The following is a 56,669-nucleotide window of genomic DNA, read 5'->3' on the forward strand; positions in this document are numbered from 1 at the left end:
GTGAGAAAGGTGTGACCCCGTTCCTTCCAATCGGGGTCATACCTCATGTGCAGGAATGCTTGTGAGAAAGGTGTGACCCCGTTCCTTCCAATCGGGGTCATACCTCATGTGCAGGAATGCTTGGTGAGAAAGGTGTGACCCCGTTCCTTCCAATCGGGGTCATACCTCATGTGCAGGAATGCTTGTGAGAAAGGTGTGACCCCGTTCCTTCCAATCGGGGTCATACCTCATGTGCAGGAATGCTTGGTGAGAAAGGTGTGACCCCGTTCCTTTATACAGGGAAATAATTCTCCAGCCAGTTGAAAAAGGCTGACCAGACTTCATGGTAATGACCGCTGAACTGGTGGTCGGCGCCGGAAATAATTTTTATGGTTTTGGGACCTCCTGCTGCCTTGTATATATTTTCAGCATTTGATAAAGGGACGACATCGTCAGCCTCACCGTGCACCACGAGCAGCGGGCGGGGTGATATCAATGAGGCGCAGCGCGCTGCATTATGAATTTTTAAATCCTCGAAAAAACTATTTTTTACTAAAACGGTCCCGCTCTGTCCTGACAACGGCACGAGGCCGTTTTCATGAGCCGGGTCAACTTTCAGGCGTTCTGAGAAAAGCTTGAACGGTTCAGCGGGCGCGGACCAGCAGCTTACCCCGGCTGTTCTTTTGTCAGTCCCTCCCAGGCATAAAACAGCACTCCCGCCAAAACTGCGTCCCACAATAATTATAGACTTATATCCGAGATCAAGACAGAGGTCAACGGAACATTTAACATCGTTGATATGGCCGGATAGGCTGATGTCGGAAAAACTGCCCTCGCTTTCTCCACAGCCGCTGAAATCAAAAAGAAGTGTCGAATAGCCCCTTTCCCCAAGCTCTTCAGCCATAACCAGGGCTTTGCCGCCGCCTTCTTTACTGCCGGTAAAACCGTGGCATACAATAACTATCGTGCCGGGTTCCGGACCGGTGTATAACAGACCGGCCAGATTTAACCCCCTGTCGTTAGAAAAAGTTAACTCTCTCCATTTGTAAGTACCGCTCAATCGAACACCTCCGAGTAAAATAGATTTTAAGATAATGTTTTTTTATATGTAAAGAATGTTAAAATAATGTTGTAAAAAGTCAAAGCGAGGTGGCAGAATATTGAATCTCAGTGAAATTATAAGGGAGAGGCGCAGCATACGCAAGTACCTTGACCGCGATATCCCGCGTGAGGTATTAAGTGAACTGCTTGAGGACGCTCTCTGGGCGCCTTCGGGCACTAACAGGCAGAATTGGGATATCTATGTCGTAAAAGGTGAGAAGAAAGACAAACTTCTTGATAGCGTGAAGCTGGCCGGTGAAATATTTGAGCCCAAATTAAAAACGTTGTTCCCTGAAAAAATGGTCAAAATTACTTTGAATTTTTTCAAGAACCTGGGCGGAGCCCCGGTACTGCTGCTGGTTTACATGCCAAAAATATCCTATGAAATAAGAGAGGATATGAGCTCTTTAGAAAAGTACCAGGTTGAGCACGGTCGTTTTACTAATACACTCAGCGCGGCTGCTTTAATCCAAAACATACTCCTGCTGGCTAAGGAGAGGGGACTGGGCACCTGCTGGATGACGGCGCCGAAGAACGCTGAGGACCAGATCAACGAGGAGATGGGGATCACAGACAAGGAGCTGGTCTCAATAATCCCCATAGGTTACCCTGATCAGGACCCGCCCGCTCCGCCCAGAAAAGGCGAAAAAATCCACTGGATAGGCTGCTGAACACAATAACTTAATAACTTAGGTACCGGGTACCGTAAAAGGAGATCGACATGAGTGATTATTTAATAAGGGGTGTCGGCGCCAATAACCAATTCCGTGTTTTTGCCGCCACTACTACTGATCTGGTTGAGGAAGCCAGGCGCAGGCATGATACCTGGCCTGTAACAAGCGCGGCACTGGGCCGGGCTTTAACCGCGGGGTTGCTCCTGGGCGCCAACCTGAAAGGCGACGACCTGTTGACCCTGCGGATTTTCGGGGACGGGCCGGCAGGAGCTATAGTGGTTACCGCCAATGCGTCTGGAGAGGCCAGGGGATATGTCCAGGAACCTCATGTCGACCTGCCCTGCACGGTGGAAGGCAAACTGCCGGTTGGTGTCGCGGTGGGTAAGGGTTATCTTCATGTCACCAAAGATATGGGTCTGAAAGAACCATTTACCGGCAGTATTGAACTGGAGTCAGGGGAAATAGGCGAGGACGTGGCCCGGTACCTTCTGACCTCGGAACAGACCCCTTCAGCTGTAGCGCTGGGCGTTCTGGTTGCTCCCGACTGTAAGGTTAAAGCCTCAGGCGGTGTAATGATCCAGCTGTTTCCGGATGCGGAAGAAGATGTGCTGCTCCACATAGAGAAAAGCCTTAAAGAGATGTATCCTGTGAGCACCCTGGTCGACCTTGGAAAGACGCCGGAAGAAATTGTGGCGCTGGCGGTAGGGGATCTGCAAGTGCGCTTCCTGGAGAAAACACCGCTCAAATTTAAATGCGGCTGCTCCAGGGAAAAGGTCAAGGATATCCTTGCGGCGATGGGGAAGGATGAGATTGTTAAGATCTATCAGGAACAGGATAAAGCTGAGGTCCGTTGCCATTTTTGCGGTGAAATATACAATTTTGACGCGGGTGAATTAAAAATGATGATAAATGATCTATAATTTATCTTTATTTATAGCCAGGCATTAATAATAATATTTGATTGTAAACATGAAGGATATTTATATTATAACTTGAATAGAATCAGCATTGGACAAAACAGTGAAAGGAAGATACTATGAGCAGTAAGCTGCTTGACTGCAGGGGCCTGGCCTGCCCGCAGCCGGTTATTGAAACTAAAAAGGCCGTTGAAGCAGGAAATGATAATAATATCCTGGTTATTGTAGATAATGCCGCTGCCCGCGAAAATGTTTCACGGTTTGCCGCAAATGCAGGCTGCAAGGTTGATATTAAAGAAAAAGATGGTTTCTTCCACCTGGAAATAACAGTTCCGGAACGAAATATTATAAAGACTGGGGACCAGGCTGGGGCTAAGACCGAAACGCCGCAAACAGCCGGAAACGTATATTTTATTGCTACAAACAGCCTGGGGCAGGGCTCTCCCGACCTGGGCGAAGTCTTGATGAAAAGCCTGATGGTAACTCTCACGCAGCAGGATCCTCCAGCGGCGCTGTTATTCCTGAACACCGGCGTCTACCTGGCAGTTGAAGGTTCGCCGGTTTTGGAACAGCTTCAGGCGCTTGCCGGAAAGGGTACGGAAATACTAGTATGCGGAACCTGTCTTAATTACTACAAGTTAAACGATAAACTCGCGGTAGGCACTGTTTCAAACATGCTGGATATCAACACCAGGCTCACAGGGCCTTATAAAGTAATTTCCATAGGATAATAGGTCGTGGTGCGACAGTGGGGACGGTTCTCGCTGTCGCATTAAATGAACAATTGTATACTCATTCGTACTAATGTGTGATAGCAGAATAATTTATAACATTGCAAGGGCCGGAACGCCGGTCTTTTTTGTATCTCTCTTGTGTGGTATTAATTCTTGTACTACCTGTCGCACAACTGATTTTTCCAGTGAATAAATATTTTAGACATCTTGAAATATTTGTAGAAAAAGTATATATTATATTTAGACATTTGCCTAAATAACTAATAATCAGCTGGAGGGGGTTTGCTTTTTGGTAAGCATGGTGTTTAAAGCCCTGGCTGACCCCACACGCCGAAAAATACTAAGGCTTTTGCAAAAAAAGGACATGACTGCCGGGGAAATAGCAGACCAATTTAATATTTCAAAGCCAAGCATTTCACACCACCTTAATATTTTAAAGCAGTCAGGTCTGGTGCTGGATGAACGCAGGGGACAATTCATATCATATTCTTTAAATATGACTGTATTTCAGGAGATAATGAGCTGGTTTTCTGAGATATCAGGCAGAAAGGAGGATTAACATGGAACAAAGAGAGACAAGGTCGGGATTTGGGAAGAACATATTGTCCGAATTGCCGCTGATATTGCTGATTCTGGGGTCCCTGGCCGCGGGAGCATTGTTGTACGACCTGCTGCCTGAGCGGGTGCCCAGCCACTGGAATATCAGGGGGGAGATCGACGCTTATTCCTCCCGCTTCTGGGGAGCATTCGGCATCCCGCTGTTAAATGCAGGTATTTATTTTATGATGCTGGTACTGCCTTTAATCGACCCGCGCAGGGAAAACTACCTGAAGTTTGCAGGGGCTTACCGTGTTTTCAGGGCGGTGTTCGTTGTTTTTATGACCGGAGTCTACTTGTTGGTACTGGCAAGCGCCTTTGGCTACAGTGTCCCCGTGGACAGGGCGGTGATGGCGGGTATATCCGTAATGTTCATCATTCTGGGCAACTATATGGGACAAATAAGACATAACTATTTTGTCGGATTCAAGACACCCTGGACTCTGGCAAATGAACAGGTATGGCAAAAAACACACCGCCTCGGCGGGAGGTTATGGGTGGCGGCGGGCTTGATTGGGCTGGTCGCGGCCCTATTCGGAGGAACCTGGGGAGGGATCCTGCTGGGAATATCTATTGGCGTGGCGGCCATAATACCGATGGTTTATTCCTATGTTGAGTTTAAAAAGCTGCAGAATTAAACATTAAAACACATATCACAAGATTAAAAATCCTGTTAATCCTGTGAAATTGTTCATTTTTTTAAACTACCCATAAACAATCGATCCAAATACAACCACTTTACCGGGAACACATGTTCGTATTATAATAGGATTAGAACATGTGTTTGGTAGGTGGTTTTTTTGCGCTGTCCGATCCTGCTGGCAGATATGAATTCTTTTTTTGCCAGCGTGCACCAGGCTATGGAACCCCGTCTCAGAGGGAAGCCGGTTATCGTCGGCGGCGACCCGGCCAAGCGCCACGGTATAGTCCTGGCTGCTTCCTACGAGGCAAAGGCCTTCGGGGTAAAGACGGGCATGGCTGTGTGGGAGGCCCGGAGCCTCTGTCCTGAGGGCATTTTCATTAAACCCGGGCACAGCCACTATGTTAATTTTTCTGCCCGGATTGTCAGGATCATGAAAGATTTCAGCCCGCTGGTAGAGCCTTTTTCCATCGATGAAGCCTTTATGGACCTGTCCGGGTGCGGCCACCTTTTCGGTTCATCTCTTGATATCGCGCTGAAGCTGAAGAAAAGGATTAAAGATGAGGTAGGCGTTATGTGCAGCGTCGGGGTGGGTCCCAATAAACTCCTGGCTAAAATGGCGGCCGGCATGCAGAAGCCGGATGGGCTTACGGTCCTCGACCTTACCGATGTGCCGGATAAAATGTGGCCTCTCCCGGTCAGGGAGCTTTTTGGGGTAGGCTCGCGCCTGGAGAAGAGAATGCGTGACTTAAACATCCACACCATCGGAGAGCTTGCCTGCTATCCTCTGCCGGTGCTGCGCAAACGGTTCGGCCTCCTTGGCCATGTACTGTACCTGTCCGCCAACGGTATCGACTACAGCCCCGTAGACCCGCGTTCCCTGGAGAAGGTCAAGTCTATCGGGCATCAGATCACCCTCCCCAGGGACTACCGTGGTTATGGCCGGATAGAGGTGGTCATCCTGGAGCTGTGTGAAATTGTGTGCAGGCGGGTGCGCCTGGGCGGGTACGTGGGCAGGACGGTACACCTTACCCTGAAGGATGTTGAGTTTTTGTGGATGTCCCGCTCACACAGCGTAAACTTTCCAACAGCCTCCGCCAATGATATCTACAGAGTGGCCGTGGAACTGCTGCGCCGGCATTGGCCGGAGTGGAAACCGGTCAGGATGGTCGGCGTGTCCCTGGCCGGGCTGGTCAAAAACACCTCGGAGCAGGTAGACCTGTTCGGGGAGTCGGAGAAAGCCCGCCTTCTGCATGCCGCTTGTGACCGGATCAAGGACCGCTTTGGCGAACAGAGCATTCTAAGGGCCATATCGCTCACCCCGGACGGCGTTTTCCGCGACCGGGACGGAGGAGGCAGCCATGTCTAACATCCATGACTACTACCGGAAAAATTTTCTTTACGAGGGCCACCGGATGATGCTGCCGGAACTGCGGGACAGGGTTGCTCACACCTGCCCCCAGTGCAAATATTACATCCTGATTGCCGGAAAAACCGAGGTCAGGACGGGCTGCGCCGCGCTCATTCCCCAATATGCGGGCAGGGTAAAGCGGGTGCCGGCAAAACTTGATGTGAAAGAAATATTAAAGGAAGTGGGCAGGGACGGCCTGGAGCGGGTCCTGGCCGGGCCCGGACACCACCGCCAGGCCTGCGGCCTGTTTCATCCCAAAAAATAAAATGTGCTGTTCTTAAACGGCCATTATACATTCAAAAGCATACATTAAAAATAATAGTTAATTTTTTTAGTAAAGGAGGGAAAGTATATTGACCATAATTGTACTCGATCCCGGTCACGGCGGTTCAGATCCCGGCGCTGTGGGATCGGGGCTTCAGGAAAAAGAACTGACCCTGGACATCGCCGCCAAGACTCGTGACGCTCTGGCTTCCTACGACGCTGATGTCTATATGACCAGGGATTCCGATATAGACTTTGAGCCGGATGAGCGGGCTGATCTGGCCAACAGGCTCGGCGCCGCTTATTTTCTCTCGATCCACATCAATGCCGGCGGCGGGACTGGTTTTGAAAGCTATGTCCATACTAACGCCGTTGACAGGTCGCTGGCGCTGCGGGATATCGTCCATAACCGGCTAAGCAGTTTTTACAGCTCGGCAGGATTTCCGGACAGGGGGGGGAAGAGCGCCAACTTTGCTGTGCTGCGCCTGACCGAGATGCCGGCAGCCCTCCTGGAGAACCTGTTTATTGACACGCCTGGTGACGCTGCCAGGCTGGCTGACCCGGCTTTCAGAGTGCAGATAGCCGGTGCTATTTCAGCCGGCTTGGTCCAGGCGCTTGGATTAAAACCAGTTTCCGGGGGAGAGCAGGCAGAGGAGATCAACAAACTGAAAAGCGACGGCTTGATTGCCTCTGGTCACGGACCTGCCGAGGATATCACATGGGGGACGTTTGCGGCTGTAATAAACCGGTATAGAGGAAAAAGTTCCCTTTCCGGCCAGTGGGATCCCGCCGGTGAGGTAGCAAAATTAAAAGTTGACGGGCTGATCTTTTCCGATCGCGATGAGGGGGGAGAAGTGCCCTGGGGAGAATTTGCCTCGGTATTGAACCGGCTGCGCGGCAGGGGCAGCACCAGCCCTTGGGATCCGGCGGCGGAAATTCAGAAATTATGGGCCGACAGCCTGGTCAGTACCGTTCATGATCCGGCTGAAAAGGTTAACTGGGGCCATTTTGCCGCGGTGTTAAACGCGATAAGGGGAAGGTAAATATTTACTTGGATTAAAGCGGTACCAGCTTGAGTTTCCCGCAGGCAGCCAGCCTGTCGTCCTTGATCACTACCGCGCCGGTGACTCCTTCGATCCCGGCGGCAAATTCCGCGGCTTTCTGCACGTCGTCTTTTGTCTGCACCTGGTTGCCCGCTGCTGTTGCCACCGCGTCAGCCAGTATGGCTGACGGGGCCAGGATCACAACCGCGTCAGCTCTGCCCAGGCTCAGGGAAGGCCCTACCGTCCCGGAAGAAGTGCAGACCCCCAGAGGGGTGTCCTCCGGCCTGATCGAAAGGGCGAGCCGGTTTGACAGGGGGGATCTGCCGGCAAAAATTCCGATCGTACGCTGCCTGGCACTGCGTATGTATATATCGCCGCCGTTTTCCACTATGACGTCCCTGGAGCGCCTGGCCAGCGCCGACCCTATGTATTGGGCGAAAGCACCGGCCACGGCGGCCATCGGCCCTACACCGGCCAGGCGGGAAGCGTCAGCCATGTCAACCGCTATTTGCGGCGCGCCTGGTTTTAAAGTACATGGTACAAGAGAATGAAGAAAAGCGTGATCCTCCTCGATGTATTTTTCGAGGAGTTCACGCTGTTTACAGACCATTTCCTGTACCCACCTGGCCACATCAGGAGAAAACCTCTCCCTGCGTACACCTATGTCCAGGTCGGTCTGGTTTACAACCACTTGAAAGTGAAAAAGGTCGTCCTGCCGGAACTGCTCCCGGTACGATCTTTCCGTGTAGTCCAATTTAGAACCTGACCTCCATGGCTTTTACCGGGCATATTTTAACGCATATCTGACATACAATGCAGTTGTCGCTTTCAAACTTCACTTCCATTGAGGGCCTTTCCATGTACAGAGCGCCGCTGGGGCAGATATCGGTGCAGGCGCCGCAGCTTGTGCATTTTTCCTCGTTCCTGAATACTTCTTCAGCAAGGGGCTGCACGCGGACGCCCTGTTTTTTCAAATAATCAAGTCCAAGGTCGTATTTTTCACCTGTAAGCTCCAGCACCATTGTGCCTTCTTTATTCTGGTCAACGTTGGCTTTGAGAATATTTATTACCAAATCGAAGTCCCTGGCGAGCCGGTAGATTATCGGCCTGTCAGCTATATCTTTCCCAAATCGCAGAATTATTTTTTTGGGTGACAAATATTTCACTCCTCTCTTTATTTAATCTCCAGTGTTTTTGCCGTTATGTTGTCCTTATATGAAGGCAGCAGTTTCACCGGCTCTGTCAGGAGAAAATCGCCCTGCAGGATCCAGTTTTTCAAAATGCCGGCTATCTCCCTGGCCCTGGGATAACTGGACAGGGGAGCGGTGGGGATTTCCCTGCCTTTTACTGTAATTTTGCCTGATTTCAACTCGGCGTAGCTGACATAGCCAAGGTTGCCGGGAACACGCTGGCCGTACGCTTCACTGTAATCGACGACAGGAGCGTAAAGCTCTCTGTCGGTTACCGCGGTGCAGCGCAAAATCTCTTCATTCAATATGGGAATGGGGATGCCCAGGCCCACCGTCAGAGTGGCGCCGTATCCGAGAAAGCTTGTTCCAACCAACCAGTTGGGCTTCATCTGCTTGAGGTCTCCGATTACGGACAGGGTTCCTCCGGCCGGCCCGTAGCTTTTGCCTTCAGCGTCTGTCTGGATACCGGGGAAATGCTGGGTGCCGTTCCAGGCGACATAGCCGACGCCGCCGCCTAAAAATATTTTTGTGCCTATGCCGATAGTCATGAAATACGGGTCATTCAGCAGCGGGCTAAGCTGCCCGGCGCTGCTGTAATGGGCATTGCCAAGGTCGGGCTTGAGCAAGCCCATGTAAGTGTATATGGTCCTGTCGCTGAGGTTGACTGCGCAGTTGTAATTCTGGTAGGCGTTCCTCGGGTTAAAAAGAGTAGCCTCATTAATATCGTCCAGGGTGATGACGGTCTCTATCTCCTGCCTGGGATAACAGTCGGTGCCGTAAGAGATCGTTTCCAGGCAGACCGGCTTGCGGGCGACCAGGTCATGTATCACATGGCCCCCGCCGTAACGGAATTCACCCGGGTAATTGTTGTTGCACGGGTCGTCCTCTGGCAGTTCCGTCGCTCCCAGGTATGCGTCTACCGCTGCTATGCCGGTGTATGCCTGGACGCCGTTAAGCCAGAGCTTCTGCATCCTGATCCTCGGTTTTGAGTGGCCGAAGTTCAAAAAAACCCCGGATGAACACATGGCGCCAAAAGTACCGGTGGTTACCACGTCTACACTCCGGGCTGCCTCGGTAACGCCTTTTTCCTCTACCAGGGAAATAATTTCCTCGGCGGTGAGTACCACAGCCCTGCCGGACTTAATCTTTTCATTAATCTCGGCATAGGTTTTCTCAATTGCCATTTTCAAGTATCCCTCCCGTGTATAGTGCTCTGGCGCTGACGATAAATTTAAGGCCCCTTCCAACAAGAAGAGGCCGGCAATAATCACCGCTTTTCCCCTTATCTGCCAGAAATAATATCCTGCAGGAATTAGCACCTTTTTGGGTGGCATTTAACCCCCAACGGTTGCCGGGCTTCATTGGGCCAGTCCCTCCGCCGCTCCGGATAAGAGCACTTTTTATATATTTATTGTGTCTTAGTGTACCAATAGTCTTTTTCTCTGTCAACAGTTTAAGATATTGTTTCATCAAAAGTTTTTAACCAACTGGAACAGAGGGGGCTTGAAAGATAACAAACGCGTGTTTACAATAAAGGGCTATAAAGGAATTGAAAAAGCGGTGGTAGAATATAAAAACAAGTTAATCAAATTTAAACCGGGGTAGAACCATGTATACCAGGATTGGCAGTAGAATCAGAAAGGCCAGGATCGACCGGGGTTTTTCCCAGCATGATTTGGGTATCGCTCTTGGCTTGACCGCCACCGCCATTAATTATTATGAAAAAGGGAAACGAAAAATCAGCATAGAGGATATATACAGGCTGGCCGCAGTTTTAAAAAAGCCTGTGGCATATTTTTTAAATAATCCCAACCAATTAAATAGTAAAAATACAGCTAAAATTAGTAAACCTGTAAAAAATTCTAAAAATTTTGTCGGAATTCCGGTAGTGGGCACCATACGTGCCGGCGAAGCTCTTTTTTCAGAGCAAAACCACCTGGGATATTTACCCGTACCGGGGGAGAAGGCCGGTGAAGTAACTTTTGCCCTTAAAGTAAAAGGCAATTCTATGGATGGCAAAGGGATATGTGACGGAGACTTGGTTTTAATCAAGCGTCAAAGCACACTTGATTTTAACGGGCAGATCGTATGTGCCCTGATTAACGGGGTTGAAAACACTCTAAAGATGTGTTTTAAAGAAGAAGGCAAAATAAAACTAAGGTCTGCGAATCCCTCATATCCCGATATTGAACTTGATAATGAACGACATATCGTGATCCAGGGTGTTTACGCGGGCGTTTTTAAATTTCCATAAAGCGAAATTATTAATTTACAGCGCTTTTTTCTCGGCGTAAACAGGCTCTATTTCATCTGTCTCCGGCCTGTCAGGACGGATATGAAAGTGGTTGTGCTGGATTTTTATTGAATGAGCTGTGCCGCAAAAGGGGCAATTTTTACTTTCGCCGTCTTTAAATCTTATTTCGCCGATATGCCTGCCGCAGCAGGTCACTTCTATGCTGATGATTTTACCGCTGTTATGGAAGTTAACCCGGTAGTCATTGACCTTACCTTTATTTTGGTAGTTCATGACTGACATCACCTCTTTATATTTATTGATTGATCCAAATATAGCATCTGATTGGAACGGAGGCAACCCCTGTTTAAACCATTTTTAGGCCAAAAAAAGAGACCTTTACAAGGTCTCTTTCAACAGGAAGTATTCTCTTCATCTTCGGAGACACAGGATTTAGGGCAGGACAGTTCGTCTTCCGAACAGATGTTGTCTTCTTCTTCCAGGGGAGGCGCCAGAGTTTCAGGGCTTATTTTTTCCTTCTTGCGAGAACTTGAACTCATGAAAATTCCTCCTTATTCGTTTTTCAAAATATTATTGTCAGGTTACACTTGAGATATGCAGATCGCGGGAAACTATTTGTCATTTTTCACGACTGCGTTTTCTTTAAAGAAAAATGAGATCGCGTATATGCCTGCAAGCCCGACAATAGTATAAATTACCCTGCTTAAACCGGATGACGACCTTAGGACGTCACCTCCGAACAGTGCTGTAACCAGGTCCCATTCAAAAAGCCCTACCAGCAGCCAGTTCAGTGCTCCAATAATTATGAGCGCCAGGGCTAATCTTGACAACCATTCCATGCATGACACCTCCCTGATTTTAAGATAACCTTATTATGTTAATAAAATTGATTTGTTATACGAATACCGCATTTAAAAAGTTCAAAAAATAAAATATTAGCCGAATAGTAAATAAATGCCTTATTTTTATTGTAACCTGTATAAAATTAATTAAACGTAATCAGATTAAACAAAAGGTTCTCTTATAAAATCGACAAGAAGGATGCGGCTTAATTATGTCGAAGGTAATATGTGGCTTAAATACAAGTGATGTGAAATTGGTGGAGGACATGAAAAAATACCCGCTGACTATTTTTTTTCCCTGTTATAATGAAGAGCAAAATGTTGAAAGAGTAACTTGCGACGCTTTAGCCGCTGCAAGCAAGGTGTCCGATGATTATGAAATAATAATTGTAAATGATGGAAGCAAAGACCGTACTGCTGAAATTGCCGATGAACTGGCTAAAAAGTACCCACAGGTGCGTGCAATACACCACGAAGTCAATAAAGGCTATGGCGCGGCTCTGCAAACAGGATTTAAAAATGCCAGAAAGGAGCTTGTTTTTTATACAGACGGTGACGGGCAGTTTAAAATAGAAGAAATAAAAAAACTTCTGCCTCATATTGAAAAGTATGATATTGTTTCCGGCTACCGGATCAGCAGGCAGGACCCCATGCACCGAAAGGTTAACGCCTTTTTGTGGGGCGCCATGGTAAATATGCTTTTTAAATTTAATGTTTCGGATGTGGACTCTGCTTTTAAACTGTACAGAAGGAAGATATTTGACGAAATCGCCCTTACCGCTCAAGGCGCGCTTATTGATACCGAGATACTGGCTAAGGCAAAGTCAAAAGGCTATACTATTACCGAGGTTGGCGTCAACCATTATCCCAGGGTGGCCGGGAGTCAGACCGGCGCAAAACTGTCTGTCATTGTTAAGGCGTTTATCGAGCTTTATAAATTAAGAAAACAGCTTTAACTATGGCATAAAAAAAGAAAGACTGATGGAAGATCTATGACAAGGAGTTTATATGGAAAACGTTTTGCAGTTGTTTAAATTCGCGGCTGTCGGTTGTGTAAACACGCTGATAGACTGGGCTGTATATTTTGTTATACTTAAAATATTTCCTGCCGAGAGCGCGGTTTTCTACGCCGCCGCCAAAGGGTTCAGTTATTTTTGCGGTATAATAAACAGCTTTTTTTTAAATAGGTTCTGGACCTTCAAGGACAGCCTGCGTGAAAACGAGGGAGGCAGGTTCACCAAATTTTTACTGGTAAACCTGGTCGGCCTGGGCTTTAACAGTGGTTCACTCTACATATTCCTTAATTTAGAATTAAAACAAACCATGGCCCTGTTTTTCGCCACATTCATAACTTTTTCATTCAATTTCGTCCTGAATAAGCTGTGGGTCTTTCGCAAGGGCAAAATGGTTGCCAAGACTTCTGGGGGTTAAATGATTATTTCAGAGGACATCAAACGGGTCGGTTACCTTTACTTTTTAAATAAATTCCTTATTATTTTTTTGGTTTTTATAACGCGGGATGTGCTCAACCCTTTTCTCCCCGCGGCTGTCGATAACCTGCATCCGAATGTTTTGCTTGACTCGCTGCTCCACTGGGACGCGGGGTGGTTTTTGAGAATAGCGGGGCAGGGGTATGACTATGACAGCGCTCCTTTTTTCCCCATGTTCCCTTTTCTGATCAGGTCGCTGACCCTGCTGACAAACAGCAATATCATATCAGGATTTTTGATCTCAAACACCGCTCTTTTAATAGCATGCTGCTATCTTTACCGCATGGTAAAAAATGACCACAATGAAGAAATCGCTATGACCTCGGTTTTTGCTTTGCTGTTTTTCCCCACGGCCATATTTTTTTCCTCGGTTTATTCCGAACCGCTGTTACTGGCTTTTTCACTGGCAGCATTTTATTACGCCAGGCAGGATAAATTCATCACGGCCGCGGTTTTAGGCGCACTGGCGGCCCTTACAAGAAACCTGGGTGTTATTACTTTTTTCGCCCTCCTATATTATTTTTATGAAGCAAACGGCCGCAGGCTTGATTTTAAAAAAACGGCGACACTGCTCATAATTCCGGCATCATTATTAATATTTATGGCTGTTCTATGGAAGGCTACCGGGGACCCCCTGGCTTTCGCCACTTCCTTGAACAGGGAATACTGGGGATTCCGCCATTTTGAGTATCCCGGGGCGGGGCAGTTTACAAATATATCTTTATTTTTTACCGACAGTATCTTTTACTGCCTTTTTGAATCAGGCATGGCTATACTTTTTTTATTCCTCATCATAAGGAGCTTTAGTTATGTTAAAGACAAGTCCTTCCTGATATTTATGGTCCTGGGCTTTTTAATCCCTTTCTCGTCCGTCGTAGACAACATGCCTCTGGGGATGCCCAGGTATGTTATTGTTTTATTCCCAGGGTACATCACCCTTGCCCACATCCTGCATAAACACGGGCTGGTGCAGGTCTATTCGATAATTTCCGTCTTTGTCTTTTCTGTGATCACGGTACTTTTCACGGTAGGCCGCTGGATCAGCTGATATGAGACATGTGACGTGAGAAGTGAGACGTGAGAATTGCATGAAGGTCTTCAATACCATAATAATAGGTACTTTTAAGGCTTAAATAGCATACCTTCGTCGTCATAAATAAGTATTATTGTTATGCACTAAAAAATAAAGACCATTAAGGAATGCAGAATATACACATGTCCCACGTCTCATTTCTCACGACTAATACGGGGTGTTTGCAGTGACATCAATACGCCCGATACTGTATGCGTTTTTGTTTTTAATCACTTTTATTTCTTCCGCTGTCTTTTACTATTGTGAATTTGAACAAAAAAGCTTCATGGATGCAGTTTGGCTTACCATGAGCTCAGTCACCACCACCGGTTACAATGACGTAATGCCTGTTACCAAGACCGGCAGGATTATAACAATACTTCTATCGGTCCTGGGATTCGGTTTTCTGACATTTGTGCTGAGCACGTTTTTGACAGGTATGGTGGAGGGAAGGATTTCAGGCGTTTGGGGGAAGAGAAAGATGGCAAGGGAGATTGCAAAATTAATAAACCATATTATAGTTTGCGGCGCAGGCAGAGTAGGGCGGGAAGTGGTTTCTGAGCTTCTCCAGGAAAAACAACAGTTCGTGGTAATTGAAAAAGACCCTGCCCGGCTGGCTGAACTGCGGGAAGAAGGGGTATTGTTTATCGCGGGGGACGCTACAGAGGACAGGAACCTCCTTGCGGCGGGAATAAACAAAGCCAGGGGGGTTATTACCACTCTGGCTGACGATGCGGGAAACCTGATGATTATAATTACCTGCAAAGATTTTAATCCTGCCGCCCACGTCGTTACCAGGGCCAACCGCCCCGAATCCATTGTAAGGCTTAAAAGGGCCGGCGCCGATACCGTGGTTTGCCCTTCCGCCATAGCGGGGAACAGGATGGCCCTGGCTTCAACAAAACCAACAAGTGTAGCCGTGGTTGAAACAATTGTGGAAGACCGCAATAACAACCTCAACCTGGAGGAACTGGTTATAAGCGAACATTCAACGTTAGTTGGCAAAGAAATAAGGGAATCCCGCCTCAGGAAAGATCATGGCATTTTAGTCCTGGCCATAAAACGTAATGGCAGTAATATCATCAACCCCGAGCCAACAGAAAAATATTTGGCGGGGGACCTCCTGGTGCTTTGCGGGATGGCTGAACAGCTGGCAAAGGTGGAAACCGTCATTACCGGCGGGTAAATTGAGACGTGAGTCGTGAGACGTGAGAAATGTAGGTTTGGCTTCAGCCGAACAAAGGCCGGATAAACTCCCAAAAATAACGGGTATACACCAAATTGAATACAGGATATTCTCAAGACGCACGGCCCAAGTCCCACGACCCAAATGCCACACCGTAAAGACTTTGTCTGCAGCCTGATAAGACCTGTTATTTAAATGACAGGTCTTCTTTAATACCCGCAAAAAGTACTGTAAATGGTCTAATCAGCTTCAGACGCTGAACATTTATTCCCCGCTATAGTCCGGAGGGAATTTGCAATATCCCTGGCGTAAAAAATAAATGGAAGTGTCAGGACAGCGGATATTAACAACAATGCACCCATCTCAGAGCCGTCATTATCCTTGTTTAACATTATTTCACCTCTATGATCAATAATCGTATTATTATTCTTGCTGATTTTAGTTGTATTAATCTATGTATATTTTGCCGGCCTGTCCACTTATTTATCAGCCGTAACCCAAATCAGCCGCGCCACATAGGATATAGAATAATGTAACGGAAAGGGATTGAAAATGAGTTCATACCTGGAAGCAATAACGACTCTGGGTTACGGGAATATGCACCCGGGCGGGTTTTCCCATTCGATAAAGATATTGAGCGGTATACCTATATCTGAAAAAAGCGTGGTGCTGGATATCGGCTGCGGAACCGGCAGGACCGCCTGTTACCTTTCAAAAACACGTGGGGCATATGTATTTGGCCTGGATAAATCAGTGCAGATGATTGAAAAAGCGAACTCAAGAAACCTCCGGGAGGGGACCGACGTAAATTTTATGCTTGGCGATGCCCTTGATATGCCGTTTCGCGACGAAGTCGCAGATATTGTCCTGATCGAATCCCTGCTGATATTTTTACCGGCTGAGGAGGCACTGAAAGAATGCCGGCGGGTCCTTAAACCCGGAGGTGTTATAATAGATATAGAAATGACGGCTAACAGGTCGCTGCCTGAATATGCCCGGCAGCAATTAAAAACTGTCTGCGGCCTGCCAAAAATCCTGTCATTGGAGGAGTATGCGGAGCTTTATGAAAGTGTTGGTTTTAAAAAAATAAGTGCTGTAAGGAGCAATCTGCCGGGTCCTCTGGACAATTTTAAGGAAATGCTGTATATAGACAGAAACAGGATCGTATCAAAAGAAAAAATGAACCCTGAATATGTAAAAACACTTTTGCTATACAGGTTATTGATCCTTGCCAACCGTAAACATCTTGAGTTCGGCACATTTATATATAAGAAAAGCTGAAAAAAGTAATAAAACCGCCCCAGCTTTACCGGCTGAACTGAATCTTCTTTCCTTGACTTTTGGCACAAAAGAAGTTAAAATTCTTATTACACGCATCTTACAACAACATCGGGGCGTAGCTCAGTTTGGCTAGAGCGCTACCTTGGGGTGGTAGAGGCCGCACGTTCGAGTCGTGTCGCTCCGACCAAAAATAACTTAGTAACTTAGGTACCGGGTACCTAAAAATAAAGGCTCCGTTGTAACGGAGCCTTTATTTTTAGCATCGCAAATAAAATTATAATAAGGAGGCAGTGGTTTAAATGGACGACAGAATGGAAAGGTTTATCGAAAAAGCAAAAGAGCTGGGTTCTCACGAAGCAAAGTTTATTGATCCGGCAACGGTAAAAACTGCGCCATGGGTCATCATGAAATGCAGATATGGCTGCGGCAGGTACAACACGCGCCTTTGCTGCCCTCCCCATACGCCTACATACACGGAGACGCGGGAAATAATCGACTGCTATAAAACAGCCCTGCTGGTCCACTGCAAATCATGGGATATTGTAACCCCGATCATAGCCAAGCTGGAAAAAGAAATTTTCCTGTCAGGTTATTATAAAGTGTTTGGTTTTGGGTCGGGACCATGTAAATCCTGCAGGCCCTGCAACATGGTAAAATGTATTAAACCCCAAGAAGTAAGGCCTGCAATGGAAGCATGCGGCATTGACGTATATGAAACTGTAAGGGCAAACGGGTTTCCAATTGATGTTGTCAAGGACTTTGATTGCGAACAGAATTGTTATGGTTTGTTGTTAATTGATTGACAAAATAACATGTTATTTATCTGTAAAGTAAATCAATCCGAGCAGGGCAAGAAAGGCTATAATGAACTGCAGCGCCCTTTTTTTAGCTCCCGTTGGCAATATGGCCATGTACAGCCACCTCCTGGTATATCCATATGTTTTAATAATAACATAAGTACATCTTTTAAGCGTGGAAAACAGCTCAGCAGCCTACGGGTAATTAAACCTTTAAGGCTGCTGAGTATTTTAACTGCTTTTTAATCCTATTATTTAAACCTTAAACTGCAGCGACAGCACGTTGAGCCTGTCTACCATGCGCATCATTTTTTTAGCGAGGGAATCGATGTCGTGCAGGTTTTCAGTCTGCTGCCTGGTGTCGCTGCCGGCTCCCGTGCTCTTGTTTGCTGACTTCAGCAGTTCATCAATAATTCCGTGCTGGCTTTCCATTATCTCTAATATATTAGATGACTGCATACGGGCGGCTGATGCAGCTTCCTTCACAACTTCCTTACCGGTGCGGAGAGAGTCTATAATTTTTTCAAAACTCCCTTTTACATCGCTGACAGCAGCCTGCCCGTCCGCGATCCTTTCAATATTTACATCCAGGGCATTTTCTATATCGCACCATGATGATTTTAATTCCTCAAGCTCAGCATATAAATCGTTAATGCGCCGGGTGGATTCTTCGGAAATATTGTGCATGTCTTCTGCCGTTTGGGCTAGTTCCTGGCTGCCGGCGCGCGCCGCCAGCAGCGCCGCTTTTAGCGTGAATTCAGTATTTTTTTGAGAAAGGTTCTTGAAGTAGTCTATAGACTCATTGAACTGCTCGCATTTTTCCACCAGCTGTTTTACTGATGTTTTTGTGTTTTCCAGCGAACGGTTCGATTTTTCCATACCGTCGGTTATCCTGGACATAGCTGCAGAGCCTTCTTCACCGGTCTGGACGTTTTTGTCGACTTCGTGCAGGACCTGGTTCATATATTTGGAGACTTGATTAGACTGTTCCGAAAGCTGTTCCGACAGGTTGAGAGACTGCTTCAGTATATCCACCTGTTCTTCCGAGCTGTGTTTTAATAAATCAAATGTCTGGGACAATTTGATGTTCGTCCGGTCGGAGGTCTTAAGCTGCCCCAGGATCTGCTCGGCCGACTTATTGATATCGGCGACGCTGGATTGTACCGATTGAATAAGGTTGGCCAGGTGGACGGTCATGGTGTTAAAGGACGTGGCCAGTTCTCCCAGTTCGTCTTTTTTATAGACCGGCACTTTATACGAGAAGTCGCCTGCCGCCAGCCTCTCTGTAGCCGCCGTGAGGTCCTCCAAAGGCTTCTTAAGTATCTTCTTGCTGATCAGCACAGAGAGTAAAACGCCGGCCAAGATGGCAATGATAGCGACGAGTGTGTTAAATATAATGGTGTCCTTAATATATTCATTGACGCCGGTGAGGTCTGCTCCCATCATGAAGTATCCGATGGTGGCGCCGCTTGGGTCTTTAATTGGGGAGACGAAGTCCATCACCGAACTGCCCAGGCTGTTTTCGCTGACACTTGAAATGTCGGATTTCGATGCCATGGCGCTTTTAGCAGTTTCACCGCTCACTTTCATCCCTACCTGCCTGCTGTCGGTGTGAGCAAGCACATTGCCCGCGCTGTCCAGAACCGCCGCGTAGCTGACGTCCTGGTTGGATCCTACTCTTTTGACCAGGCCGGCCAGTGATTCCGGGCTGTTGGAAACAATAAACCCACCGGCATAAGGGCTTACCGTGTGGACTACGCTCCAGTTTTTGTCCGCAAACTCTTTTTTAATAAGCGACTGATCTTTGAAAAACATCGTTAAGCCCACAGATGCTAATAAAAAAGATATTAACAGGCACAGGGCGATTGCGATTTTTGTCGTTATTGAGAGTTTGAAACCAATGCTATCAAAAATCTTCCCTATCATTTTTTTTTAAGCCTCCTGATAATTTATTAAAAATTTATTTGCCTATCATTGAATTTGAAATCGCAATTATGGCTGGGCCCAGCAGGACAATAAATATAGCCGGGAATATGAAAAACACCAGCGGAAAGATAATTTTTATAGGTGTCTTCATGGCCATTTCCTCCGAACGCTGGCGGTGTTTCTGGCGCATCTGCTCCGACTGCAGGCGCAGGACGTTGCCGATGCTGATCCCCAGTTGGTCGGCCAGGATCACCGAGCCGGTAAAGGTGGAAAGGTCGTCCACGTCAGCCCGTTTGGACATGTCCCGCAATGCGTCAATCCTGGGCTTGCCCATTTTAATTTCCTGCAGCATGGTCCTGAACTCATCGGACAGGACACCCCTGGTCTTTTCAATGACTCGCATTAACGCGCTGTCAAAACCGAGCCCAGCCTCGACACTGACCGTGAGCAGGTCGAGGACGTCAGGCAGTGTCCTTTCAATTTCACGCTTGCGCTCACTGCCTTTTGAGTTCAAATAGAGGTCAGGTAAATACCAGCCCAGCGCCAGGCCGGCGCATGCCATAAAGGTTGCCTGGGTTACGCTTTTTGACATCGCCCCGCCCAGCAGCCAGAAGAGAAAAGCAAAGCCCGCTGCCACCGCGTATTTCATAACGTAAAATTCCCTTGGAGCAATTTTCTCGCTGATGCCCGCCCGGTCTATTTTAACGCTCAGTTCCGCTTCTTTTTCTGCCGGCATAGCCCTGGTCAGAAGGCCGGTGAATTTATTTAGTGCCGGTTTCACCGCCCGGATGTATAAAGGGACTTTCAGCTCCTGATCGCGTATGGACGGTACCCTGTCGCCGACTACCTCGGTGACTCTTTTTTCAACTTCCGCCCGCCTCCTGGTTGTGATTTTATGGACTGCCAGCGTTAACAGGAATGCTGCAAAAAATACCGCTCCGACAACCGATTCCAGCATAAAAAGACCTCCTATACAGGAATATTGACAATTTTTCTGATTAAAGAAATCCCGATAAGCTGTGACATAAACGCCATGGAGACCATAACCAGTCCCATTTTACTGGTGAAGAGAGGGGTTATGTATTCGGGGTTCATAGAGTATACTGCCAGAGTCAGCAGGAATGGGAGGAGGCCGATAACAATGCCGGACATCCTGCCCTGGGCGGTAAGGGTCTTTATTTCTCCTTTAATCCTTACTCTTTCCCTGATGGTGTTGGCAATGCTGTCCAGCACTTCCGCCAGGTTGCCTCCCACCTGGCGCTGGATCAGGACCGCGGTAACCACCAGTTCAAAGTCGTTGCTGTTAATCCGGGCAGACATGTTGGCGAGCGCCTCTTCCGTGGGGGCGCCCCAATTCATCTCCTGCAGGGCGGCGCCGAATTCCTTGGCGATGGGGTCGGCCATCTCCTTACGGACCATGTCCATGGCCTGCAGGAAGCTGAAGCCGGAACGCAGGGAGTTGGCCATGATCACCAGGGCGTCGCCGATCTGGGAGTTAAATTTATTAATGCGGCGGGCTATGGCCGCGCGCAGCACGAGGCGGGGCAGGTACCAGCCTAGTACGGCGGCGATTAAGCCGATTATAGGGTTGCCGCTTATAACCATGAAGAATAGGCCGCCGCCAAGTACCAGGATCAGGCTGAAACCCAGGAACTCTTCGCCTTTCAGCGGTATGTCCGCTTTTGCCAGTTCGGCGTCAACCACAGCGGTTATTTTTTTCGCGGTAAAGAGCCTGCCGGAGAATTCCAGGACTTTTCTTCCCGCGGCCTCGTTACGGGTTTTTTCTTTGACCCCACTCATGGCGGCGCGCATTCTGCCGCTGAATATATTTTTCATCCTTGAGGACATGGCCTCGCTGCTACCGGTCTTGATCTGCCTGACGCCGAGTACGATAAGGAAAATGAACAGGAACACCAGGCACGAGATAGTATACAGGTTCATTGGTAAACCGCCCTTCTGCAAGGTTAAAATACGGAGGGATCGAATATTTCAAAAGGCAGGTTGATGCCGTAGGCTTCAAGGTTGCTCAGGAACTTCGGCCTGATCCCTGTTGCCATAAATCTGCCTTTTATCTTTCCTTCTTCATCAATTCCTTCCTGCTTGAAGACATATACGTCCTGCAGGGTTATGATTTCTCCTTCCATACCCTGCACCTCAGTGATATGAGTGATCTTGCGCGAGCCGTCTTTCAGGCGGCTCTGGTGGATAATCAAGTCGATGGCTGACGCTATCTGTTCCCGGATCGCTTTTACCGGCAATTCCATGCCGGCCATCAGCACCATGGTCTCAAGCCTGGCCAGCATGTCTCTGGGCGAGTTGGAGTGTCCGGTGGTAAGTGAGCCGTCATGGCCCGTATTCATCGCCTGGAGCATGTCGAGCGCCTCGCCGCTGCGGACCTCTCCCACAACGATCCGGTCGGGCCTCATCCTCAGGGCGTTACGCACCAGGTCCCTGATCGTTATGGCGCCTTTCCCTTCAATATTGGGAGGCCTGCTCTCCAGCGTAAGTACGTGCCTCTGCCTGAGCTGGATCTCGGCGGCGTCCTCGATGGTTACAATCCTCTCGTCATCAGGTATAAACGCGGAGAGGATGTTTAAGGTGGTGGTTTTACCGCTGCCGGTGCCGCCAGAGACAATGATGTTCAGCCTGCCCCTGACGCAAGACTCAAGGAAGTCAGCCACCTGGGGTGTCACGGTGCCGAACTCGATTAGGTTGTCGATGGTCAAAGGATCTTTAAAAAACTTACGTATTGTGATAGAAGGCCCTTTTAAAGAAAGGGGAGGGATGATCGCGTTGACCCTCGAGCCGTCCGGCAGGCGGGCGTCCACCATGGGGCTGCTTTCATCAATCCGCCGTCCTAAAGGGGCGACAATTTTTTCAATGACGTGCATGACATGGTTGTTGTTGCGGAAAAACACATCGGTCAGCTCTAGTTTACCTTTTCTTTCTATATAAACATTGTCAGGCCCGTTTACCATGACCTCGGTTATATTCTCGTCTTCCAAAAGCGGGGTAATAGGGCCAAAACCTATGGCGTCGTCTGAAATCTCCTTGGCGATACGCAGGCGGTCCAGCCGGGGGATGGTGTCGTTTTCTTTCTTTATGATCTCCAGGACCATTTCCTCGATTTTTTCAGCAATAGACTGGGATCCCGGCTCTTTTTCACTGTCTTTGTTTTTTTCTATTTCTTTCAGTTCTTCAATGACTTTTTTATGGATAACAGTTTTAAGCTCGTCGTATGGGTCTCTTTTAAGCTGGACCACGTTTTTACCGCGGTTTAAACTCTCTTCCGCGTTGGTGAGCTTTTGTTTTTCAATCCTCGCCAGCAGTGACATAATGGTTCACCTCTTTTAAGATAAGCAATGGTGTCAGTTTTATAAACTGAACAGCTTGCCGACAAATGATTTCTTAACAGGATCTTCAGTTGGACCGCCTTTGTCAGCTATACTGAATTCTCTGGAAAAATTCCTGATGCTCTGGGCAATCCTGGTGTTGTGGTGGGTGAGCACAAAAGGATGCCCCTTGTTGACAGAGGACAATACTGTCTTTTCATCATAAGGCAGCAATGCCGCCGGTGATCTGTTGAGCCTTTTTTCCAGTTCATTTATTTTAATCCCGTAGTCCAGTGTGGCCTGGTTCAACACCAGCTTGACTTTGTCTGACAGCGCCAGGGTCTCGAGTATTTCCATATCTGTGGCCACATGCTTGATAGCGGCGAGGTCCCTGGTGAATGTCAGGAGAATATCGTCGGCCATTTCCATCGCGCTGAGCGTCAGGTCGTTAAAAAGCGGGGTGGTGTCGACAATAATAAAATCGTAGTGGTTTTTCAGCAAGGTCAATATCTCCACAATATGAGCGGATGTAATCACGTCCGCCTCTTCCGGCCGCAGGGGGGCGGGAAGGATCTTCAGGCCGGACATGTGAGGAGCCATGAAGCTGTTGACCAGTGAATACTCTATATTGTCCTCTTCTTTTACCAGGTCGGAAATTGTCCCCCTGGGCGAAAGGTTCAGCATAACAGACACGTCGCCGCCTTGCAGGTTGAGGTCGACCAGGGCCACGTTTTTCCTGCTCTCCTGGGCCAGGCATACCGCCAGGTTGCAGGACAGGGTGGTCTTGCCGACGCCTCCCTTGCTTGAGAACACAACGATGATCCTGTTGGCTGGCAGTTCCGGTTCCGCTTTGGTTGTGGTGGCTGGAACCGCGGCCGCGCGGACGGATCTCGTTTTATAAGAGTTGCTGACACGTCGGATTGTCTCAGAAAGTTCATTGCTGCTCAGGGGTTTGACCAGGTAATCCCTGGCGCCCGCCGCCATGGCTTTTTTGAGGTACTCAGGCTCTCCCTGGATCGATATGATGATTATGGCCGTATCGGGCTCGCTGTTAAAGATCGCTTCGGTGGCCATGATGCCGTCCATACCTGGCATATTTATATCCATCAGCACCACGTCGGGCTTTAATTCCTGCGCCAGCCGCAATGCTTCCTCGCCGTCGCCGGCTTCACCCACTACGACTATGTCCTCTTCAAAATACAGCAGCCTTTTGATGTCCTCACGGGTATTGGCTATGTCGTCAACAACTAAAACGCTGGTTTTTTCTTTTTCCACGGTTATAACCTCCTTAATGCACCAAGTTGTTCATTCTTGTCATGGGCAGGTTCAGGATATCGTTGTCGGTAGCCGAACGCAGGGCCAGCCTGATCGTGGTCCTTTCAGAGCACAGCACCAGCGGCTGCATCTGGTCGGGATTTACCGAAAGGGTAAGGGTGCGGGCCGAGGTTTTATTCTCTCCCTGGCCTGATGTGTCGGTTGTCTGGTTCACTGATAAAACAGGTATATTCTGGAGGATCAGGGTTGTTAAAACCCCTTGGTTGTCAAAGGTGCCCATAATGTCTACCCGGTCGCCAGGCAGGATCTGGCCGGCCACACCAGAAATCTCGTTTACAGCGATGGTGACAGCCCTCTTGCCGGGCTCGATCATGTAAGAAAGGCCTTCGGAAGAACTTTTTGTGCCGGCCATTTTGCCGCGCAGTACCTGCTCTCCCGGCAGGATCTCGGTCTTGACGGTTTTGCCGATTACCTCTTTGGAGTCAACAGCCGCGTCTGTGTTGATGTATTTCGAAGGGATTTCCTTTGTCTCGACCATTTGGGCGGTTACCATGGTTTTAGCCGGTATGCGCTGTTTGGCCGTGACGACCCTGACAAATTCGCCTTCTTCTCTATATGTTTTTTGCATGTTATCAAGGTAAAAATAAATGCCCCCAGCCGCCGCCAGCCCCACAACCAGTGCCAGGATCAGGATTAATTTGTTTTTCATGTTTGACCTCCTCAAGTTAGTTCAATATTTTTAATAGAATTTTATATGTAGTTATTTATTTAACGAGCACGGGTTTGGTTACGCCGTAATTAATCTGCGACGGGTCGGTATCACCTTCTTGTATGGTTTCTATAAAGTATCCTTCAATTGTATCTTTATCTGGACCAGTCAGTACATCTTTAATGAAGAAAGAAGTGAAGCCGCAAATGGTAAGTGTACTCCTGCCCTGAAAGGTCTGGTCTTTATAAACGGGTATAACAACTACCCTCGGACAGCCTGTTACAAAGTTTTCGTAAGTGCACGCGTCGTGACACAGGTTTAATCGTGCTTTCATCCCTGTATTGGTTGGACCTGCCATGTCCCCAGGCCCGGTTGTTACGTCCTGGCCGACTCTTAATGTTGACTGATAGCCGTATGTAAGGTCTTGCTCATAGTCGCTGGAACCAGTGCCGCTCAGGGATAAAGCTCCAAAGTTGCCCGGTGCCAGGTCGGGGTTGCCGTATTTTATGGTAGTGAGGGTACCGGGAGTAATACTTTTAATGGTGGTGTCTTTTACGATCAATGGCGCCACACCATAGTAGGAAGTCAGGGGCTGCATTTCCGCGGTGGCGGTGGCGGATACTGTTCGTGAATAAAAACCCAATATTTTAGCAAAAGCCAGGTTGACAACTTTGCTGCCTGAAACGGTGATGCTTTTTTTATCGTCCGATACGTCATACGTCAGCTGTGTTGGGTCGAAATTATTTAACTGGGCGTAATCCATCGCCTCCTGGATGGATAGCGCTTCGTCCGGCAGCTCCTGGCAGCCGGAAAGGGCCGCCGCGTCCATCAGGTTTACCATCATCTGCCTGTTCACAGTAATAAGGCCGATGTCGGTTACAAGTGCCGTAAACCCGATAAGGGCGGTCATCGCTAAAGCAATTATCACAAATGCGGAGCCGTGCTGGTTTTTAAATAAACTTTTTAATATTATTTTTAAAAAAGTCATTTTTAATTTTTCCCCTCCATCCTCATTGAAGTTGAAGAAGTGAGCTTTACCGGGTTGGGCAGAATAGAATTGAGGACGGGTGTGATAATGTTGTGTTTGTAGTCAACAGTTACCTTTACAGAACTTCCGCTGAACCGTACTGATGGATCTTCGGGGATAATGTCTATTTCCTTGGTATTGTTTAAACTAGATGTAACATCGTTTACTCTCGCAATAATAGTTAGATCATCCGCACCGGTGATGGCGATCCTGGCGCCTTCCCTTGATGCGTTTGTGATCAACAAATAGCTGTGAAAAAGCCTGCCGAATTCAATAGTCCCCATTACAAGCATAAAGATCAGCGGCAGGGCGAGGGCCAGCTCGACTAAAGCCTGGCCGCGCTTATTCTTTATAAGTTTTCTTATAAGCAGCATTCAACCACCCCCAAGTTATACTTTAGCGGTAACTTTTTAGTTCGCTCGCAAAGTCAACTTTTGTAGTTATCTTACTGCTTAATATAAATAATGGCATGATTCTCCAGTCTCATTTTGAGCTCACAGTTGTCATTTGTTTTTACGGGACTTAAGTCCTATACTCATGAAAAAAGAAAGCCGCGAGTTTAAATCGCGTCTTGTTAAAGTTCGACCATCCTGCTTTTCACCGCGTGGATGGCGGCCTGAGTCCTGTCGTCTACACCCAGCTTTTGAAAAATGTTGGTTAAATGGTTTTTAACGGTTTTTTCGCTGATGTAGAGTTTTTTCGCGATGGACCGGTTATTGTCGCCCTTGGCAACCAGGCTGAGCACATCAAATTCACGCCTGGTCAGTCCCTGGGAGTTTGTATGGCGCTGGGAAAGGGAGGACAGGCGGTTGAATTCTGAAAACATTTTAGATGTCATGGTGGAATGGATAAAAGATTCACCTCTCGATACTCCGATAATAGTCTGCACCAGGAGGTCCGGGCTAATGTCTTTTAAGACATAGCCTGAAACTCCTGACTTAATCAGCTCAAATAAATAATCTTCCTGGTCGTGAATAGTCAGGGCGATAACACCTATTTCAGGCCTTTGGCTTTTGATCGACCTGGTGGCCTCAATACCGTTGGTGCCCGGCATGTTTATGTCCATAAGGACCACATCAGGCCTGTGTTTAAGGGCAAGTTCAACGGCCTGGTCACCGTCTTCAGCCTCACCAACAACTTCGATCATTTCCTGCATATTCAATATTTTACATAGTCCTTCACGTATCAGCGCGTGATCGTCGGCAATCAAGACCTTAACCTTTTTCAAACTGCTTTTCCCCCCGTTTTTTAAAAACTTCAAAGCACTAAAGCGGAACTGAAATACTTATGGAAGTGCCCTTGCCGGGAGCGGTTACAATATTGATATCGCCGTTCAATAGCTGCACCCGTTCCCTCATCCCAATCAGCCCGTAGCCCTCGCGTTCTTTATTCGCCATAACCTTGTCCAGGTTAAATCCTTTGCCGTCGTCTCTTACCTGAATGTTTACCCTGTTATTCAGCAATTCAATTTTAACCACCGAATTCTTTGCGCAGGCGTGTTTATGGATGTTGCTTACTATCTCCTGTACAATTCTAAAAAGGGCAACTTCCACAGAGCTGTCCAGGCGTGCCTGCTGGCCGAAAAAAAGAAACTCCACCTGAAGCCCGTATTGTTCTTTATAGTTGCTGAGGTACCTTTTTATAGCCGGCGCCAGTCCAAGGTCGTCAAGGACCATCGGCCTCAGATCGAAGATTATCTTGCGTACGTCCATTAAGCTGATCCTGACGATATTCTGGAGTGAGATAAGCTCGTCCCGTACTTTTTCGGGGCTCATGTCCAAAAGTTTTAAACAGAACTCAGCTCTCATCACGATGTTTGCCATGGACTGGGCGGGCCCGTCATGGATTTCCCGGGCTACCCGCTTGCGTTCCTCTTCCTGGGCTTTGATGATACTCAGAGCCATGTCCTGTGCTTTCTGCAGTTCATTAATTTTGACATTTAAATCCCGCAGGCCGCCGCTGAGGAAGTTTAACACCACGCCCATCTGGGAGACCAGCTTTTCGGCCCTGTTAGCCGTGTCTTGAAGCCGCCGCAGGCTTACCTCAAGGTGATTGCGCCGGTAAACTAAAAGTTTTTCCTGTTCTCTGGCCTTTACCAGGTCTAGCTGAAGCAGGTAAGCAGTATCATATGCTTCTTTTATATGTTTTTCGGTATATTTATGAAAATCTTTACTGACTTGCATTAATCTCAGGCGTGCTTTTTTTTCATCGACAGCCAGCTTGTCCGCCTGTTTGATAACTTCGCCGACCTCATTTTTTACACTCGCCAGTTCTTTTTTTACCCTGGCCAGCTCTTCCATCGAGTTTTCAGCGATGTCATACAACTGTATTTTGCCTCGTTCTATGGATTCGAGGGTTTCCTTGATGATCCGGTCAAGGTCGTTTACGTCTAACACCTAATACACCTCTGCACATGCGCAATATTTCATCCCTTTTATATATCGTAATTATTTAGAAATTTTTTAGGCTTACATAATTTGTGACACTTTAGCCAAACTATAACTGCTTTAAAAATAAAAAGGAGTGGTGACCATTGCGTGTAAAAGTCGATCAGGAATTATGTATTAGCTGTGGTGCGTGTATTGATGCTTGCCCTGAAGTCTTTGAGTGGAATGAGGACGATAAAGCTCAGAGCATAGTGGAAGAAGTGCCTGCGGATGTGGAGGACCAGGCCGGCGAAGCGATTGAAAGCTGCCCGACCAATGCTATTACCGAGGCTTAGAAATTTACGTTCAGGGAGGTGAAGTCTTGCCGGATAAGGATAAAGGTAAAATAAACATTAACACCAATCCCCCGGGCACTCTGGAAATAGAGGAGTTTGAAAACAGAATGGCTCAGTATCGCAAGGGTGTCAGTTTGAAAACCAAGAAAAAAAATAGTTAAAGTGGTGTCTGTTACCCCTGTTAGCCTGCCAGGGGTGTTTCTTTGGTGCGATAATTAGCAACTATTCTTAAAACCTTTTCAGCACGGGTAAATGGAAATTGACACGTTTTTAATATACTGTTCGTATATTGTAAAGAATTTAAATGGTGCTTGAATGTTCGCAATGAAGTTGTCCCTTGAGAGGCAAAATAAAGCGTTTTAGGCTAAATTTAAAGAATATGCAGGAATATCATGGATTATGACCGCAAGCCTCAAAATTTTGTTGACAAGATTGGATAATATGCTAAAATTTAATTTGGTTGAAAATACATGAGTTTGCAAATGTATTGGAGGTTTGCAGGGTTAAAATGTATTGACAAAGGGAGGCAGATAAATGAAACATTTGGGCCGCCATGTATTGGCTGAGGTTTGTGGTTGCGACTTTAACATTCTCAACGACATTAAAAAAGTAGAAGAGATCATGGTCAACGCCGCGCTTGAGGCCGGCGCAGAAGTCAGAGAATGTGTTTTCCACAAATTCAGCCCTCAAGGGGTAAGCGGTGTGGTTGTGATCTCGGAATCGCACCTGGCTATCCATACCTGGCCGGAACTGGGCTATGCGGCAGTAGACGTTTTCACCTGCGGTGAGAAAGTTAATCCCTGGGACGCGTGCAATTACCTTACGAATCATTTCAGCGCGAAACATATGACTGCTAAAGAGTTGAAACGTGGTATGATGCCGGAGGCTTATCTGAAGGAAGCCGTGAATATTTAGGGGGGATATTTATTAGTACCAAGCGAATACTGGGTTAGCGAGCCTTGCAACAAGATGAGTTGCAGGGCTCTCTAATTTTACAGGGTTCGTTTGCTAAATGTAAAAATTGTAGAACTGCAGGATAAATTAAAGATTATACCGAATATTATATTTGTGTTTTGTTGTGTGGTGGAGGGGAAGTCTATGCTAAGGGAAATTCTAAAACCTATAGAAAACGAACTAAATATTGTAAACAATACTGTTGAAAAGGAGATGTTTATAAGAGCAGGCCATATCGGCACATATGCTCATCTTGAATTTTCATATTTTGACAGGGTAATCAGGCCGGCCCTGGTTATCCTCTCGTCACGCATTTATGGCTGCGCCGGAGAAAAAACGTTATCCCTGGCCTGTGTTTTTCAGTTTACCCATATGGCGTCCATAGTGCATAAAACCATACCGGAAAAAGATACTGATTATATAAGAGAGGACTCTGACCCCAGAGACGGGTCGCAGTTTCCTGTCCTGGCAGGAGACTATCTTTACGGAAAATTCTTCTCGTATCTTCATAACGCCGGTATGATTAATTTTTTGGGACCGGTAGCTGAAATCATATGCGGGATCCATGAAGGCGGTATTTTAAAAAACAAAATAAAAGGGAAAAATCCTGCTTCTGAAGCCTACTGCGAGGTTGTGCGCAAGGAAACGGCGGAGCTTTTTGCCGGGTGCGCCGCCATGGGCGCGAGACTGGCCGGAGCGTCAGAATATGACCAGGAAAGCATGAAGCTTTTTGGTATAAATATTGGCATGGCGTCCGGACTAATGGAGAGCGGAGCCGCTGCTAAATACACGGCGGCTTACCTGAAGGAAGCGGCAGCTGTTTTAAGATATGTGCCTGATTTGGCAGAGAGAGCCATATTGGAACAAATAGTTAACAGCATTTCCAGCCATAATATCTCTAGCCGCAGGATGGTTATTTAAGCGGTTATGCGGTATAGGGACACACTCGTATCAACGAACAACGTTCATTATAAGGTACTCTGACAGCGGAATGGGGACACATCGTTTGAGACGTGAGAAATGAGATGTGAGACGTGAGAGGTGTAGGTGCGGCTTCAGCCGGTTAGTGGAATGGGGACACACCTCTGTTTGGAGCCTGACTCTTAGGCCGAGGAATGTCCCCGATTGAAATTGCGGGTTAAACCCCGCCCTGCAACGGAATAACCAAGGTACACACGACTCCCACTCACGGATCTAACTCAAATATCCCACGTCCAACGTCTCACGACCCACGACTCAATTAATGTCCCCGATCGGTATGGCTGGGATATGTCCCCGGTTAACTTAGGGATATTTATTCTGACTTCTGGATTTAGGAGGTGCTGTTTTGTCTTTTACAGATTTACGCGCCTTCATGGCGGAGCTTGAAAACAGGGGATTGTTAAAAAGGATAAAAATAGAGGTCGATGCCGAACTGGAAATCACCGAAATCAGCGATCGGGTTGTCAAAAACGGAGGCCCGGCGCTTCTTTTTGAGAGGGTAAAAGGTTATAATATGCCGGTTGTGACTAACCTTTTCGGCACCCTGGAAAGAATGAAAATCGCGCTTGGTGTCAACGACCTTGATCAAATCGGTAAAGAAGTACTAAATATAATTCAGCCGGCTGAAATGCCTTCAACTTTGATAAATAAGCTGAAGGCCCTGCCAAAACTGGCCGCGCTGTCTTCTTTCATACCCAAAACAGTTAAGTCCGGACCGTGTAAAGAATTAATATGCAAGGAAAAACCATCCCTGGCGGAAATACCTGTTTTAAAATGCTGGCCGGACGATGGAGGCCCTTTTATCACTCTTCCCCTGGTGTTTACCAAAGATCCGGAAACCGGCAGGCGCAATGTCGGCATGTACCGGATGCAGGTTTACGATGGATGCACCACTGGCATGCACTGGCATATTCACAAGGACGCGGCCGGCCACTATGACAAGAAGCAAAAGGGCGGGGAAGGCAGGATGCCCGTGGCTGTGGCCCTGGGAGCCGACCCGTGCGTTATATTTGCAGCTACGGCGCCGCTGCCCGCGGGAATTGACGAAATGCTTTTCGCCGGTTTCCTGCGCAGGGACCCGGTGGAACTCGTAAAATGTGAGACAGTTGACATAGAGGTCCCCGCACATGCTGAAATAATTCTTGAAGGCTATGTCAGTGAAGGAGAAACCAGGCTGGAAGGCCCTTTCGGAGACCATACCGGTTACTACTCGCTGGCCGACCAATATCCGGTTTTTCACCTGACCTGCGTCACGCGCAGGAAAAACCCGGTATACCCGGCTACTATTGTGGGCAGGCCGCCAATGGAGGACGCTTTTTTAGGCAAGGCGACCGAAAGGATTTTCCTGCCTCTGATGAGGATGCAGCTGCCAGAAGTAGTAGATATGAACATGCCGCCGGAAGGTGTCTTTCATAACTGCGTAATTGTATCCATAAAAAAACGCTACCCCGGGCAGGCAAAAAAAGTTATGTCCGCGTTATGGGGGATGGGCCTGATGATGCTGGCCAAGCTGATCATAGTAGTGGACGAGGGCGTAGACGTGCAGAACGTATCTGAAGTAATGTGGCGTGTTTTCAATAACATTGACGCCAAGCGTGACGTAATGATGGTGGAAGGGCCTCTGGACGCCCTGGACCATTCATCTCCCATGCCTCACCTTGGAGCCAAGATGGGCATTGACGCCACCCGCAAGTGGCCTTCAGAGGGTCATCCGCGCGAGTGGCCCGGCGACATTATTATGAGTGAAGAGGTAGTGAAGCTGGTCGACGGAAAGTGGGACAAATATGGTATTTAGCAGGTTTAAAATATTTCTTGAAATGATTAAGTTCGAACATACCATATTCGCCCTTCCTTTTGCTTATGTGGGGGCTCTACTGGCAGAGAAAAGGATACCTGACGCCCATGATATAATCTGGATAACACTGGCCATGGTTGGTGCGCGTACAGCGGCGATGTCGCTGAACAGGATTATCGACCGCCATATTGACATAAAGAACCCTCGTACCGCGGGCAGGGCGCTGCCAAAAGGCCTGCTCAGCGTGATCGAAGTTTGGGTCTACGTGATAATTTCGCTGGCGCTCCTGCTTTACTCGGCCCGGCAGCTAAGCACTCTAGCCTTCCAGCTCTTTCCTCTGGCTACTTTGGTACTTTTGGTATATTCTTATACAAAGCGCTTTACCTGGACATGCCACCTTTTTCTGGGTGCTGCGCTGGGCCTGGCTCCACTGGGGAGCTGGATAGCTATCACCGGGCGTTTTGACCTGGCGCCTGTGCTTTTAGCGCTGGGTGTCCTTTTTTGGGTGGCGGGCTTTGACATAATATATGCCTGTGACGATTATGAATTTGACCGCAGGGAGAAGATATATTCCATTCCGGCACGTTTCGGGATCAACAAAGCCCTTAATATTTCCATGGTCTTTCACATGGCAGCCCCTGTGCTAATTCTCGCTGCCGGCCTGCTTTTAAATCTGGGCATATTTTATTTTGCAGGTGTGCTGGCTGCAGTTATTATTCTTTTCTACCAGCACACGCTGGTCCGGCCTGATGACCTGTCACGCGCGGGCATAGCGTTTTTTAACCTGAACGGTATCTTGAGTGTCCTTGTATTTACTTTCACACTTTTAGATGTGATTTATCCTATTTATTTTTAACTAATTAAAAACACACTGAAAAATTAAATGAATTAAACATATCACAAGATTAACAAGATTATTAAGATTTATTGCCCATGACGCATAAGAGAAGCTGGACATCATTAATTTAGATATGCAGCCGGGCGGGTTATCGTAGATAGTGACACTCTTTATTATTCATGGGGAGGGTTTCTAGTGTCCAGACTTCAACTCGGACGTGTTGATTATATCAACTACATTCCGGTTTACCATGCGCTGGAAGAAGGGCTTGTTCCACTGGAAGCCGATCTCGTAAAGGGAACGCCGGACCGTTTGAACAAGCTGTTTGTAAGCGGAAAGCTGGCTGCCACACCTATTTCATCTATTGAATATGCCAGGCACAGCGAAAATTGCCTTGTTTTGCCGGACCTGTCCATCAGCGTTGACGGGCGGTCGGCAGATATACTCCTATTCAGCAAGATGCCTGTAACTGAACTGGAAGGAAAAAAAATCAGCCTCACAAAATCGTCGGCAAGTTCCGCAACCCTGCTGAAAATCCTTTTTGTCCATTATTACCAGGTAGAAGTAGAATACAGGACAGATGCCCCTGATCTGGACAAAATGATGAAAAAGGCCGACGGGGCGCTCCTGATCGGTGACAGCGCCATGGCTGCCCACCAGCGGGTTAAGGACCTGAAGCTGCCTTACTATGTAACTGACCTGGGGGAAGTGTGGAAGCAGTTTACGGGAGAAAAATTTGTTTTTGCCATCTGGGTGATACAGCGGTCTCTTGCTGAAAACAATCCGGATATGGCGGAACTTATCTGCAGGACCCTGCGGGAATCAAAAAAGATCAGTGCGGGATGCCGCAAGGATTTGATATCCAAGGCTCAGGCTAGAAGCGGCCTGCCTTTAAGAGTTATAGAGGACTGTTATGCAAATCTCAGGCTTGATTTTGACGAAAGTTACAGGCGGGCGCTGCTTGCATTTTATGATTACGCTTATAAAGGCGGGTTAATTGAAGAAAGAGTTAAACTGCGCCTCTGGGGAGAAGTTTCCGAATAAGAATCGCTGCCAAAGCAGCGCATGAGGCCGGGAAATTTAAAACCCCAGTAATTTGTATGCTTTATCATCGATTATATTTGGCCCCTTGAGCCCGCTGTCTTCGCGGAATTTCTTCACGGCTTTTTCGGTACCCTGGCCCCAAAAACCGTCAGGCTTCCATTTAAGGTAACCCAGCCTTCTTAATGCCCGCTGCACTTCCAGGACGGCCGGCCCTCTGTCTCCATTTTCCAAAACCGCGGGGTCAGTGCCGGGTGCGCCGAAGGGAGTTCCAATAATAATAACTGGCGTACTGGCAGTCACCATCCGGTAGATTTCTTCAGCATCGTTATTAAACATCCTGATGCAGCCATGGCTGGCAAAGCTGCCGATGCTGTGAGGGTTGTTGGTGCCGTGGATGCCGTATTGGCCGTAAGGTATATTGAGTCCCATCCAGCGGGTGCCCATAACGTCAGGCGGGTCGGTGTTCATCGATAAAATTTCCCAATTTCCTACCGGTGTGGGTGTCTCGTATTTTCCCATGGCCACGGGGTACTTTTTGTAAGGTTCGCCTCCGTTGAAGATGGTCAGGGTGAGGTTGTCCATGTCAATGATGATGCTCATATTTTCCGGCACGATCCTGGCTGCGCTGCTTAATGGGGCTGCTGACAGGGCGAAAAACAGGGTGATCGCCAGCACGGCTGATGTTATCCTGAAAATCCTCAAGGCTGCTTCCTCCCGAATAATTTATGTCTATATTCTTTCTGGATTAGGCATATTTATGCTTTTAGATTATAGTAAAAGACCTGTCAATTAAATGACAGGTCTTTTTCTCACTTCTTAATATCCCACGTCTCATTTCTCACGTCCCAAATCACATTTGCCGCGCGTATTCCACAGCGTTTTTAAAAATGTCCTGGCAGCATGTTGAAACATCCCCGGTTAACCTGCGCCAGTTGGGATGCTGGGTTTTGCTGACACAGCGTTCAGGGTGGGGCATCATGCCCATGATGCGGCCCGTGCTGTCGCATATGCCCGCTATGGCGTTAAGGGACCCGTTCGGGTTGGCCGGATACAGCATGGTGGGGCTTCCTGCGGTCCCTGCATACCGGAATACAACCTGGCCCTGGTCTTCGATTTCCCGCAGGTTACCGGGGTCGGTATAAAATTTGCCCTCGCCGTGAGCGACTTGTACGCTCATTATCTTTCCCTCCAGGCCGCGTGTAAAAACACAGCGGGTGCTTTCAACGGCAAGGTTTACCCAGCGGCATTCAAAGTGGCTGCTGTCATTGACCATAAGGGTAGTTTTAATTTCGCCGAGCCTGCGGTCCGGCAGCAGACCGGTCCTGACCAGCACCTGAAAACCGTTGCAGATGCCGATGACCAGTTTTCCGCTGTCAATAAATGCATTTAACTGGTCTTTCAAAAAAGAAGTGAGTTCCACGGCGAGAATTTTGCCCGAGTGGACGTCGTCCCCGTAGGAAAAACCGCCTGGCAGCGCCAGGATCTGGTAGCTTGAAAGCTTTTCCTCGCCGTTCCTCAGCTGGTTTACATGTACCATGGCGCATTCAGCCCCGGCGTTTTCAAAAGCGTGGAAGGTTTCCTCGTCACAGTTGATCCCGTCGGTCCTTAAAACACAGACGCCTGGATTTTTCATCAACGGAAGACCTCCTTCATCGGCTGCTGCCATGCTGCGCTTAAATCATCAAGTTCCAGGTTGAATAAATGGCCGCCCGATTGTTTTAAAGCTATACTTTTATCTTTTGTGGTTACGCCAATTATTCTACATGGAATATCCCTAAATATATCTCCCGGCGCCAGCCCGGCAGGGACCTCGGCCAGGAAGCAGCCTGCGGTTTCGTTGAACATGAAGTTTACCGCTTTCTCGTTTTCTGGTATCTCTATAACCACGCCTGTATCCCCGCCAAAACACATTTCCGCCAGAGCGGCGGCCAGGCCGCCTTCGCTGATATCATGGCAGGCCCGCAGTTTGCCGGCACTGACAGCGCGGTAAAGTGATTTGAGTACGCGCATTAAATCGGCGGGGTTTATCCGGGGCAGGTTGCTGCCAGGTAAGTCATGGATCTGGCAGTATACTGATCCGGCCATTTCATCCGTGTCGCGGAAGCCCAGGAGGACAACATGGTTACCCGCTTCTTTAAAATCAGCGGAGACTGTTTTCGAGACGTCCGGGATGCGGCCAAATGCTGAAACACAAAGGACAGGCGGAATTTTTATGACCGTGCCGTCTTTGCCACGGTAAGTGCTGGAAAGGCTGTCCTTGCCCGATATGAACGGCATACCTGTCGCTCCGACAAAATCAACACAACCGTCGACCGCCATATCCAGCGCCCCCAGCAATTCTTCGTCCGGGAAAGGCCAGATAAAGTTGTCGATTAAAACTATCTCACTTGGATTGGCCCCGCAGGCCACAGCGTTGGAAACAGCTTCTGCCGCCGCCCAGATACTGCCGTAATACGGGTCGATCTGGTTTAAAACAGGGTTAAGTCCGTGTGAAATCACCATACCGTATGGCCTGCCGAGTAAAGGTGTCAGGATCACTGCGTCATTTGGCCCGTCTCCATGGACGCCGGCGAAGGGAGGCAGGGCGCTGGTGCCCTGGACCCCGTGGTCGTACAGCCTTACGATGGGTTCCTTGGAGCACACATTTAAGTGCTTCATGACATTTTTAAACAGGCCCGGCCAGTCTGCGGGCGCGTTAATTTCAGTTTCTTTAAGGGACGGCTTTTTCCAGGACGCGTTCATCACACGCTGCGGCAGGCCGTCATGCAGGAAATTCATGTCCAGGTCCATCACTTCGCGCCCCTCGTATGTGGCTGAGAAGTGACAGTCTCCCGTAAATTCGCCGAGGACCGTGGCTTCGACATTATAGCCCCGGCAGATCTCAAATAAGCGTTTGACATTTTCCGGTGCTACTGCCAGGACCATTCTTTCCTGGCTTTCGGAAAGCAGTATTTCCCAGGGTGAAAGCCCGGGGTATTTTAAAGGCGCCAGGTCAAGGGCTATGCGCGCCCCGATTTCAGAGCCCATTTCACCTACCGCTGAAGCAAATCCGCCCGCGCCGCAATCGGTAATAGCGCGGATCAGACCCTCGTCCCTGGCATTTAAAATAGCGTCAAACATGCGCTTTTCCTCGATCGGGTGGCCGATTTGGACGGCACTGGCATTGACGTTTATAGTGCGGTCTGTCATCTCTCCGCTGGAAAATGTCGCTCCGTGGATGCCGTCCCGGCCGGTCCGGCCGCCCATGGCGATAACCTGGTCGCCCCGTTCCGGACTGCCTTTGCGGCAGGCGCCGGCCGGCAAAATACCGTACGCGCCGACGATAACCGTTGGTTTGGCGCGGTAATCCCTGTGGAAATGCAGGGAACCGTTATTGGTGGGAATGCCCATGCGGTTGCCGTAATCTCTTACGCCGGCTATAACACGCCTCAAAAGGTAATGAGGGTGTAGGCACCCGGGCGGTATTTCTTCAGCGGGCAAATCCGGAGGAGCGAAACAAAACATGTCTGTAGACGCGACTACCTTGGCGCCGAGACCGGTGCCGGCGATATCGCGGAAGACGCCTCCGCTGCCTGTCATGGCCCCGCCGTATGGCTCAATCGCCGACGGTGAGTTGTGGGTTTCCACCTTGCCGCAAATGGCCATGCCGTCATAGAACTCTATCACTCCCGAGTTGTCCACAAATGCTGACAGCACCAGCGGGTGGCCGCTTTCTTCCGTGGCGTCGCGCAGCCTCTTCAGCAGGGGCTTTTTCTCTTTCCCATCCACAATCAGCCTGGCCCTAAAGGTCTTGTGGCCGCAGTGCTCCGACCAGGTCTGGGCGATAATCTCAATTTCACAGTCGGTGGGGTCCCTGTCAATGGATCTAAAGTAATTCCGGATTACCTTCATCTCTTCCAGGTTCAAAAACAGCTTGTCCCGGCTGAGCTCAACCAACTGTTGATCATCCATGGAGCGTATGGGAATAATCTCTGTGCGGCCGGTACTGCCATGTATGACAAGTGTCCTTGGACTTTCCTTCACAACATATTCCACCGTGGCGTTAACCAGGAGGCTGTTAACTATGCGTTCGATATCCGCCCCGGTGATTTGTTGGCCGTAAAAACCATACTGCCAGGCTGAATCAGCCGCGATCAAGTTGTCTACCCCCAGGTCAGAAGCTGATTTCATCAGGGAAGCCGCTTCGGGGTTCATAACACCCGGCCTGTAAGCCACTTCGATCACAAAAGCAGCGTCGTTGATTACCGGGCTGTTAACCTTGAAGGACTGAAATATTTCTTCGGCCAGCAATCTCTCGGCTAAGAAACGGGCAGCGTCTTCACTGATGCCTTCAAAACGAAAAACCCTTGCTGTCCTGACTTTCTCCACGCTGTTAATACCCAGGGCGCGGTGAATTTCGTAAAGGATTTCGTCTCCCTTGCTGTCGGGAATACCTTCTCTGGCAATTACCCGTACTTCCTGAATCATGTGTAACCTCCCTTCCTATGGCCGCAGTAAAACACGGTTTATGCTGATGTAATTTAGTTATGACAGTGACATTATATTTCCTGCTTCAATTATGTCAAAAAATCAAATAAAGAAACCGCTATTATTGCGGTTATATTAATAGGTTACCGTTTAAGGCTCTTAATTAACTTGAATCATTTTATCGCGCCGCCTCCTTCTATTATATATATCACACCAACCTTTGCATAGAGAACTTTGCTAAAATAAAATGGCAGAACGCCCAAATTCCTGATATGCTTGCTTTTGATGGTTTACTGCCATATAATTTAAAAAAGTTGAAGGAAATACAATTTTGCTAGCGGAGGCTGTATGAACGAAAATTATATTGAAAAAAGCCTCAGGCAGCTGCCGTCAGTAGACGAGGTGCTGAGAGACGGCAGGGTGACGGAAATGCTGAAAAAACACCCCCGCAGTGTTGTCATTGAGGCTGTCCGGGCTGCAGTGGCCGGTGAGAGGAAGGAAATATTAGCGTGCGGTGTGACTGAGCAGCAGGATCAGAAGAAAGAAGAGTACCTGTACAGGGTAGTTGAAAAAGCAGCCGCGGCGGTGCGGCGCTCAGTCCGGCCAAACCTGCGCCGGGTGATCAACGCCACCGGGGTTGTACTGCACACAAACCTCGGGCGCGCCCTCCTGAGCGACCGGGCCAGGGAAGCTGTAAACATAGTGGCTGCAAATTATTCCAACCTTGAGCTCGACCTTGATACCGGGCGCAGGGGATCGAGATATTCCGCGCTGGAGAGCCTGCTTTCCTCGCTGACTGGCGCTGAAGACGCCCTTGTCGTAAATAATAACGCCGCCGCGGTGCTGCTGGCATTGAGCACTGCCGCCAAGGGGCGGGAAGTGATCGTTTCGCGGGGTCAGCTGGTTGAAATCGGAGGCTCTTTCCGCATACCCGAAGTTATGGCCCAGAGCGGCGCCAGACTGGTTGAAGTGGGCTCAACCAATAAAACTCATCCTGATGATTACAGAAGGGCTATCGGTGAAGAAACAGCCATGCTTCTGCATGTGCATACCAGCAACTACCGTATCATCGGTTTCACCAGGGAGACCTCGGTGAGTGAACTGGTGGAAATCGGACGGGAATACAAACTGCCGGTGATGTCTGACCTGGGCAGCGGTTTTCTGGTTGATTTAAGCCGTTTCGGGCTGCCGCAGGAACCAACTGTGCAGGAGGTGCTGGGGGCGGGTCCGGATATAGTGACTTTCAGCGGCGACAAACTCCTGGGAGGACCGCAGGCGGGAATTATTGTCGGCAGGCGCCATTACATAGAAAAAATGAAAAAGAACCCTCTGACCAGGGCTATCAGGATCGATAAGATGACTGTGGCGGCCCTGGAAGCGACACTGAGGGAATACCTTGATCCGGAAAAAGCAATCTCTGAAATTCCAACCCTAAAAATGCTGACAGAGGACAGGGAGGTCCTGGACAAGAGGGCCTGTGAATTTGCCCTGCTGTTAGAAAGTGTTATCGGTAAAGGCAAAGCTGAATTCAAAGTAGAGGACGGTTTGTCGGCGGTTGGCGGCGGGGCTATGCCGACCGCGGACCTGCCGACAGCGGTAGTTGCTGTGAGCCCTCAAGGTATTAGCGCCGGTGACCTGCAGGCAGCTCTGCGGCGCGGTGAGCCCGCGGTGATGGGAAGAGTGCAGGAGGACAGGCTTGTCCTGGATCTTAGGACCATCTGCGATACGGAGTATCAGCTAATAGCAGAGGCTATTTTGCAGGTTTTAAAATAAAGATCGGAAGTGTGTGTTTTGAAGAACCTGATTATTGGGACCGCTGGACATGTGGACCACGGGAAAACAGCCCTGGTAAGGGCCATGACCGGAGTGGATACAGACCGCCTGAAGGAGGAGAAGGAACGAGGCATATCTATCGAACTGGGTTTTGCCTTCCTTAACCTGCCTGGAGGCCGCAGGGTCGGTATTGTAGACGTGCCGGGACATGAGCGGTTCATAAAAAACATGCTGGCCGGGGCTGGCGGCTTCGACCTGGTGCTGCTGGTTATTGCCGCCGACGAGGGCGTCATGCCTCAGACCAGGGAGCATATGGACATTATCCAACTGCTCCAGGTAAATAAGGGAATAGTCGTTTTGACAAAATGCGACCTGGTGGACGAGGAGTGGCTGGACCTGGTTAAGGAGGACGTTAAGGAATTTTTAAAGGGGACAGTCCTTGAAGACGCGCCTGTGGTGACGGTATCGGCAGTTACCAAACAAGGTATCCCCGATTTAATGGAATTGATCGCCCAGGCCGTGGAAGAAGTAGTCCCGAAAGCCGGCCAGGGCCAGCCAAGGCTGCCTGTAGACAGGGTTTTCACAATAACCGGTTTCGGTACAGTGGTTACCGGAACACTGCTGTCCGGTATTATAAAAGTGGGAGACGTGGTTGAGGTACAGCCGGAAGGGTTATCCGCCAGGGTCCGCTCAGTCCAGGTCCACGGTGAAAAGGTTGAGTCAGCGGAGGCGGGCCAGAGAGCGGCGGTTAACCTGGCGGGAATTGAAGTCGAACAAGTCGGCCGCGGCAGCGTTGTGGCCGGACCTAATATGATCAAGCCGTCACAGCGCCTGGACGTGCGCCTGCTTCTCCTGCCAAGCGCTGCCAGGCCCCTTAAAAACAGAGCCAGGGTGCGGTTTTACCTGGGCACCCGGGAGACCCTGGGACGGGTAGTATTGCTGGACAGGGAAGAGCTTGAGCCAGGTTCGATGGTTTATGCCCAGATTGTGCTGGAGGAACATGCAGTGCCTGTAAAAGGCGACCGTTTTGTGATCAGGTCGTACTCGCCGATGCGGACAATCGGAGGCGGCACTGTCATCGACCCTGCGCCTAAACGCAAACACAAGCGTTTTCGCGAGGACGTGCTCAACGCCCTGGCTACCAGGGAAAAGGGCACCCCAACTGAAATTGTAAAGCATTACCTGGATGGAAACGACAGCCTGCCTGTACCGGCGGAGGTCGCAGCCGGCACCGGCCTGCAGGGAAAAGAAGTGCTTGAAGCGGCCGCCGCCCTGTCTGCTGCGAATGAGGTTAAGCTGATTAACGGTGACGGGAAAACATACCTCCTGTCAACTGGTGTATACAACCGCTGGCTGGAAGATATAAAAAAGGCGGTTTCTTCTTATCACCGGGAGTTTCCGCTGCGGGACGGCTACCCGAAGGAAGAGCTGCGGTCCAGAAAATTTCAGTCAATTAACACAAAAGTATTTCAACTGGTCCTTTTAGAAATGGAAAGGGAAGGAGCCCTTAATGTAATGCCGCAGGCGGTTGCCGTAAGAGAGTTTGCAACCGGCCCCGACGCCCAGCAGAAAAAACAGATCCAGCAGATCGGGCAGATCATGAAAGAGTCAGATTTCCTGCCGCCTTCCTGGGCGGAACTCGGCAAAACCATAGGCCTTGCCGAAACAAAAGGGGCGGAACTGCTGCAATACATGCTGAGGACAGAAGAACTGGTTAAAGTCACCGAGGACCTTTACTTTCAAAAGGACGTTTTGCAGGAAGCAATAAAAAAAGTAACCGCTTATCTCAGGGACAGCGGGGAAATTACAGTGGGCGAACTGCGTGACCTGCTCAAGACCTCCCGCAAATACGCACTGCCGCTGCTTGAGTATTTTGACCGGGTTAAGCTGACCAAGCGGGTCGGCGACAAGCGCCTGCCGGGCAAAGCGCTTGATATATAAACGGAGTTATTTATCCTCAGTGTGGCATAATATGACTTAAGACAGCAGGAGGGTATAATTAATGAAATACGACGTGATCATAGCAGGAGCAGGTCCCGCGGGGGCAACTGCCGCGCTGGAATGTGCCAGGTCCGGCCTGAGCGCGGTGATTATTGAGAAGGAACAACTGCCCCGCTACAAACCCTGTGCCGGAGGCGTGACAGCCGCCGCTGCCAATATGCTCTGGTGTCCGATTCCCGAAAAAATTGTCCAGGCTAAGTGCCGATCATTTAAAGCCTTTTATGGTGAAAAAAGCATTCATGTAGATACAGAAGAAAATTTTATGTTTGTAGTGTCCAGAGATAAATTCGATTACTGGCTGGTCAAGGCGGCCGTCCATTCGGGAGCAGTCTTGAGACAGGGGGAAGAGGCAACTTCTTTTGACATTGGCCCCGATGGTGTGACAGTACGGACTGGAACTGATGTGTATACCGGAAAATTATTAATCGGCGCGGATGGAGTGAACAGTAAAATCGCAAAAATAATCAGGGGCCCCTTCCGCAGAAATGATCTCGCGATCTGCCTCTGTACAGAATGCGATGACACGGAACATAATTACAACCGGGAACAGATCGAAATACATTACGGGCCCCTGCCGATGACTTACAGCTGGGTATTTCCCAAAAAGGATTACCTATCTGTAGGGATGGGAGGGTGGTGTGCGGAAGCTGAAGGGATGAAGGCGGTATTTAACAATTTTCTGGAGAAAAAAGGGTTAAAGAAACAGGATGTCAGAAGTTACACCGTACCGCTTGGTGGAATAGGCAGAATAACTGTCGCCGATCGTGTATTGCTGGCGGGTGACGCAGCGGGGTTTGCAGATCCGCTTACCGGGGAAGGCATCCGCTATGCTATCGCTTCCGGGCGGCTGGCGGCTAAAACGGCAGCGTCCGTGATCCTGGAAGGCCTTGACATAAATTTACATAACTTACTAATCTACAAAAAAAGCTGCATCGATGAGTTTGGCGATGATCTAAAAGCTGCCATGTCTGTAGCCAGGTTGTTTCAAAAACTGCCGGATTTTTTGTTTGGGATGTATTTCAGCTCTCAGGAACCTTTTGAAAAGTCACTGGAAATACTTCAGGGCCGGATAGGATATCAGGACTATTATCACTGGTTTCTACCCCAGGTACCGGGCATGCTGCTCAAAAAAACCTCAGCCGTCTTAAAGGATTAAAAAATAGCTCTAAAAACCAAGGGCCAGCAGTACTGCCAGCACTGCCGCGTTACCGGTAGCAATGGCAAGCATTTTTATTTCCGCGCCGGTAATTGATCTAACATCGGACGGATCAGTCATAAAAGCAATGTATATGCATAGGCAGGACGGTATGACAGGCAGTGCCAAGACCGGATTGATCAGGATACCGCCTGCGAGGCCGGCGATCGCCGCCATAAAGAAATATGCAGCGGGCACAAATTTTGTGGCTGTTAACCCCCACCTGTTATAAACGAATGCGGGTGTAGTAGTTTTAACCGGGACGGCGCTAAGGTCCGATTCAATGTCAGTCAGGTGATGCTGCATGATCCACCCCAGTGTCATTAAGCCATGGATGGCTCCGGCTGTAATTACCTGCCGGTTTAAATTTCCTGTCAGAATGAAAAAAGAACCTGCTGTAATAGCTGCAAAAGCCGGAAACAAGGCCAGCCATTCGCCTGCCAGCGGACGGTAAGCCAGCCTGAAAGGCGGCAGGGAATACGCCGCTCCCGCCCAGATGCCGGTCAAAATGATGTATAAGACAAATACGCCTCGCAGATTGTAAAAGTACAGGCCTATCAATACCGGCAGCGCCATCCCGGCCAGGCCGATAAGAAATAGGCCTCTTTCATTCAGTAAACCTTCCTCTATCACGCCGGACCCGCCTGAAAGCAAGCCCGGACTGTGTTTATCAGTGCCGGACCGCCAGTCTGCGAAATCGTTGTAGGCGTGGCCGGTGACACAGTGCAGTGTTGTTCCGGCAAAAACGATTAAAAGAATGTGCCAGGCGGTCAAATAATTAAACCCATTTTGTATTGTGGCGGGGAGAATGCCAAGGGCAAAGGCGCCTAAAGTTGAAGCCACTACCGGTATAAACCGTGTTATTCTAAAAAACCCAATAATACCTGGTCTGCAAGCAGCCTCGTTGAAATTCATCATAACTAAACCTCTTTCTTAAAAAATTAAAAACACACTGACGGGATTTACAGGATTATAATAATGAATTACAGGAAAAAAGATTTAAACATATATCACAAGATTTACAGGATTATTAAGATTTACAAGATTTTAAACAAGTATTATTAAGTAATTGTTTAGACGTATTACTGTGTAAATATTTTCTTTTACTCCAAAATACTTTGCCTTGGAGTTAGTAAAAATCCGTTAATTATTAAATTATTTTAAAGATCCTGTTAATCGATTTAATCTTGTTAATCCTGTGAATTAGTTTTAAAAATCTCTTTTCGTCACGAATTCTGATAAAGAGTAAAGACTGTCCCTGGCAGGACAATCAGGCAGGGATGACAAAGCGCGCTCCGCCAGCATGGCGTAGCGTTTGGCCATTTCCGCCGCATAATCCAGCGACCCCGTTTCACGCATGTCGTTGATAATATATTCGTGAGCGGAAAGCGGCAGCTCACGCCCCATTATTATTTCGCGCAGGGTATTTTTATTGTGGCTGTTATTAAGAGCATGTATTAAAGGGAGTGTGAAAACACCACGGGTGATGTCATTGGACCCCGGCTTGCCGGTTTGTTCAGGTTTCCCCTTATAATCAAGCAGGTCGTCAGTAATTTGGAAGGATATTCCTAAAAAAAGGCCGTATTTTTCTAAAGAGATAATAATTTTAGTCTGGGCGCCTGCGAGCAGGGCGCCCAATTTACAGCAGCAGGAAAGGAATGAGCCTGCTTTTTGAGATGTCCTTTTCAAGTAGGTTTTTTCAAATATATTAAAGTTAAAGACTTCCCGCTGCTGATCAAATTCCGCCTTGATTAAATCCTTCAAGACACCGGATAGGGATGAAAGGGCACTTTCACCAAGGCCCGCGGACAGTTCTAAAAAAAGAAAGAAGAGGTAATCACCGGCAAGTACAGCGCTTTTTTCTCCCAATAGATTGTTTATTGTCGGTCTGCCGCGGCGGTAAGCGGAACAATCAATAATATCGTCGTGTACTAAAGACGCCAGGTGCAGAATTTCGACCGCCGCGGCAAGGTTGATTGTATCCGGACATGGTCCGCGACCGAAGAGAGAGGAGAGTAAAACAAGCGCCGGGCGCAGCCTTTTGCCGCCTTTTAGAAGGGGTTTCAGTTCTGATATGCGGCAGATACGCTCAAGAACATTTTCAACGTCTGTAATTTCTTTTTGGACCGGATTGTATAGAGCTTCAAGTTGTATGTTGTTTTCTTTGCCGGGCAAACAGTCTAAAGGTTCAGTAACTTTAAGCATAATATTTATATTGCGCTAAAATTTATTGCGCTATGCGGAGCGGCGTTGACAGGCATAGCTTTTATTAATGGCGAACATATTTTAAAAAAAACGGCATACCCTTCTAAAATAGAAAGTAATGCTGCAGCCTGAAAAGGCTGCCACAATTTATAGAAGGGCAGGATGCTGTAATTGACTGTTTTGCTGCGAACAATTATATTTAAAAAAAGCAGTGTTTTGATTTTAACGCTTTTTCTGATAACCGTTCTGACCTGCTACAGATATGCTGCAGCCCGGTATGAGGAGCGATACATCTCAACGCTTTCCTGGGTAATGGCTAATAAACTGGTTGTAATAGACCCCGGCCACGGAGGGGTGGACCCGGGCGCCCTGGGAAGAGACGGTGTGCTTGAAAAGGACATAGTGCTGGATGTTTCCATGAAACTGTCCGATATTCTTCGCCAGTCGGGAGCGCAAGTATTGCTGACCAGGGAAAGTGACCGGGACCTGAGCGATCCGGAGCTGCAAAATCTTTATAAGATCAAGGTGCAGGATTTGACCAGGCGGGTGGAACTGGCCAATCAGAATAACGCGGACATTTTTTTGAGCATACATGTTAACAGTTTTCCGGACAAACGGGAGCGTGGCGCACAGACATTTTCGCAGCCAGGGTCGGAAGAAAGTAAAAAATTGGCTGTGGCCATCCAGAAGGAATTAAACAATTTTTTGGATAACCCGGGCCGCCAGGCCAAACAGGTTGATTACTTCGCTAACAGGATGACTAAAATGCCCAGTGTTATTGTTGAAATAGGTTTTATCAGCAACCCGGGCGAGGAAAAGCTAATGCTGGATCCCGTTTACCAGAACAAAATCGCCTGGTCCATATACGCCGGCATAGCCCGCTACCTGGCAGGAGCCAGACCTGCGATGGCCCAGGCCGTACAAGGACAGGAATAGGCATCAAAGGAGCGATGGAGATGCCGGACAGATCAGCGCTTACGGTGCCGCAGGAATTGTTAATACTGGCCGCGGCAGTAGAGTCAGGTATCATCGAAAACCTTAACGACAATCCCATGACCGCGGTTGAGCTGGCAGGGCTGATGGGTGCGGACGTCCGGTCGGTTTGGGTTGTCACGGAAGCCCTGGAGGCGCTGGGATACCTGGCTAAAGAAAAAGATAAGCTCATGCTGAGCGGGGAAGCCCGGGATATGCTTTATAACACTGAATCGAAGGCTTATACCGGTTTTTCGTTCATGCACCGCTACAATGTAATCAGGACCTGGATGACCCTGCCGGAAGTCATTTTTACAGGGAAGCCTCACCCAAAAGACAAGCAACGTGAAAGGACAAAGTATTTCATGTCCGCCATGGGCCTCAGCGCAAAGCAGAATTCCCGCGCGGTTGCTGAACTGTGCCTGGCCGGAAAAGGCCAGGGGGCAAAAGTGCTGGATGTCGGCGGGGGGCCGCTCACTTACGCGAGAGCATTTGCTTCGCTGGGAGCGAGGGTGACCGTGCTTGACCTCCCGGAAGTGGTTGAGTATATGTCTGCCTTTCTCACCGGTGCGGAAAAAATAGAAATGGCAGCGGGCGATTTTAACGACGGACTGCCGCCGGGGCCTTTTTCCCATATTTTTTTGGGCAATATATGCCACATATATGGAGAACATGAAAACAGGGAGCTGTTTAAAAAAGCTGAGCGTGTCCTCCAGCCCGGCGGGATGATAGCAATTGTGGATTTTGTCAGGGGGACCAACGCCACGGCGGCTGTTTTCGGAGTTAACATGCTTGTGAATACTATAAATGGCGGTACCTGGACATATGACGAGTATTCCGATTGGCTCGCCGGCGCCGGGTTCTGCGGTTTGCACCTTAATTCAGCCGGCACAAAACAAATACTTATAGCCAAAAAGAGATAGGCTGTCATTAAACTAAATGAATATATGAACCGCTTCCGGTAATTATAAGCGTAAAAGCTTATAAGGGGGCGCTGTTATGTTTTCGTATCGCACCATAGCCGGAATTGGGGCGGCCGCGCTTGCGTTTATTGCCCTTTCAAAGATCAGCAGGCGCTGTGCGGGTGAATCAGCCGGTGAATGTGCCAGTAAGGCCGCAGGCAGGGTTAAAGGAATAATACGAAGGCGGAAGACAATGGACATAGATTTAACCAGTGATGTAATTTAAGATAAAAATAGAAAAGGCCACTTAAAGTGGTCTTTTTTATCGTATAATATATTAGAATAAAAGAGAGGGGTGTAAAAATATGTCCATTATTGGAATGATCATAGCGGTCTTGTTCTTCATAGCGGGTGTGGCCGGCACATTATTGCCAGCGCTGCCCGGTGCGCCTTTGATCTGGCTGGGCATGTTTTTATACGGCTGGATTGTAGATTTTAATAACCTGCCGTGGACGTTCTTTGTAGGGCAGGGACTGGCAGTGGCGCTGATATTTTTTGTCGACTATTTTGCCGGGGCGTGGGGCGTCAGCCGTTACGGCGGTTCGAAAGAAGCTGTTTGGGGAAGCGTTATTGGCGGTCTGCTGGGATTAATTCTAATGGGACCATTTGGACTTATATTCGGCCCTTTTATTGGAGCTGTGGCCGGGGAGCTTTATCTGAAGAATTCTCCGGAAAAAGCATTCAGAGTTGGTGTGGGCACTCTTATCGGCTTTCTTGGGGGTTTTTTGCTGAAGCTGGCGATCGAAATCGTGATGATCGTATGGTTTTTCATCGCGGTTTTCTAGCATTAAGTCAATTTTGTCGCATCCGCGGCAATCAGATTTATGGCAAAACAAATGAACCCAGGCAAAGCCCGGGTTCATTTGTTTTGTCCTATCTTGTCATGCCCAGCTCAGCGGCCAGCGCTTTGAAAGCGGGCAGAGAGTTAAGGATAACCTGCTTATCTATGCAGTAAGCGATGCGGAAATACCCGGGCGCTCCAAAGCCGCTGCCCGGCACAAGCAGTATGTTGTGTTTCTGGGCGGCCATAACGAATTCAACGTCATCCGGCAGCGGGGATTCAGGAAAAAGGTAAAAGGCGCCCTGGGGTTTAACCATTTTAAAACCAAGAGATGTTAGATTGTTGTAAAGGATGTCTCTTTTTTCCCGGTACCTTTCTATGTCCACGCTTTCATGCTGCAGTCCGGCCACCAGTCGCTGCATAAGCGCCGGCGCGTTAACGAAACCGAGGGTGCGGTTGCAAAAGACCATCGCATCCATCAGCAATCCGGCGTTTTCGATAAGCGGTGATATAGCCGCGTAACCTATACGCTCTCCAGGCAGTGCCAGGTCCTTGCTGTGTGAAGTAACCACAATGCTGTTCTTGACACAGTTAAAAATGCTGGGCAGGGTCAGGCTGTCATATATTATCTTCGCGTATGGCTCATCTGATAAGACAAAAACCTGGTTCCCGAATTTACTTTCCATGCCTGCGATCATCCTGCCAAGTTCCTTGAGTGACTCCTCGTCATAGACGACACCGGTCGGGTTGTTGGGGGAGTTGATGATTATCGCCTTGGTCCGGGAGGTTATGGCGCCGCTTATAGCATTTATATCAAGCTTAAACTCTTTTGTAGTGGGTACCTCTTTAGCAATACCGCCATGGTTGTCAATATAAAATTTGTATTCCACAAAGAAAGGAGACAAAATAATGACCTCGTCGCCCGGATCAAGTATTGATTTCAGGACTACGTTCAGTGCGGCGCCGGCGCCGCAGGTCATAACTACGTGATTTTCGTCAAATGGAAGTCCGGTTTGAGCCGCCAGTACTTTGGCAACAGCCAGGCGTGTATCAGTGTAACCGGCGTTGCTCATATAACGGTGCATTCCCGGCACAGGCCTTAGCGCCAGTTCTTTTAAAGCTTCTTTAAAAGCCGCCGGCGGTTCAAGATCAGGGTTGCCAAGGGTGAAGTCATAAACTTTTTCGCTTCCGTATATTTTTCTTAACCTTTCACCTTCTTCAAACATTTTACGGATCCAGGACGCGCCGGTAATTGACTTCTCAATTTTCTTGGATATTGCCATTGGGATCCCCCTTCATATTAGTTAAACTCTTTTGTTGGTATCTTACACCATCTAAAAAAAAATTCAAGTTAAAAGTCCTTATATTTTAAGGCTCAGGCAAAGTGCGACACATCTTGACAATAAAACACTCTGGTTATAACCAATGGGGTCAATTATAATGAAAAAGCCGGCGGTAATTAAAGGTAAAGAGGAGTGAAAGATGACAAATATATCCTATTTGACTCCCGACGGTCAGGTCACCATACCGCGCTCGGTTATGAAATCCCTCAACCTTAAGGGGGGAAGCGATATTAAAATTGAAATCCAAAGCGGTGTTTTGATCATAAAAAAAATCGAAGGTGCAGAGTCTGCAATAGAAGAGACTTTGATATATAAAGCAGGTTGATTTATTATCTATCCTGAAAATAAGAATTTTCATATCCTGATGGTGCCGCTTTAGCGGCATGGATGTCTGTTAAGTAATTGTCTTACGCTACCGGTCCTTTGTGACCGGTTTTTATTTTCCGCTGCGGCTAAAAAATCAAGGTTTAAATTATTGCGCCGGCTTTGTCTGTGCCAGCACATGGTTGACCATAGCGTCCAAAAGCTCTTCCTGAGTTGCGCCATGCCCTGATTCAAGCCAGATCAATTCCTTGTGCGGCGCCTGAAGCACATTGTAATAGCGATCTACCAGCGACGCCATTGCATTAACGTCCTGCCGGCCTACGAGAAAGTACACGGGCAAGTCCAGCCTGTTGGCCTGAGCGGTAAAATCCAGGTCCTGCAGCTGGGGGTATACAACAGTGAAAGACTCAACCAGCCCCCGTGCGAAGTTCACTTTATCCAACAGCCCGTATTCCCGCGCGAACTGGGGCGCCAGCAATAAAACCATCTCCAGGCTGGGCGACCCCATTAGGTCAAACAATATATTGTTATACGCCGCATATTTCACAGCCATCCCATCACCGGTATATGGCGGAGGACCGTAGCTGCGCAGCTTGTTAACCGTGCCGGTATCGCCATTCTCAGCGGCCGTCCTGATCGCGATTTCGTAGCCCATGCGGTCGTTTTCCGTTGTATTAACCATTTGTCCGGTGCCGACATAGGCGCAGAACAAGTCGGGGTACTGCTGCACCAGTTTGGTGCCCAGGATGGTGCCCCATGAAAGACCCATTACGTAGATTCTGTCCTGGTGGAAGCGTGAGCGCATTAATTGTGTCAGTTGGTGGGCGTCAGAGACGAACTGCTCGACTGTAAGCGTCGGGATTGGCGCCGCATCATATGACTTGCCTGTGCCCGGCTGATCCCAGTTTACGACTACAAAATGGTCCTCCAGGGGTTTAAGGCTCATAGCTGTGGCCGGAAAACCGCCCGCGCCGGGGCCGCCGATGCCGAGATAAAGCAGTACTGGTTTATTTGCATCTTTGCCGCGAATGGTAATCCACTGGTCTCTCCCGCCCAGGTTTACTTTTTCCAGCACCGCGATGCTGTTTGAGCCCGCAATAGGCGGTGTGGATGTTAAAACCTGCGATGCTGTGACAGCCAGGATTAAAACTGCGGCCATTCCCGCCAGGATTGCCAGGGATAGTCGCAGGGAGCGCCGGTAACGGACCAGCAGTATGATTAGCGCCGCATCCGCGGCGGCAAGCGTAATCCAGACATAAGCGGGCACAGAGGTGGCCACAGGCAGATCTGCCACGGGCAGGATTAAAATGAAAATGACGGCGACCATGAAAATCGGCATTAAAATTTTGCGCACCGCCTGTAAAACAATTGATTGAGGACTCATACATAACCTCCTGATAAGTATTATTAAATTGAATTCAAAAATATATTTATAGATAATGACAGGTGGTTGCTTTTTCTATTCTATATTCTACCATTGAATAATTGGAACAAGATAATATTTTAGAGATATTTACGTTTATTATAAAAAAACGGAGCATAAATTTAATAAAAACTTAAAAGGGATGGTTTATGTGCCTTTAGTAACCGCAAATGAAATCTGGTCCCGGGAGGGCCTTGATAATTCAGTATTGGTGGACTGGGGAAATATTATCAGCAGCCGGCCTGATTTTGTCGCGGCGGCGGGCAATGTAATTTATCTGTTCGCCCCTGTGGGATCTGAATACATGCTTATCGGCGCCACGGACACGGGAGCGCGGGTGTTAAGCTTGGCGGTGGGGCTGGCGGCAGCGCCTCCGCAGTATATCGCCACTGGCCTGGAAGACAGGGTTGCCGTATTCGGTATTAGGGAAGGGGTACTGGCCAGGTTGTTTGAAACAGAACCCGAACAGGGCGCGCTTTTTGTCGACCTCGCTGTCGCTGACATCGACGGCGACGGCAGGCAAGAAGTGATCGCGGCTTCCGAAGGGAAGCAGGCCCTTTATATATACAGCCTGGCGGAAGAAACAACGAACGGGATCAGGCTGGAATTACTGGCCATAAGGTTATTGCCGGGACCGGCCCAAAGAGTCACTGTCCTGGACAGGGGTGAAGGAAATCTGCCGGTGATTGCGGCAGCTTATAAAAACAACAGCAATTCCGGAATAATAACATTAATTTTTACTGAAAGAGGATTTGCAGAAGGGCCGGCAGAGCCAAATTTGCCGGCGCCGGTCACATCACTTGCGGCAGGCGAATTAAGAGAACCAGCCGGGGAGGAGCTGGCCTGGGGCGGCGGGGACGGCTCGGTAAGAATAGTTGAGATTAGCGATCAGTTTGTAAACGCACTGACTTCCGACAACCTGGGAAGCGCTGTGCCTGCTTTGACTGCCGGGATGATTGCGGGAGAAAACCGGGATACTCTTATTGCAGGGACACCTGGCGGTTTTCTTTTTGGTTTTGCGGCGCCTGTTGCAAACAACTCGCCCGACTGGGCCGTAAGGACCGGCAGGCCGGTTAATGATATTGCTTTAAGCAGTGAAGGTCTGCTGGGCCTGGGCACGTCAGACGGCGCGGTCCAGGTATGGCTGCTGGCGCCCGCGGGCAGGACTATACACATAGTAAGACCGGGCGAAACACTTTACGGGCTGGCCTTGCAGTACCGGACAACTGAAACTGCCATCGCTGAGTTAAACAGGATTACTGACGCGGGTATAATCTTCCCCGGACAGATACTGATTATCCCGTAAATATTTACTGTCATGCCGGTCTTGACACCTGAATTTACTGCAGGTATACTTTTACAATGTATACAATACCGGTAATTACTGAGGAGGAAAAGAAAGTTGAAATTGAGATTAGGCTTGCCCAAAGGGAGCCTTCAGGAGGCTACCTTTAATCTTTTTAAACAGGCTGGATTTGAAATAAATGTGCGGTCCCGCTCCTATTTCCCGGCGGTCAATGACCCCGAGCTGGAGATTGTACTGATGAGGGCTCAGGAAATTCCCAGGTATGTGGCTGAGGGTGTGCTTGACGCTGGCATCAGCGGGCTGGACTGGATCCTGGAAAATGACGCTGACGTGGTTGAAGTGGCGGACATGGTCTATGCCAAAAGCACCTCAAACCCGATCCGCCTGGTGATCGCCGTGGCCAAAGACAGTGATATAAAGGAAGTAAAAGATCTAAACGGCAAGCGGATCGCGACGGAACTTGTAAATGTAACACAAAAATACCTGAAAGATAACGGCGTAAAAGCCTCTGTTGAATTTTCCTACGGCGCCACGGAAGTAAAGGTGCCTGACCTGGTGGACGCCATTGCAGATATAACTGAAACCGGCAGTTCAATCAAGGCTAACAACCTGCGCATTTTAGCGACCATCCTTGAATCTACCACTAAACTGCATGCCAATAATGCAGCCTGGGAAGACAGCTGGAAAAGGGAAAAACTACAGAACCTGGCAGTCCTTCTGCAGGGCGCTCTGCGGGCCAGGTCTAAGGTGGGCCTGAAAATGAACGTGCCCGGTGAAAGGCTGGATGCCATCCTGGACGTGCTGCCGGCGATGAAACATCCTACCATCTCTCAGCTGGTGCACAGCGACTGGGTGGCGGTGGAGGTAATACTGGAGGAAAAACAGGTGAGGGACCTGATACCCGCCCTTAAAAAAGAGGGGGCGCAGGATATCATTGAGTACCCCCTGACGAAAGTAATACCCTAGAAAAAAGCGCTGTAGCCGATACAGCGCTTTTTAAATTCTTCTCAGACACCTGTATACTATTGTTTTAAGGAGCTGCGTTATGTTTATCATTCTGAACAAATTTATCAGACGCGCAGTTTTCCACCTCAAGGTAAGAGGATTAATCCTGAATCTCATTTTATAACATCAAGCCCCCTTCATATCATCTTATTCCATAAGTCTATCTAATGTTCGGATTTATCTTCCATGTGCAAGACCTTCAGAATACATGGGCATAATGTTTAAAAAATGAGAAGAGGGGAAGCAATGGGAAACGATATATGCGATATAGCCATTGTCGGCTGCGGGCCGGCCGGGCTGTCAGCAGCGGTAAACGCAAGCATCAGGAGAAAATCTGTTAATTTATTCGGAGGGGAGCTATGCGCACCCAAGCTGCAAAAATCGGCCGTTGTGAACAACTACCTTGGCTCACCCGAAGTATCTGGAGAAATTTTAAGGGAGAAATTTTTGGAACATGCCAGATCGATGAATATTCCCGTCACGCGGCTCATAATTAATTCAGTCACCCAAAACAGCAAGGGCGGGTTCACGCTGCAGGCGGCTGATGCCAGCTATGACGCCCGGGCGGTAATTATCGCCACCGGCGTCACGGTGGACAAATTAATTGAAGGTGAAAGAGATTTTATTGGAAAAGGAGTGGGGTACTGCGCCACCTGCGACGGCCCGTTATTCGAGGGGAAAGACGTGGCGGTGGTCGCTTATACCGCCGAAGGTGTGGAGGATGCAAATTTTCTAAAAGATATTTGCCGCAAGGTGTATTTTGTTTCAAGCGATAATAAGTTATTCAGCGGTCTGAAAAGCGGGATTGAAGCGATAGAAGCAAAAAGCGTCCAGGCTGTCACCGGCGGCGGCAGTGTTGATGGACTAAGGATCGACGGGCGTGACCTGGCTGTACAGGGTGTTTTTATCTACCGGGAAACATACCTGCCGGACACTCTTCTGCCTGGTTTGGCAGTCAGGGAAAACCATGTCCAGGTCGACCGTGAACTCAAAACAAATATTGAGGGGGTTTTTGCGGCCGGTGACTGTACCGGTAAACCATACCAGCTGGCCAAAGCGGTCGGCGAGGGCCAGGTGGCAGCCCTGAACGCGGTAAATTATTTAGATTCAATACCGGGCTGATAAAAATTTATCTTTACAGGAATAAAATTTCCTATATATGGAAGGTATTCTTTTAACCGGTGTCAAATGATATATAAAAAAAGAGGGGAGAGTGCCATTGGAAAAGCAAGGTTTTAAAAAGGTCCTGCCTGCGGAGTACCACGAGAACGCGCTCATTTTAATGTTCCAAAGCCCCAAAGTTCTGTATGCATACTGGGAACTGTCGCCAGGGTTAAGAAATACGCTGAGCGGGAAAAAGAATGTGCAGATCAGGCTGAACATAAACGGGAAAGGTATCATACAGGTTTTTGACTTTGACCTGACCAAAAAAAGTTACTATTTTGAGAATGTGATACCGGGTAAGTCATACAACTGCGAAATAGGCACCTTGAACGAAGACAATATTTTCTTACCGCTGCTGCGGTCAAATATAATCAGCGCGCCACACGACCTGCCCGGTTCCGTGTCGCCCGGCGAAGCGAATTCTCCCTCGTCCTCGGTCTTTAAGCCCGAAGGCCGGTGAGCAGGCAGGCCTTTTGGCAGTTAATACTACCTGACCACCAGAACCGGGCAGCTGGCGTGCTTTGTTACCCTGTTGCTTACGCTGCCCATGAGGATGCCTTTTATCTCACCTAAACCCCTGCTGCCCATAACTACAAGCTCACAATTAATTTCTTTGGCTTTTTTTATTATTTCATCTGCGGGATGGCCCACGGCGATATCCGTATGGATGTTTAATCCGTACGCTGCCAGGTCATCTTTTACTTTAGACAGTATGATTTTACCCTGCTTGTACAATTCATCTATAATGGCCTGCTGGATCTTGCTCAAGCGGTCTGGAGAAATGTCTATGTAGGGAGGAAGAGAGGGAACGACGTGCAGCAAAAACAATTCAGAGCCTAATTTTGAGGCCAATTCCGCGGCGTGCAGCGCGGCTAACGCGGATTTTTCAGAGCCGTCCACGGGTACTAGAACATTCTTGTACATGGTAATGCCCCCTGTCTGATAATTTTTAATATATACTTTACAATTTATTAAACTATATCAATTTTTAACAAAAAATAAAAGGAGGACGGGTTATAAGATACCCGCCCTCATCAGTTTATAGACTTAGATAAAAAAGAACAGGAAGAACACAATTATTATAAAGAAGAAAAATGTAAAGAAAAAAGAGAAGTTGAAGGATCCGGATATCGCCCCGCCGCCGCCAGTGCCAAATGCCATAATATACTTACCTCCTCATATACTTTTTTGTATAATATGAGGAAATCGTCAGGTGTGTTACTCTGCGGCGGGTTGTAAATAGCAACAATTACTAATATTACCGGTAATGATCAGTTTATAGATTTTTGGGCCTGCTCAAGTGTTTTACCAAGCTGAGAGTTTAGCTGGGCCAACCTGGAGCATTGGTTTGTGATATCAGGATGCCCCGTGTTTATTATCTCCTGTATTAATTTACCAATATCCAGCGCTGTATTTTGTGCGTCGCGGATAAAAAAAGACACCTGCTCACGTACCAGGACTTCACTGCCCCGGTGAGTAAATAAATTGGCAATAAATGTCATGTGTATCACCTCAAAGTTTTGTTTCTAGTATTTGCATTTTATTTTATGTGGACCTTTTTACCAGAAAACTTAATATAGAAATAGATTGATAAAGCTATCAACAGAAGGCTGATCACTTGAGCGAGCCTGAACGGTCCCAGCATTTCGCTGTCCATGCGCAGGGATTCAATA

At 48.4% G+C, this 56,669-nt stretch carries 61 protein-coding genes, 1 tRNA gene and 1 riboswitch (1 of these 63 running past the window's edge); of the genes, 35 read left to right on the forward strand and 27 right to left on the reverse strand.

The window, feature by feature from the left end; all coding sequences use genetic code 11:
- Window positions 1–271: 271 nt before the first annotated feature.
- Window positions 272–1,039 carry an alpha/beta hydrolase gene (locus ACOBQJ_RS00005; protein WP_421069663.1) on the reverse strand — a complete coding sequence of 256 codons (768 nt, stop codon included), beginning with the start codon at window positions 1,037–1,039 and terminating at the stop codon, window positions 272–274.
- Between the two features lie 100 nt (window positions 1,040–1,139).
- Between ACOBQJ_RS00005 and ACOBQJ_RS00010 the strand changes: the two genes are divergently transcribed.
- The 8 genes from ACOBQJ_RS00010 (at window position 1,140) to ACOBQJ_RS00045 (ending at window position 7,360) form a co-directional block, all read left to right on the forward strand.
- Window positions 1,140–1,751, forward strand: coding sequence for a nitroreductase family protein (locus ACOBQJ_RS00010; RefSeq protein ID WP_421069664.1), 612 nt, complete (start codon window positions 1,140–1,142; stop codon window positions 1,749–1,751).
- Between the two features lie 50 nt (window positions 1,752–1,801).
- Complete coding sequence (gene hslO, locus ACOBQJ_RS00015) at window positions 1,802–2,674, forward strand: Hsp33 family molecular chaperone HslO (RefSeq protein WP_421069665.1); 873 nt, start codon at window positions 1,802–1,804, stop codon at window positions 2,672–2,674.
- 116 nt (window positions 2,675–2,790) lie between these two features.
- Window positions 2,791–3,402 carry a sulfurtransferase-like selenium metabolism protein YedF gene (yedF, locus tag ACOBQJ_RS00020; RefSeq protein WP_421069666.1) on the forward strand — a complete coding sequence of 204 codons (612 nt, stop codon included), beginning with the start codon at window positions 2,791–2,793 and terminating at the stop codon, window positions 3,400–3,402.
- Window positions 3,403–3,703: 301 nt separating this feature from the next.
- Entirely contained in the window at window positions 3,704–3,964 is a 261-nt protein-coding gene (locus ACOBQJ_RS00025; RefSeq protein ID WP_421070101.1) for an autorepressor SdpR family transcription factor, read from the forward strand.
- A 1-nt stretch (window position 3,965) separates the two neighbouring features.
- Window positions 3,966–4,640, forward strand: a complete 675-nt coding sequence (locus ACOBQJ_RS00030; RefSeq protein ID WP_421069667.1) for an SdpI family protein — start codon at window positions 3,966–3,968, stop codon at window positions 4,638–4,640.
- Window positions 4,641–4,802: 162 nt separating this feature from the next.
- Window positions 4,803–6,011, forward strand: a complete 1,209-nt coding sequence (gene dinB, locus ACOBQJ_RS00035) for a DNA polymerase IV (protein ID WP_421069668.1) — start codon at window positions 4,803–4,805, stop codon at window positions 6,009–6,011.
- Window positions 6,004–6,318: a hypothetical protein gene (locus ACOBQJ_RS00040; protein WP_421069669.1), complete on the forward strand. Its 315-nt coding sequence runs from the start codon at window positions 6,004–6,006 to the stop codon at window positions 6,316–6,318. Before dinB ends, ACOBQJ_RS00040 begins: the two co-directional genes overlap by 8 nt.
- 88 nt (window positions 6,319–6,406) lie before the next feature.
- The gene (locus tag ACOBQJ_RS00045; RefSeq protein WP_421069670.1) at window positions 6,407–7,360 is read left to right on the forward strand and encodes an N-acetylmuramoyl-L-alanine amidase; all 954 of its coding nucleotides are present in this window, start codon (window positions 6,407–6,409) and stop codon (window positions 7,358–7,360) included.
- Between the two features lie 13 nt (window positions 7,361–7,373).
- On the opposite strand, the gene ACOBQJ_RS00050 is transcribed toward ACOBQJ_RS00045, so the two are convergent.
- Genes ACOBQJ_RS00050 through ACOBQJ_RS00060 form a run of 3 tightly spaced genes read right to left on the reverse strand, consistent with a single transcriptional unit; the run spans window position 7,374 to window position 9,734 of the window.
- On the reverse strand, window positions 7,374–8,114 hold the full coding sequence (locus ACOBQJ_RS00050) for a UPF0280 family protein (protein ID WP_421069671.1): 741 nt from the start codon (window positions 8,112–8,114) through the stop codon (window positions 7,374–7,376).
- 1 nt (window position 8,115) lies between these two features.
- On the reverse strand, window positions 8,116–8,517 hold the full coding sequence (locus tag ACOBQJ_RS00055) for an NIL domain-containing protein (RefSeq protein WP_421069672.1): 402 nt from the start codon (window positions 8,515–8,517) through the stop codon (window positions 8,116–8,118).
- 17 nt (window positions 8,518–8,534) lie between these two features.
- Window positions 8,535–9,734, reverse strand: a complete 1,200-nt coding sequence (locus ACOBQJ_RS00060) for a homocysteine biosynthesis protein (protein ID WP_421069673.1) — start codon at window positions 9,732–9,734, stop codon at window positions 8,535–8,537.
- 95 nt (window positions 9,735–9,829) lie between these two features.
- Window positions 9,830–9,944, reverse strand: a riboswitch (SAM riboswitch).
- Between the two features lie 215 nt (window positions 9,945–10,159).
- Between ACOBQJ_RS00060 and ACOBQJ_RS00065 the strand changes: the two genes are divergently transcribed.
- The gene (locus ACOBQJ_RS00065) at window positions 10,160–10,804 is read left to right on the forward strand and encodes a LexA family protein (protein ID WP_421069674.1); all 645 of its coding nucleotides are present in this window, start codon (window positions 10,160–10,162) and stop codon (window positions 10,802–10,804) included.
- A 15-nt stretch (window positions 10,805–10,819) separates the two neighbouring features.
- Here the strand turns inward: ACOBQJ_RS00065 and ACOBQJ_RS00070 are convergent, their stop codons facing one another.
- From ACOBQJ_RS00070 to ACOBQJ_RS00080, 3 genes are all read right to left on the reverse strand, one after another.
- Complete coding sequence (locus tag ACOBQJ_RS00070) at window positions 10,820–11,077, reverse strand: hypothetical protein (protein WP_421069675.1); 258 nt, start codon at window positions 11,075–11,077, stop codon at window positions 10,820–10,822.
- 119 nt (window positions 11,078–11,196) lie between these two features.
- A complete protein-coding gene (locus ACOBQJ_RS00075) occupies window positions 11,197–11,343 on the reverse strand; it encodes a hypothetical protein (RefSeq protein WP_421069676.1) in 147 nt (48 codons plus the stop codon).
- Between the two features lie 72 nt (window positions 11,344–11,415).
- Window positions 11,416–11,643 (reverse strand): DUF378 domain-containing protein, encoded by a 228-nt coding sequence (locus ACOBQJ_RS00080; protein ID WP_421069677.1) that lies wholly within the window; start codon window positions 11,641–11,643, stop codon window positions 11,416–11,418.
- Window positions 11,644–11,858: 215 nt separating this feature from the next.
- Here ACOBQJ_RS00080 and ACOBQJ_RS00085 point away from each other — a divergent pair, with 215 nt between their 5' ends.
- The 7 genes from ACOBQJ_RS00085 (at window position 11,859) to ACOBQJ_RS00115 (ending at window position 17,478) form a co-directional block, all read left to right on the forward strand.
- A complete protein-coding gene (locus ACOBQJ_RS00085) occupies window positions 11,859–12,602 on the forward strand; it encodes a glycosyltransferase family 2 protein (protein ID WP_421069678.1) in 744 nt (247 codons plus the stop codon).
- Between the two features lie 52 nt (window positions 12,603–12,654).
- Window positions 12,655–13,077 carry a GtrA family protein gene (locus ACOBQJ_RS00090; RefSeq protein WP_421069679.1) on the forward strand — a complete coding sequence of 141 codons (423 nt, stop codon included), beginning with the start codon at window positions 12,655–12,657 and terminating at the stop codon, window positions 13,075–13,077.
- Complete coding sequence (locus ACOBQJ_RS00095; RefSeq protein ID WP_421069680.1) at window positions 13,078–14,184, forward strand: mannosyltransferase family protein; 1,107 nt, start codon at window positions 13,078–13,080, stop codon at window positions 14,182–14,184.
- 211 nt (window positions 14,185–14,395) lie between these two features.
- Window positions 14,396–15,394 (forward strand): potassium channel family protein, encoded by a 999-nt coding sequence (locus tag ACOBQJ_RS00100; RefSeq protein WP_421069681.1) that lies wholly within the window; start codon window positions 14,396–14,398, stop codon window positions 15,392–15,394.
- Window positions 15,395–15,946: 552 nt separating this feature from the next.
- Window positions 15,947–16,675: a class I SAM-dependent methyltransferase gene (locus ACOBQJ_RS00105; protein ID WP_421069682.1), complete on the forward strand. Its 729-nt coding sequence runs from the start codon at window positions 15,947–15,949 to the stop codon at window positions 16,673–16,675.
- 109 nt (window positions 16,676–16,784) lie between these two features.
- Window positions 16,785–16,862 (forward strand) — tRNA-Pro (locus ACOBQJ_RS00110).
- Between the two features lie 112 nt (window positions 16,863–16,974).
- A complete protein-coding gene (locus tag ACOBQJ_RS00115; RefSeq protein ID WP_421069683.1) occupies window positions 16,975–17,478 on the forward strand; it encodes a DUF2284 domain-containing protein in 504 nt (167 codons plus the stop codon).
- Window positions 17,479–17,727: 249 nt separating this feature from the next.
- Here the strand turns inward: ACOBQJ_RS00115 and ACOBQJ_RS00120 are convergent, their stop codons facing one another.
- From ACOBQJ_RS00120 to ACOBQJ_RS00165, 10 genes are all read right to left on the reverse strand, one after another.
- Entirely contained in the window at window positions 17,728–19,398 is a 1,671-nt protein-coding gene (locus tag ACOBQJ_RS00120; protein ID WP_421069684.1) for a methyl-accepting chemotaxis protein, read from the reverse strand.
- 34 nt (window positions 19,399–19,432) lie between these two features.
- The gene (locus ACOBQJ_RS00125) at window positions 19,433–20,356 is read right to left on the reverse strand and encodes a type II secretion system F family protein (RefSeq protein WP_421069685.1); all 924 of its coding nucleotides are present in this window, start codon (window positions 20,354–20,356) and stop codon (window positions 19,433–19,435) included.
- Window positions 20,357–20,367: 11 nt separating this feature from the next.
- On the reverse strand, window positions 20,368–21,339 hold the full coding sequence (locus ACOBQJ_RS00130) for a type II secretion system F family protein (RefSeq protein WP_421069686.1): 972 nt from the start codon (window positions 21,337–21,339) through the stop codon (window positions 20,368–20,370).
- A gap of 23 nt (window positions 21,340–21,362) precedes the next feature.
- Entirely contained in the window at window positions 21,363–22,733 is a 1,371-nt protein-coding gene (locus tag ACOBQJ_RS00135; RefSeq protein ID WP_421069687.1) for a CpaF family protein, read from the reverse strand.
- 39 nt (window positions 22,734–22,772) lie between these two features.
- Window positions 22,773–24,005, reverse strand: a complete 1,233-nt coding sequence (locus ACOBQJ_RS00140; RefSeq protein ID WP_421069688.1) for an AAA family ATPase — start codon at window positions 24,003–24,005, stop codon at window positions 22,773–22,775.
- Window positions 24,006–24,018: 13 nt separating this feature from the next.
- The gene (cpaB, locus tag ACOBQJ_RS00145) at window positions 24,019–24,714 is read right to left on the reverse strand and encodes a Flp pilus assembly protein CpaB (protein WP_421069689.1); all 696 of its coding nucleotides are present in this window, start codon (window positions 24,712–24,714) and stop codon (window positions 24,019–24,021) included.
- A gap of 55 nt (window positions 24,715–24,769) precedes the next feature.
- Complete coding sequence (locus ACOBQJ_RS00150) at window positions 24,770–25,642, reverse strand: pilus assembly protein TadG-related protein (RefSeq protein ID WP_421069690.1); 873 nt, start codon at window positions 25,640–25,642, stop codon at window positions 24,770–24,772.
- 62 nt (window positions 25,643–25,704) lie between these two features.
- Window positions 25,705–26,115, reverse strand: a complete 411-nt coding sequence (locus ACOBQJ_RS00155; RefSeq protein WP_421069691.1) for a TadE/TadG family type IV pilus assembly protein — start codon at window positions 26,113–26,115, stop codon at window positions 25,705–25,707.
- Window positions 26,116–26,315: 200 nt separating this feature from the next.
- Window positions 26,316–26,969 carry a response regulator gene (locus tag ACOBQJ_RS00160; RefSeq protein ID WP_421069692.1) on the reverse strand — a complete coding sequence of 218 codons (654 nt, stop codon included), beginning with the start codon at window positions 26,967–26,969 and terminating at the stop codon, window positions 26,316–26,318.
- A 37-nt stretch (window positions 26,970–27,006) separates the two neighbouring features.
- Window positions 27,007–28,137, reverse strand: coding sequence for a sensor histidine kinase (locus ACOBQJ_RS00165; RefSeq protein WP_421069693.1), 1,131 nt, complete (start codon window positions 28,135–28,137; stop codon window positions 27,007–27,009).
- Window positions 28,138–28,274: 137 nt separating this feature from the next.
- Here ACOBQJ_RS00165 and ACOBQJ_RS00170 point away from each other — a divergent pair, with 137 nt between their 5' ends.
- The 7 genes from ACOBQJ_RS00170 to ACOBQJ_RS00200 all read left to right on the forward strand — a co-directional run bounded on the left by ACOBQJ_RS00170 (window position 28,275) and on the right by ACOBQJ_RS00200 (window position 34,075).
- Window positions 28,275–28,463, forward strand: a complete 189-nt coding sequence (locus ACOBQJ_RS00170; protein ID WP_421069694.1) for a ferredoxin — start codon at window positions 28,275–28,277, stop codon at window positions 28,461–28,463.
- 26 nt (window positions 28,464–28,489) lie between these two features.
- Window positions 28,490–28,624: a hypothetical protein gene (locus ACOBQJ_RS00175; RefSeq protein ID WP_421069695.1), complete on the forward strand. Its 135-nt coding sequence runs from the start codon at window positions 28,490–28,492 to the stop codon at window positions 28,622–28,624.
- A gap of 373 nt (window positions 28,625–28,997) precedes the next feature.
- Entirely contained in the window at window positions 28,998–29,378 is a 381-nt protein-coding gene (speD, locus tag ACOBQJ_RS00180; RefSeq protein WP_421069696.1) for an adenosylmethionine decarboxylase, read from the forward strand.
- A gap of 183 nt (window positions 29,379–29,561) precedes the next feature.
- Complete coding sequence (locus tag ACOBQJ_RS00185) at window positions 29,562–30,338, forward strand: polyprenyl synthetase family protein (protein WP_421069697.1); 777 nt, start codon at window positions 29,562–29,564, stop codon at window positions 30,336–30,338.
- A gap of 406 nt (window positions 30,339–30,744) precedes the next feature.
- On the forward strand, window positions 30,745–32,193 hold the full coding sequence (locus tag ACOBQJ_RS00190) for a menaquinone biosynthesis decarboxylase (protein WP_421069698.1): 1,449 nt from the start codon (window positions 30,745–30,747) through the stop codon (window positions 32,191–32,193).
- Complete coding sequence (locus ACOBQJ_RS00195; RefSeq protein ID WP_421069699.1) at window positions 32,183–33,049, forward strand: UbiA-like polyprenyltransferase; 867 nt, start codon at window positions 32,183–32,185, stop codon at window positions 33,047–33,049. Before ACOBQJ_RS00190 ends, ACOBQJ_RS00195 begins: the two co-directional genes overlap by 11 nt.
- A 177-nt stretch (window positions 33,050–33,226) precedes the next feature.
- Window positions 33,227–34,075, forward strand: a complete 849-nt coding sequence (locus ACOBQJ_RS00200; protein ID WP_421069700.1) for a menaquinone biosynthetic enzyme MqnA/MqnD family protein — start codon at window positions 33,227–33,229, stop codon at window positions 34,073–34,075.
- A gap of 36 nt (window positions 34,076–34,111) precedes the next feature.
- Here ACOBQJ_RS00200 and ACOBQJ_RS00205 read toward each other — a convergent pair whose 3' ends face one another.
- The 3 genes from ACOBQJ_RS00205 to purL all read right to left on the reverse strand — a co-directional run bounded on the left by ACOBQJ_RS00205 (window position 34,112) and on the right by purL (window position 38,542).
- A complete protein-coding gene (locus ACOBQJ_RS00205; RefSeq protein WP_421069701.1) occupies window positions 34,112–34,777 on the reverse strand; it encodes a L,D-transpeptidase family protein in 666 nt (221 codons plus the stop codon).
- Between the two features lie 148 nt (window positions 34,778–34,925).
- Entirely contained in the window at window positions 34,926–35,708 is a 783-nt protein-coding gene (purQ, locus tag ACOBQJ_RS00210; protein WP_421070102.1) for a phosphoribosylformylglycinamidine synthase I, read from the reverse strand.
- A complete protein-coding gene (purL, locus tag ACOBQJ_RS00215; RefSeq protein ID WP_421069702.1) occupies window positions 35,708–38,542 on the reverse strand; it encodes a phosphoribosylformylglycinamidine synthase subunit PurL in 2,835 nt (944 codons plus the stop codon). The genes purQ and purL overlap by 1 nt, the downstream gene beginning before the upstream one ends.
- A 348-nt stretch (window positions 38,543–38,890) precedes the next feature.
- Here purL and selA point away from each other — a divergent pair, with 348 nt between their 5' ends.
- The 3 genes from selA to ACOBQJ_RS00230 all read left to right on the forward strand — a co-directional run bounded on the left by selA (window position 38,891) and on the right by ACOBQJ_RS00230 (window position 43,472).
- Window positions 38,891–40,315: an L-seryl-tRNA(Sec) selenium transferase gene (gene selA / locus ACOBQJ_RS00220; RefSeq protein ID WP_421069703.1), complete on the forward strand. Its 1,425-nt coding sequence runs from the start codon at window positions 38,891–38,893 to the stop codon at window positions 40,313–40,315.
- A gap of 18 nt (window positions 40,316–40,333) precedes the next feature.
- Window positions 40,334–42,256 carry a selenocysteine-specific translation elongation factor gene (gene selB / locus ACOBQJ_RS00225; RefSeq protein WP_421069704.1) on the forward strand — a complete coding sequence of 641 codons (1,923 nt, stop codon included), beginning with the start codon at window positions 40,334–40,336 and terminating at the stop codon, window positions 42,254–42,256.
- Window positions 42,257–42,317: 61 nt separating this feature from the next.
- The gene (locus ACOBQJ_RS00230; RefSeq protein WP_421069705.1) at window positions 42,318–43,472 is read left to right on the forward strand and encodes an NAD(P)/FAD-dependent oxidoreductase; all 1,155 of its coding nucleotides are present in this window, start codon (window positions 42,318–42,320) and stop codon (window positions 43,470–43,472) included.
- A gap of 9 nt (window positions 43,473–43,481) precedes the next feature.
- On the opposite strand, the gene ACOBQJ_RS00235 is transcribed toward ACOBQJ_RS00230, so the two are convergent.
- Both ACOBQJ_RS00235 and ACOBQJ_RS00240 read right to left on the reverse strand, forming a co-directional pair.
- On the reverse strand, window positions 43,482–44,429 hold the full coding sequence (locus ACOBQJ_RS00235; RefSeq protein ID WP_421069706.1) for a prenyltransferase: 948 nt from the start codon (window positions 44,427–44,429) through the stop codon (window positions 43,482–43,484).
- Window positions 44,430–44,720: 291 nt separating this feature from the next.
- Window positions 44,721–45,716 carry a polyprenyl synthetase family protein gene (locus ACOBQJ_RS00240; protein WP_421069707.1) on the reverse strand — a complete coding sequence of 332 codons (996 nt, stop codon included), beginning with the start codon at window positions 45,714–45,716 and terminating at the stop codon, window positions 44,721–44,723.
- A gap of 180 nt (window positions 45,717–45,896) precedes the next feature.
- Here ACOBQJ_RS00240 and cwlD point away from each other — a divergent pair, with 180 nt between their 5' ends.
- The 4 genes from cwlD (at window position 45,897) to ACOBQJ_RS00260 (ending at window position 48,435) form a co-directional block, all read left to right on the forward strand.
- Window positions 45,897–46,652 carry an N-acetylmuramoyl-L-alanine amidase CwlD gene (gene cwlD, locus ACOBQJ_RS00245; protein ID WP_421069708.1) on the forward strand — a complete coding sequence of 252 codons (756 nt, stop codon included), beginning with the start codon at window positions 45,897–45,899 and terminating at the stop codon, window positions 46,650–46,652.
- 20 nt (window positions 46,653–46,672) lie between these two features.
- Window positions 46,673–47,611: a methyltransferase gene (locus ACOBQJ_RS00250; protein WP_421069709.1), complete on the forward strand. Its 939-nt coding sequence runs from the start codon at window positions 46,673–46,675 to the stop codon at window positions 47,609–47,611.
- A 76-nt stretch (window positions 47,612–47,687) separates the two neighbouring features.
- Window positions 47,688–47,876 (forward strand): hypothetical protein, encoded by a 189-nt coding sequence (locus ACOBQJ_RS00255; RefSeq protein WP_421069710.1) that lies wholly within the window; start codon window positions 47,688–47,690, stop codon window positions 47,874–47,876.
- A 79-nt stretch (window positions 47,877–47,955) separates the two neighbouring features.
- The gene (locus ACOBQJ_RS00260; RefSeq protein ID WP_421069711.1) at window positions 47,956–48,435 is read left to right on the forward strand and encodes a DUF456 domain-containing protein; all 480 of its coding nucleotides are present in this window, start codon (window positions 47,956–47,958) and stop codon (window positions 48,433–48,435) included.
- A gap of 88 nt (window positions 48,436–48,523) precedes the next feature.
- Here ACOBQJ_RS00260 and ACOBQJ_RS00265 read toward each other — a convergent pair whose 3' ends face one another.
- The gene (locus tag ACOBQJ_RS00265; protein WP_421069712.1) at window positions 48,524–49,714 is read right to left on the reverse strand and encodes a pyridoxal phosphate-dependent aminotransferase; all 1,191 of its coding nucleotides are present in this window, start codon (window positions 49,712–49,714) and stop codon (window positions 48,524–48,526) included.
- A gap of 199 nt (window positions 49,715–49,913) precedes the next feature.
- On the opposite strand from ACOBQJ_RS00265, the gene ACOBQJ_RS00270 reads away from it, so the two are divergent.
- Window positions 49,914–50,099 carry an AbrB/MazE/SpoVT family DNA-binding domain-containing protein gene (locus tag ACOBQJ_RS00270; protein ID WP_421069713.1) on the forward strand — a complete coding sequence of 62 codons (186 nt, stop codon included), beginning with the start codon at window positions 49,914–49,916 and terminating at the stop codon, window positions 50,097–50,099.
- Window positions 50,100–50,246: 147 nt separating this feature from the next.
- Here the strand turns inward: ACOBQJ_RS00270 and ACOBQJ_RS00275 are convergent, their stop codons facing one another.
- On the reverse strand, window positions 50,247–51,482 hold the full coding sequence (locus ACOBQJ_RS00275; protein WP_421069714.1) for an alpha/beta fold hydrolase: 1,236 nt from the start codon (window positions 51,480–51,482) through the stop codon (window positions 50,247–50,249).
- A 190-nt stretch (window positions 51,483–51,672) separates the two neighbouring features.
- On the opposite strand from ACOBQJ_RS00275, the gene ACOBQJ_RS00280 reads away from it, so the two are divergent.
- From ACOBQJ_RS00280 to ACOBQJ_RS00295, 4 genes are all read left to right on the forward strand, one after another.
- Window positions 51,673–52,827, forward strand: a complete 1,155-nt coding sequence (locus ACOBQJ_RS00280) for a LysM peptidoglycan-binding domain-containing protein (RefSeq protein WP_421069715.1) — start codon at window positions 51,673–51,675, stop codon at window positions 52,825–52,827.
- Window positions 52,828–52,923: 96 nt separating this feature from the next.
- Window positions 52,924–53,793, forward strand: coding sequence for an ATP phosphoribosyltransferase (gene hisG / locus ACOBQJ_RS00285; RefSeq protein ID WP_421069716.1), 870 nt, complete (start codon window positions 52,924–52,926; stop codon window positions 53,791–53,793).
- A 285-nt stretch (window positions 53,794–54,078) separates the two neighbouring features.
- Window positions 54,079–54,954 (forward strand): NAD(P)/FAD-dependent oxidoreductase, encoded by an 876-nt coding sequence (locus ACOBQJ_RS00290; RefSeq protein ID WP_421069717.1) that lies wholly within the window; start codon window positions 54,079–54,081, stop codon window positions 54,952–54,954.
- 97 nt (window positions 54,955–55,051) lie between these two features.
- Window positions 55,052–55,456, forward strand: a complete 405-nt coding sequence (locus ACOBQJ_RS00295) for a DUF4912 domain-containing protein (RefSeq protein WP_421069718.1) — start codon at window positions 55,052–55,054, stop codon at window positions 55,454–55,456.
- A gap of 26 nt (window positions 55,457–55,482) precedes the next feature.
- On the opposite strand, the gene ACOBQJ_RS00300 is transcribed toward ACOBQJ_RS00295, so the two are convergent.
- The 3 genes from ACOBQJ_RS00300 to lgt all read right to left on the reverse strand — a co-directional run.
- The gene (locus ACOBQJ_RS00300) at window positions 55,483–55,920 is read right to left on the reverse strand and encodes a universal stress protein (protein WP_421069719.1); all 438 of its coding nucleotides are present in this window, start codon (window positions 55,918–55,920) and stop codon (window positions 55,483–55,485) included.
- 347 nt (window positions 55,921–56,267) lie between these two features.
- Window positions 56,268–56,498, reverse strand: coding sequence for a hypothetical protein (locus tag ACOBQJ_RS00305; RefSeq protein WP_421069720.1), 231 nt, complete (start codon window positions 56,496–56,498; stop codon window positions 56,268–56,270).
- A 38-nt stretch (window positions 56,499–56,536) separates the two neighbouring features.
- Window positions 56,537–56,669: the 3' end of a prolipoprotein diacylglyceryl transferase gene (lgt, locus tag ACOBQJ_RS00310; protein ID WP_421069721.1), read on the reverse strand. Its footprint extends 638 nt past the window's final position; only the last 133 of its 771 coding nucleotides appear in the window; its start codon lies off the right edge, out of view; it ends in the stop codon at window positions 56,537–56,539.

Source organism: Pelotomaculum propionicicum, assembly GCF_048984525.1.
In the GTDB taxonomy this organism is placed as follows: domain Bacteria; phylum Bacillota; class Desulfotomaculia; order Desulfotomaculales; family Pelotomaculaceae; genus Syntrophopropionicum; species Syntrophopropionicum propionicicum_A.

Coding starts and splice junctions, on each gene's coding strand:
- ACOBQJ_RS00185 (WP_421069697.1), top strand. CDS start 29,562: ATGCTAAGGGAAATTCTAAAACCTATAGAAAACGAACTAAATATTGTA.
- ACOBQJ_RS00120 (WP_421069684.1), bottom strand. CDS start 19,398: ATGATAGGGAAGATTTTTGATAGCATTGGTTTCAAACTCTCAATAACG.
- ACOBQJ_RS00065 (WP_421069674.1), top strand. CDS start 10,160: ATGTATACCAGGATTGGCAGTAGAATCAGAAAGGCCAGGATCGACCGG.
- ACOBQJ_RS00075 (WP_421069676.1), bottom strand. CDS start 11,343: ATGAGTTCAAGTTCTCGCAAGAAGGAAAAAATAAGCCCTGAAACTCTG.
- ACOBQJ_RS00230 (WP_421069705.1), top strand. CDS start 42,318: ATGAAATACGACGTGATCATAGCAGGAGCAGGTCCCGCGGGGGCAACT.
- ACOBQJ_RS00105 (WP_421069682.1), top strand. CDS start 15,947: ATGAGTTCATACCTGGAAGCAATAACGACTCTGGGTTACGGGAATATG.
- purL (WP_421069702.1), bottom strand. CDS start 38,542: ATGATTCAGGAAGTACGGGTAATTGCCAGAGAAGGTATTCCCGACAGC.
- ACOBQJ_RS00070 (WP_421069675.1), bottom strand. CDS start 11,077: ATGAACTACCAAAATAAAGGTAAGGTCAATGACTACCGGGTTAACTTC.
- ACOBQJ_RS00265 (WP_421069712.1), bottom strand. CDS start 49,714: ATGGCAATATCCAAGAAAATTGAGAAGTCAATTACCGGCGCGTCCTGG.
- ACOBQJ_RS00300 (WP_421069719.1), bottom strand. CDS start 55,920: ATGTACAAGAATGTTCTAGTACCCGTGGACGGCTCTGAAAAATCCGCG.
- ACOBQJ_RS00030 (WP_421069667.1), top strand. CDS start 3,966: ATGGAACAAAGAGAGACAAGGTCGGGATTTGGGAAGAACATATTGTCC.
- ACOBQJ_RS00270 (WP_421069713.1), top strand. CDS start 49,914: ATGACAAATATATCCTATTTGACTCCCGACGGTCAGGTCACCATACCG.
- ACOBQJ_RS00240 (WP_421069707.1), bottom strand. CDS start 45,716: ATGCTTAAAGTTACTGAACCTTTAGACTGTTTGCCCGGCAAAGAAAAC.
- ACOBQJ_RS00275 (WP_421069714.1), bottom strand. CDS start 51,482: ATGAGTCCTCAATCAATTGTTTTACAGGCGGTGCGCAAAATTTTAATG.
- hslO (WP_421069665.1), top strand. CDS start 1,802: ATGAGTGATTATTTAATAAGGGGTGTCGGCGCCAATAACCAATTCCGT.
- ACOBQJ_RS00040 (WP_421069669.1), top strand. CDS start 6,004: ATGTCTAACATCCATGACTACTACCGGAAAAATTTTCTTTACGAGGGC.
- ACOBQJ_RS00260 (WP_421069711.1), top strand. CDS start 47,956: ATGTCCATTATTGGAATGATCATAGCGGTCTTGTTCTTCATAGCGGGT.
- ACOBQJ_RS00115 (WP_421069683.1), top strand. CDS start 16,975: ATGGACGACAGAATGGAAAGGTTTATCGAAAAAGCAAAAGAGCTGGGT.
- ACOBQJ_RS00290 (WP_421069717.1), top strand. CDS start 54,079: ATGGGAAACGATATATGCGATATAGCCATTGTCGGCTGCGGGCCGGCC.
- ACOBQJ_RS00085 (WP_421069678.1), top strand. CDS start 11,859: ATGTCGAAGGTAATATGTGGCTTAAATACAAGTGATGTGAAATTGGTG.
- ACOBQJ_RS00060 (WP_421069673.1), bottom strand. CDS start 9,734: ATGGCAATTGAGAAAACCTATGCCGAGATTAATGAAAAGATTAAGTCC.
- ACOBQJ_RS00305 (WP_421069720.1), bottom strand. CDS start 56,498: ATGACATTTATTGCCAATTTATTTACTCACCGGGGCAGTGAAGTCCTG.
- ACOBQJ_RS00250 (WP_421069709.1), top strand. CDS start 46,673: ATGCCGGACAGATCAGCGCTTACGGTGCCGCAGGAATTGTTAATACTG.
- ACOBQJ_RS00125 (WP_421069685.1), bottom strand. CDS start 20,356: ATGCTGGAATCGGTTGTCGGAGCGGTATTTTTTGCAGCATTCCTGTTA.
- ACOBQJ_RS00155 (WP_421069691.1), bottom strand. CDS start 26,115: ATGCTGCTTATAAGAAAACTTATAAAGAATAAGCGCGGCCAGGCTTTA.
- ACOBQJ_RS00135 (WP_421069687.1), bottom strand. CDS start 22,733: ATGTCACTGCTGGCGAGGATTGAAAAACAAAAGCTCACCAACGCGGAA.
- purQ (WP_421070102.1), bottom strand. CDS start 35,708: ATGAAAAATCCAGGCGTCTGTGTTTTAAGGACCGACGGGATCAACTGT.
- yedF (WP_421069666.1), top strand. CDS start 2,791: ATGAGCAGTAAGCTGCTTGACTGCAGGGGCCTGGCCTGCCCGCAGCCG.
- ACOBQJ_RS00130 (WP_421069686.1), bottom strand. CDS start 21,339: ATGAACCTGTATACTATCTCGTGCCTGGTGTTCCTGTTCATTTTCCTT.
- ACOBQJ_RS00090 (WP_421069679.1), top strand. CDS start 12,655: ATGGAAAACGTTTTGCAGTTGTTTAAATTCGCGGCTGTCGGTTGTGTA.
- ACOBQJ_RS00080 (WP_421069677.1), bottom strand. CDS start 11,643: ATGGAATGGTTGTCAAGATTAGCCCTGGCGCTCATAATTATTGGAGCA.
- ACOBQJ_RS00095 (WP_421069680.1), top strand. CDS start 13,078: ATGATTATTTCAGAGGACATCAAACGGGTCGGTTACCTTTACTTTTTA.
- ACOBQJ_RS00025 (WP_421070101.1), top strand. CDS start 3,704: ATGGTGTTTAAAGCCCTGGCTGACCCCACACGCCGAAAAATACTAAGG.
- selA (WP_421069703.1), top strand. CDS start 38,891: ATGAACGAAAATTATATTGAAAAAAGCCTCAGGCAGCTGCCGTCAGTA.
- ACOBQJ_RS00195 (WP_421069699.1), top strand. CDS start 32,183: ATGGTATTTAGCAGGTTTAAAATATTTCTTGAAATGATTAAGTTCGAA.
- cpaB (WP_421069689.1), bottom strand. CDS start 24,714: ATGAAAAACAAATTAATCCTGATCCTGGCACTGGTTGTGGGGCTGGCG.
- ACOBQJ_RS00235 (WP_421069706.1), bottom strand. CDS start 44,429: ATGATGAATTTCAACGAGGCTGCTTGCAGACCAGGTATTATTGGGTTT.
- speD (WP_421069696.1), top strand. CDS start 28,998: ATGAAACATTTGGGCCGCCATGTATTGGCTGAGGTTTGTGGTTGCGAC.
- ACOBQJ_RS00255 (WP_421069710.1), top strand. CDS start 47,688: ATGTTTTCGTATCGCACCATAGCCGGAATTGGGGCGGCCGCGCTTGCG.